General features: G+C 64.7%; 55 protein-coding genes, 1 tRNA gene and 2 pseudogenes (1 of these 58 only partly in view). 34 read left to right on the top strand and 24 right to left on the bottom strand.

The genetic code is table 11. The features are described from left to right. The 4 genes from efeB to HMPREF2559_RS02395 all read right to left on the bottom strand — a co-directional run. Nucleotides 1-1094 carry the 5' portion of an iron uptake transporter deferrochelatase/peroxidase subunit gene (efeB, locus tag HMPREF2559_RS02410; protein WP_066509571.1) on the bottom strand. Its footprint begins 145 nt before the window's first position, so the window shows 1094 of its 1239 coding nt (coding positions 1-1094); the start codon lies at nucleotides 1092-1094; its stop codon lies beyond the left edge, outside the window. A 2-nt stretch (nucleotides 1095-1096) separates the two neighbouring features. Further along, on the bottom strand, nucleotides 1097-2227 hold the full coding sequence (gene efeO / locus HMPREF2559_RS02405) for an iron uptake system protein EfeO (protein WP_066491389.1): 1131 nt from the start codon (nucleotides 2225-2227) through the stop codon (nucleotides 1097-1099). A gap of 6 nt (nucleotides 2228-2233) precedes the next feature. After that, complete coding sequence (gene efeU, locus HMPREF2559_RS02400) at nucleotides 2234-3037, bottom strand: iron uptake transporter permease EfeU (RefSeq protein WP_070539420.1); 804 nt, start codon at nucleotides 3035-3037, stop codon at nucleotides 2234-2236. Between the two features lie 187 nt (nucleotides 3038-3224). After that, complete coding sequence (locus HMPREF2559_RS02395; RefSeq protein WP_083297753.1) at nucleotides 3225-4742, bottom strand: amino acid permease; 1518 nt, start codon at nucleotides 4740-4742, stop codon at nucleotides 3225-3227. A gap of 59 nt (nucleotides 4743-4801) precedes the next feature. Here HMPREF2559_RS02395 and HMPREF2559_RS02390 point away from each other — a divergent pair, with 59 nt between their 5' ends. Beyond that, nucleotides 4802-5413 carry a MazG nucleotide pyrophosphohydrolase domain-containing protein gene (locus HMPREF2559_RS02390; protein WP_066491380.1) on the top strand — a complete coding sequence of 204 codons (612 nt, stop codon included), beginning with the start codon at nucleotides 4802-4804 and terminating at the stop codon, nucleotides 5411-5413. On the opposite strand, the gene HMPREF2559_RS02385 is transcribed toward HMPREF2559_RS02390, so the two are convergent. Continuing rightward, nucleotides 5410-5841: a hypothetical protein gene (locus tag HMPREF2559_RS02385; RefSeq protein ID WP_066491372.1), complete on the bottom strand. Its 432-nt coding sequence runs from the start codon at nucleotides 5839-5841 to the stop codon at nucleotides 5410-5412. The two genes, HMPREF2559_RS02390 and HMPREF2559_RS02385, sit on opposite strands and share 4 nt — an antisense overlap. Before the next feature lie 173 nt (nucleotides 5842-6014). On the opposite strand from HMPREF2559_RS02385, the gene HMPREF2559_RS02380 reads away from it, so the two are divergent. The 9 genes from HMPREF2559_RS02380 (at nucleotide 6015) to HMPREF2559_RS02345 (ending at nucleotide 12973) form a co-directional block, all read left to right on the top strand. After that, nucleotides 6015-6806, top strand: a complete 792-nt coding sequence (locus HMPREF2559_RS02380) for a lytic transglycosylase domain-containing protein (protein ID WP_066509574.1) — start codon at nucleotides 6015-6017, stop codon at nucleotides 6804-6806. Between the two features lie 341 nt (nucleotides 6807-7147). Then, a complete protein-coding gene (eno, locus tag HMPREF2559_RS02375; RefSeq protein ID WP_066491368.1) occupies nucleotides 7148-8425 on the top strand; it encodes a phosphopyruvate hydratase in 1278 nt (425 codons plus the stop codon). Between the two features lie 151 nt (nucleotides 8426-8576). After that, complete coding sequence (locus tag HMPREF2559_RS02370) at nucleotides 8577-9233, top strand: FtsB family cell division protein (RefSeq protein WP_070539418.1); 657 nt, start codon at nucleotides 8577-8579, stop codon at nucleotides 9231-9233. A 75-nt stretch (nucleotides 9234-9308) separates the two neighbouring features. Further along, nucleotides 9309-9875 carry a DUF501 domain-containing protein gene (locus HMPREF2559_RS02365; protein WP_066491366.1) on the top strand — a complete coding sequence of 189 codons (567 nt, stop codon included), beginning with the start codon at nucleotides 9309-9311 and terminating at the stop codon, nucleotides 9873-9875. A gap of 43 nt (nucleotides 9876-9918) precedes the next feature. Further along, on the top strand, nucleotides 9919-10893 hold the full coding sequence (locus HMPREF2559_RS02360; RefSeq protein ID WP_066491363.1) for a Ppx/GppA phosphatase family protein: 975 nt from the start codon (nucleotides 9919-9921) through the stop codon (nucleotides 10891-10893). An 86-nt stretch (nucleotides 10894-10979) separates the two neighbouring features. Then, nucleotides 10980-11056, top strand: a tRNA-Leu gene (locus tag HMPREF2559_RS02355). An 83-nt stretch (nucleotides 11057-11139) separates the two neighbouring features. Then, nucleotides 11140-11619 carry a hypothetical protein gene (locus HMPREF2559_RS13470; protein ID WP_309473695.1) on the top strand — a complete coding sequence of 160 codons (480 nt, stop codon included), beginning with the start codon at nucleotides 11140-11142 and terminating at the stop codon, nucleotides 11617-11619. Continuing rightward, nucleotides 11601-12068, top strand: coding sequence for a peptidase associated/transthyretin-like domain-containing protein (locus HMPREF2559_RS13465; protein WP_329601859.1), 468 nt, complete (start codon nucleotides 11601-11603; stop codon nucleotides 12066-12068). Before HMPREF2559_RS13470 ends, HMPREF2559_RS13465 begins: the two co-directional genes overlap by 19 nt. A 92-nt stretch (nucleotides 12069-12160) precedes the next feature. After that, a complete protein-coding gene (locus HMPREF2559_RS02345; protein WP_066491425.1) occupies nucleotides 12161-12973 on the top strand; it encodes a Bax inhibitor-1/YccA family protein in 813 nt (270 codons plus the stop codon). A gap of 507 nt (nucleotides 12974-13480) precedes the next feature. Here the strand turns inward: HMPREF2559_RS02345 and HMPREF2559_RS02340 are convergent. The 3 genes from HMPREF2559_RS02340 to HMPREF2559_RS02330 form a co-directional block, all read right to left on the bottom strand. Next, the gene (locus HMPREF2559_RS02340; RefSeq protein WP_070539414.1) at nucleotides 13481-13768 is read right to left on the bottom strand and encodes a hypothetical protein; all 288 of its coding nucleotides are present in this window, start codon (nucleotides 13766-13768) and stop codon (nucleotides 13481-13483) included. Between the two features lie 29 nt (nucleotides 13769-13797). Further along, nucleotides 13798-14319: a transcription elongation factor GreA gene (greA, locus tag HMPREF2559_RS02335; RefSeq protein ID WP_066491344.1), complete on the bottom strand. Its 522-nt coding sequence runs from the start codon at nucleotides 14317-14319 to the stop codon at nucleotides 13798-13800. A 174-nt stretch (nucleotides 14320-14493) separates the two neighbouring features. Beyond that, a complete protein-coding gene (locus HMPREF2559_RS02330; RefSeq protein ID WP_066491338.1) occupies nucleotides 14494-14976 on the bottom strand; it encodes a DUF4307 domain-containing protein in 483 nt (160 codons plus the stop codon). A gap of 100 nt (nucleotides 14977-15076) precedes the next feature. Between HMPREF2559_RS02330 and mca the strand changes: the two genes are divergently transcribed. The 5 genes from mca to HMPREF2559_RS02305 all read left to right on the top strand — a co-directional run bounded on the left by mca (nucleotide 15077) and on the right by HMPREF2559_RS02305 (nucleotide 18977). Continuing rightward, complete coding sequence (mca, locus tag HMPREF2559_RS02325) at nucleotides 15077-15964, top strand: mycothiol conjugate amidase Mca (protein ID WP_066491334.1); 888 nt, start codon at nucleotides 15077-15079, stop codon at nucleotides 15962-15964. Nucleotides 15965-15967: 3 nt separating this feature from the next. Further along, on the top strand, nucleotides 15968-16285 hold the full coding sequence (locus tag HMPREF2559_RS02320) for a hypothetical protein (RefSeq protein WP_066491326.1): 318 nt from the start codon (nucleotides 15968-15970) through the stop codon (nucleotides 16283-16285). Between the two features lie 316 nt (nucleotides 16286-16601). Continuing rightward, nucleotides 16602-17681, top strand: a complete 1080-nt coding sequence (locus HMPREF2559_RS02315; RefSeq protein WP_066491323.1) for a 3-deoxy-7-phosphoheptulonate synthase — start codon at nucleotides 16602-16604, stop codon at nucleotides 17679-17681. 10 nt (nucleotides 17682-17691) lie between these two features. Then, nucleotides 17692-18480: an isoprenyl transferase gene (locus HMPREF2559_RS02310; RefSeq protein WP_181734624.1), complete on the top strand. Its 789-nt coding sequence runs from the start codon at nucleotides 17692-17694 to the stop codon at nucleotides 18478-18480. Beyond that, nucleotides 18477-18977 (top strand): flavodoxin domain-containing protein, encoded by a 501-nt coding sequence (locus tag HMPREF2559_RS02305; RefSeq protein ID WP_083297752.1) that lies wholly within the window; start codon nucleotides 18477-18479, stop codon nucleotides 18975-18977. Before HMPREF2559_RS02310 ends, HMPREF2559_RS02305 begins: the two co-directional genes overlap by 4 nt. On the opposite strand, the gene coaA is transcribed toward HMPREF2559_RS02305, so the two are convergent. After that, the gene (coaA, locus tag HMPREF2559_RS02300) at nucleotides 18974-19900 is read right to left on the bottom strand and encodes a type I pantothenate kinase (protein ID WP_066491416.1); all 927 of its coding nucleotides are present in this window, start codon (nucleotides 19898-19900) and stop codon (nucleotides 18974-18976) included. The two genes, HMPREF2559_RS02305 and coaA, sit on opposite strands and share 4 nt — an antisense overlap. Before the next feature lie 183 nt (nucleotides 19901-20083). Here coaA and glyA point away from each other — a divergent pair, with 183 nt between their 5' ends. The 3 genes from glyA to HMPREF2559_RS02285 are packed head-to-tail and all read left to right on the top strand — an operon-like array spanning nucleotide 20084 to nucleotide 23957. Beyond that, on the top strand, nucleotides 20084-21379 hold the full coding sequence (glyA, locus tag HMPREF2559_RS02295) for a serine hydroxymethyltransferase (RefSeq protein ID WP_066491318.1): 1296 nt from the start codon (nucleotides 20084-20086) through the stop codon (nucleotides 21377-21379). Nucleotides 21380-21399: 20 nt separating this feature from the next. Next, entirely contained in the window at nucleotides 21400-23328 is a 1929-nt protein-coding gene (locus tag HMPREF2559_RS02290) for a chorismate-binding protein (RefSeq protein WP_070539412.1), read from the top strand. After that, nucleotides 23328-23957: an aminotransferase class IV gene (locus HMPREF2559_RS02285; protein ID WP_066491312.1), complete on the top strand. Its 630-nt coding sequence runs from the start codon at nucleotides 23328-23330 to the stop codon at nucleotides 23955-23957. The genes HMPREF2559_RS02290 and HMPREF2559_RS02285 overlap by 1 nt, the downstream gene beginning before the upstream one ends. 241 nt (nucleotides 23958-24198) lie before the next feature. On the opposite strand, the pseudogene HMPREF2559_RS02280 reads toward HMPREF2559_RS02285, so the two are convergent. Then, a pseudogene (locus tag HMPREF2559_RS02280) lies at nucleotides 24199-24552 on the bottom strand (DUF5997 family protein); the annotation flags it as partial. Nucleotides 24553-24586: 34 nt separating this feature from the next. On the opposite strand from HMPREF2559_RS02280, the gene HMPREF2559_RS02275 reads away from it, so the two are divergent. The 5 genes from HMPREF2559_RS02275 (at nucleotide 24587) to HMPREF2559_RS02255 (ending at nucleotide 28805) form a co-directional block, all read left to right on the top strand. Next, on the top strand, nucleotides 24587-25303 hold the full coding sequence (locus HMPREF2559_RS02275; protein ID WP_070539410.1) for a LysR family transcriptional regulator substrate-binding protein: 717 nt from the start codon (nucleotides 24587-24589) through the stop codon (nucleotides 25301-25303). Between the two features lie 137 nt (nucleotides 25304-25440). Continuing rightward, nucleotides 25441-26106 (top strand): hypothetical protein, encoded by a 666-nt coding sequence (locus HMPREF2559_RS02270; RefSeq protein WP_066509615.1) that lies wholly within the window; start codon nucleotides 25441-25443, stop codon nucleotides 26104-26106. 342 nt (nucleotides 26107-26448) lie between these two features. Further along, nucleotides 26449-27816, top strand: a complete 1368-nt coding sequence (locus tag HMPREF2559_RS02265) for a PhoH family protein (protein ID WP_066509618.1) — start codon at nucleotides 26449-26451, stop codon at nucleotides 27814-27816. Between the two features lie 107 nt (nucleotides 27817-27923). Continuing rightward, a complete protein-coding gene (locus HMPREF2559_RS02260) occupies nucleotides 27924-28190 on the top strand; it encodes a hypothetical protein (RefSeq protein ID WP_066491300.1) in 267 nt (88 codons plus the stop codon). Nucleotides 28191-28247: 57 nt separating this feature from the next. Further along, nucleotides 28248-28805 carry a GNAT family N-acetyltransferase gene (locus HMPREF2559_RS02255; protein ID WP_066491297.1) on the top strand — a complete coding sequence of 186 codons (558 nt, stop codon included), beginning with the start codon at nucleotides 28248-28250 and terminating at the stop codon, nucleotides 28803-28805. Between the two features lie 79 nt (nucleotides 28806-28884). On the opposite strand, the gene HMPREF2559_RS02250 is transcribed toward HMPREF2559_RS02255, so the two are convergent. From HMPREF2559_RS02250 to glpX, 4 genes are all read right to left on the bottom strand, one after another. Beyond that, the gene (locus tag HMPREF2559_RS02250; RefSeq protein WP_066491294.1) at nucleotides 28885-30456 is read right to left on the bottom strand and encodes an MDR family MFS transporter; all 1572 of its coding nucleotides are present in this window, start codon (nucleotides 30454-30456) and stop codon (nucleotides 28885-28887) included. Next, nucleotides 30450-31073 (bottom strand): TetR family transcriptional regulator, encoded by a 624-nt coding sequence (locus HMPREF2559_RS02245; protein ID WP_066509591.1) that lies wholly within the window; start codon nucleotides 31071-31073, stop codon nucleotides 30450-30452. Before HMPREF2559_RS02245 ends, HMPREF2559_RS02250 begins: the two co-directional genes overlap by 7 nt. A 264-nt stretch (nucleotides 31074-31337) precedes the next feature. Further along, nucleotides 31338-32738, bottom strand: coding sequence for a class II fumarate hydratase (locus tag HMPREF2559_RS02240; protein ID WP_070539408.1), 1401 nt, complete (start codon nucleotides 32736-32738; stop codon nucleotides 31338-31340). A 197-nt stretch (nucleotides 32739-32935) separates the two neighbouring features. Then, nucleotides 32936-33949: a class II fructose-bisphosphatase gene (glpX, locus tag HMPREF2559_RS02235; RefSeq protein WP_066491288.1), complete on the bottom strand. Its 1014-nt coding sequence runs from the start codon at nucleotides 33947-33949 to the stop codon at nucleotides 32936-32938. Between the two features lie 230 nt (nucleotides 33950-34179). Here glpX and HMPREF2559_RS02230 point away from each other — a divergent pair, with 230 nt between their 5' ends. Both HMPREF2559_RS02230 and HMPREF2559_RS02225 read left to right on the top strand, forming a co-directional pair. Next, on the top strand, nucleotides 34180-34371 hold the full coding sequence (locus HMPREF2559_RS02230; protein ID WP_066491285.1) for a hypothetical protein: 192 nt from the start codon (nucleotides 34180-34182) through the stop codon (nucleotides 34369-34371). 6 nt (nucleotides 34372-34377) lie between these two features. After that, entirely contained in the window at nucleotides 34378-34947 is a 570-nt protein-coding gene (locus tag HMPREF2559_RS02225) for a DUF4245 domain-containing protein (RefSeq protein ID WP_066491283.1), read from the top strand. Between the two features lie 56 nt (nucleotides 34948-35003). On the opposite strand, the gene HMPREF2559_RS02220 is transcribed toward HMPREF2559_RS02225, so the two are convergent. From HMPREF2559_RS02220 to xseA, 3 genes are read right to left on the bottom strand one after another with little or no spacing between them, the layout of a single operon-like run. Then, nucleotides 35004-35342 (bottom strand): hypothetical protein, encoded by a 339-nt coding sequence (locus tag HMPREF2559_RS02220; protein WP_066491281.1) that lies wholly within the window; start codon nucleotides 35340-35342, stop codon nucleotides 35004-35006. Beyond that, a complete protein-coding gene (locus HMPREF2559_RS02215; RefSeq protein ID WP_066491279.1) occupies nucleotides 35342-35617 on the bottom strand; it encodes an exodeoxyribonuclease VII small subunit in 276 nt (91 codons plus the stop codon). The genes HMPREF2559_RS02220 and HMPREF2559_RS02215 overlap by 1 nt, the downstream gene beginning before the upstream one ends. A 32-nt stretch (nucleotides 35618-35649) precedes the next feature. Further along, nucleotides 35650-36891 carry an exodeoxyribonuclease VII large subunit gene (xseA, locus tag HMPREF2559_RS02210; RefSeq protein ID WP_070539406.1) on the bottom strand — a complete coding sequence of 414 codons (1242 nt, stop codon included), beginning with the start codon at nucleotides 36889-36891 and terminating at the stop codon, nucleotides 35650-35652. A gap of 87 nt (nucleotides 36892-36978) precedes the next feature. On the opposite strand from xseA, the gene HMPREF2559_RS02205 reads away from it, so the two are divergent. Both HMPREF2559_RS02205 and HMPREF2559_RS02200 read left to right on the top strand, forming a co-directional pair. Then, entirely contained in the window at nucleotides 36979-37935 is a 957-nt protein-coding gene (locus HMPREF2559_RS02205; RefSeq protein ID WP_066491269.1) for a 4-hydroxy-3-methylbut-2-enyl diphosphate reductase, read from the top strand. Between the two features lie 141 nt (nucleotides 37936-38076). Beyond that, nucleotides 38077-38609: pseudogene (locus tag HMPREF2559_RS02200) on the top strand (type 1 glutamine amidotransferase domain-containing protein). An 84-nt stretch (nucleotides 38610-38693) separates the two neighbouring features. On the opposite strand, the gene HMPREF2559_RS02195 reads toward HMPREF2559_RS02200, so the two are convergent. After that, a complete protein-coding gene (locus HMPREF2559_RS02195; RefSeq protein ID WP_141629167.1) occupies nucleotides 38694-39686 on the bottom strand; it encodes a DUF6542 domain-containing protein in 993 nt (330 codons plus the stop codon). 505 nt (nucleotides 39687-40191) lie between these two features. Here HMPREF2559_RS02195 and HMPREF2559_RS02190 point away from each other — a divergent pair. Further along, complete coding sequence (locus HMPREF2559_RS02190) at nucleotides 40192-41406, top strand: MFS transporter (RefSeq protein WP_168162228.1); 1215 nt, start codon at nucleotides 40192-40194, stop codon at nucleotides 41404-41406. On the opposite strand, the gene HMPREF2559_RS02185 is transcribed toward HMPREF2559_RS02190, so the two are convergent. Further along, nucleotides 41403-42515, bottom strand: coding sequence for a DNA recombination protein RmuC (locus tag HMPREF2559_RS02185; protein ID WP_066488626.1), 1113 nt, complete (start codon nucleotides 42513-42515; stop codon nucleotides 41403-41405). The two genes, HMPREF2559_RS02190 and HMPREF2559_RS02185, sit on opposite strands and share 4 nt — an antisense overlap. A gap of 37 nt (nucleotides 42516-42552) precedes the next feature. Further along, complete coding sequence (locus tag HMPREF2559_RS02180) at nucleotides 42553-44025, bottom strand: AI-2E family transporter (protein ID WP_066488636.1); 1473 nt, start codon at nucleotides 44023-44025, stop codon at nucleotides 42553-42555. Nucleotides 44026-44072: 47 nt separating this feature from the next. On the opposite strand from HMPREF2559_RS02180, the gene ychF reads away from it, so the two are divergent. Next, entirely contained in the window at nucleotides 44073-45158 is a 1086-nt protein-coding gene (ychF, locus tag HMPREF2559_RS02175; protein ID WP_066488637.1) for a redox-regulated ATPase YchF, read from the top strand. A 153-nt stretch (nucleotides 45159-45311) separates the two neighbouring features. On the opposite strand, the gene HMPREF2559_RS02170 is transcribed toward ychF, so the two are convergent. Then, nucleotides 45312-46889 (bottom strand): succinic semialdehyde dehydrogenase, encoded by a 1578-nt coding sequence (locus tag HMPREF2559_RS02170; RefSeq protein WP_066488638.1) that lies wholly within the window; start codon nucleotides 46887-46889, stop codon nucleotides 45312-45314. Between the two features lie 131 nt (nucleotides 46890-47020). On the opposite strand from HMPREF2559_RS02170, the gene HMPREF2559_RS02165 reads away from it, so the two are divergent. After that, the gene (locus HMPREF2559_RS02165; protein ID WP_066488645.1) at nucleotides 47021-47902 is read left to right on the top strand and encodes a D-arabinono-1,4-lactone oxidase; all 882 of its coding nucleotides are present in this window, start codon (nucleotides 47021-47023) and stop codon (nucleotides 47900-47902) included. 225 nt (nucleotides 47903-48127) lie between these two features. Beyond that, complete coding sequence (locus HMPREF2559_RS02160; RefSeq protein WP_066509603.1) at nucleotides 48128-49042, top strand: cation diffusion facilitator family transporter; 915 nt, start codon at nucleotides 48128-48130, stop codon at nucleotides 49040-49042. On the opposite strand, the gene HMPREF2559_RS02155 is transcribed toward HMPREF2559_RS02160, so the two are convergent. Further along, nucleotides 49039-49812 (bottom strand): GNAT family N-acetyltransferase, encoded by a 774-nt coding sequence (locus HMPREF2559_RS02155; RefSeq protein WP_066509604.1) that lies wholly within the window; start codon nucleotides 49810-49812, stop codon nucleotides 49039-49041. The genes HMPREF2559_RS02160 and HMPREF2559_RS02155 overlap by 4 nt on opposite strands. Nucleotides 49813-50232: 420 nt before the next feature. Here HMPREF2559_RS02155 and HMPREF2559_RS02150 point away from each other — a divergent pair, with 420 nt between their 5' ends. Further along, nucleotides 50233-51570: a hypothetical protein gene (locus tag HMPREF2559_RS02150; RefSeq protein WP_066488658.1), complete on the top strand. Its 1338-nt coding sequence runs from the start codon at nucleotides 50233-50235 to the stop codon at nucleotides 51568-51570. A 9-nt stretch (nucleotides 51571-51579) separates the two neighbouring features. After that, the gene (gene pcp / locus HMPREF2559_RS02145; RefSeq protein WP_066488662.1) at nucleotides 51580-52185 is read left to right on the top strand and encodes a pyroglutamyl-peptidase I; all 606 of its coding nucleotides are present in this window, start codon (nucleotides 51580-51582) and stop codon (nucleotides 52183-52185) included. Nucleotides 52186-52380: 195 nt separating this feature from the next. Here the strand turns inward: pcp and HMPREF2559_RS02140 are convergent, their stop codons facing one another. Both HMPREF2559_RS02140 and HMPREF2559_RS02135 read right to left on the bottom strand, forming a co-directional pair. Next, nucleotides 52381-53454 (bottom strand): lipoate--protein ligase family protein, encoded by a 1074-nt coding sequence (locus HMPREF2559_RS02140; RefSeq protein WP_066488667.1) that lies wholly within the window; start codon nucleotides 53452-53454, stop codon nucleotides 52381-52383. Between the two features lie 20 nt (nucleotides 53455-53474). Then, nucleotides 53475-54524, bottom strand: coding sequence for a hypothetical protein (locus HMPREF2559_RS02135; protein WP_066509607.1), 1050 nt, complete (start codon nucleotides 54522-54524; stop codon nucleotides 53475-53477). A 50-nt stretch (nucleotides 54525-54574) separates the two neighbouring features. On the opposite strand from HMPREF2559_RS02135, the gene zupT reads away from it, so the two are divergent. After that, a partial coding sequence (gene zupT, locus HMPREF2559_RS02130) for a zinc transporter ZupT (protein WP_070539426.1) occupies nucleotides 54575-55353 on the top strand: 779 nt, incomplete at its 3' end.

The raw sequence follows: 55353 nt of genomic DNA, 5'->3' as shown, positions 1-55353 counted from the left end.
AACCGCTCGGCAGGGGAGTTGACGATCGCGATGAAGAACAACCCCGCGTCCATATGCCCGAAGTCGTCGATGCCATCCGTGAAGTTATACGCACGCCGTAGCATGCGCGCCCCGCCATTTTCCTGGTGGCTCGCTAGCCGCGCATGCGCCGTAAGCGGAATGACCGGGCCCGACGTACCGACATACTCGTCGAGCGGCAGCTCGTCGAACTCGTTCTCACGGCCGAGCGGCGCGCCTGAGCTCTTGACGCGACCAAACGTCTCCTCCTGGTCGGAGAGCACCTGCCGGTCCCAATTCTCCAGCAGCATACGAATGCGTCGCGTGATGAGGAACGTGCCGCCGTCGAGCCACGAGTTCGTGCCGGAGACCCAGATATGTTCGTCCGCCAGGTCGGTGTCCTCGGCCTTGATATTGTTCGTGCCGTCTTTAAACCCGAAGAGGTTGCGCGGCGTTTGTTGCTCGCGAGTCGTCGTCGACGCATGCCCGAAGCCAAGCTGCGACCACTTGTACTCCACGACGCCGCGGCCAGCGCGCGCGAGGTTCCGGATGGCATGCACGGCGACCTGCGGGTTGTCCGAGCATGCCTGGATGGCAATATCGCCGCCGCAGAGCTTGCCGATGAGCTGGTCTCCCGCAAACTTTGGCAAATCCTCCAGCTCGGCCGGACGTGCGGAGGCAAAGCCAAAGCGCTCGTCAAAGAGCGAGGGGCCAAAGCCGATGGTGAGCGTGAGGTTCGCCGGCTCCAGGTCGTAGGCCTCGCCGGTATCCTGCGGGACAGAGTGCTGGCCGACCTCGGAGATATCCTCATCGACAGCGGTCTGGCCCCGCGTCATGCGCCGCGCCATGGCGGTCCACGTGCGCAGGAGCTCCTCGAGTTCCGCGCGGTCTTTTGATACGACGTTGAACGCCGCGAAGTGGAGACGGTCCTGCTGCGCCGTGACGATGCCGGCCTGGTGCGGGCCGTTGAACTTTACGATAGCTGCGGCGGCCGTGACTCCATCCCGGCCGGAACTATCGGAGCATGCTGTGACCGTCCCCGCGGCGAGTAGACCGGCCCCGCCGAAGAGCGCGCGACGGCTAAAAGAACGACTCATGGCTAGCTCGCTACGACTTCCTGGACGGTGGAGACTTTTTCGGTGAGGACATCGAGGGCATCGGAAAGCTTGCGGCGTTCGTCTTGAGAGACCTTGTCGTAGGAGACGAAGCCATCGCCCTCGCGGTACGTGTCGAGCAGCGTCTGGACGGCGTCGAAACGCTCGTTGATGTCGGTGAGCAGCTGTGGGTCGCGCTCGTTGAGCGCCTTCTCCAGCGACGCGATGGCCGCGCGGGAGCCGTCGAGGTTTGCCTGGAAGTCGTAAAGGTCGGTATGGGAGAAGATGTCTTCTTCGCCGGTGATCTTGGACGTGGCGATCTCGTCGAGCAGGCCCTGAGCGCCGGACGCGATCTGGACGGGCGCGAGCGTGTAGTCGTCCGCGGCCACGCCGTCGACGAGCTCCGCGATGTCCTGTTTGAGCTGGGCGGCGTCCGCCTTGGTCTCGTCCGTGATCTTCTTGTTTACCCAAAGATCCTTTTCGATCTTGTGGAAGCCGGACCAGGTGTCGCCCTCCTGGATGTCGGCCTCGCGCAGGTCGATGCGCGGGTCGAGGTCGTTCGGGAAGGACTCCGCCACGGGTTCGATGCGCTCGTATGGGGTGCGTGCGAGCGGGAAAAGTTCCTTCGCGGTGTCGATATCGTCGGACTCGATGGCGGCGACGAACTCGTCGACCTGCCCCTGCAGCGCGGTGGTCTGCGAGCGGACGTAGGAGATGTACCCGTCGACGGCCTGGGTGAGGACCTCGTCGGTGGAGGCTTCCACGGCCTCGCCGGTCACCTTCAGCGTTTGGGAGAAGCCGTCGCCGACCATTCCCGGCTTACACGTGAGTGTGTAGTCACCCGGGTCCGTTATTTGGACGACGAGCTTGCGGGTGGCGCCTGGGCCGATGTTTTCGACCTCGCCGACGACGCGGCCGCCGGAGGTGTAGACGTAGAACTCCGTGGTCTTCTCACCGTTATTGGTGACTTCGAAGGTCGAGGTGCCGGTGGTGGCCTCGGCGCCGGAGACGGTGCAGGCGTCGTCCGTGGCGGCGACCGTGAAGTTGGTGGATTGCGATTCGTCGACTTTGTCCGCGCAGGCGGTGAGCGATCCCAACGCGAGGCCGGCGACAAGTACAGAGACAGTGCGGTTCATGAGTAGTTAGGCTTTCTTAGTCGGTCGGAGAAACAGGTACAGAGCGATAACGAGGTAGACGGCCCAGCCCACCATGGACAGCGTGGTGGGAGCGGGGACGAGGTTGAAGATGCCCTCGATAAACGTCGCGAGCGCGGTGCCCGGGGCGATGATGTGCGAGACGTCGAAGGCGAGTGTGTGCAGGCCCGGCAGCAGGCCGGCCTCCTGGAGGTCCGTAAGGCCGTAGCGCAGGATGCCTGCGGCGACGATGACGAGCAGGATGCCTGTGACGCGGAAGAACGTGCGCAAGTTGATGCGGATCGCGCCGAAGTACATGGCCACGGCCACCGCGACGGCGATGGCGATGCCTAGCGAGAGGCCAAGCGCTGGCGTGGCCGAGGAACCGTAGGCAAAGGTGTCGAAGACGAGCAGCGCGGTTTCGATGCCCTCGCGGACGACGGCCATAAACGCCAGAACAAAGACAGAGCCGGGGCCGACGGTGATGGCGTGTTCGAGCTTGCCTTCGAGCTCAGCCTTCATATTCTTCGAGGCGCCGTGCATCCACAGCAGCATGTAGCTCACCAGGGCCACGGCGACGAGGCTGCCGATGCCCCCAATAATCTCCTGGCCCACCGTGGTCAGCGTCTTGGTGCCGTAGTAAATGATGGCGAAGACGGCGAGCGTCACGGCGATGGCAGCGGCGACGCCGGCCCAGACCCAGCGCATCTGCTTCGAGTGTCCGGACTTGGTGAGGTAGGCGGCGAGGATGGTGACGACCATGGCGGCCTCGAGGCCCTCGCGCAGGCCGATGAGGAGGTTGGCGAATAACATGGCGTCCTTCCTGAGCAGGTGGGGTGACGGCGGGTCGCGCCGCTTTTATTATCCGACTCAGGTTAGGCTTGACATAATAAAACGGGCGTGATGTGTGACGGCATGCAAAAGGGGCAGCTCACGTAAGGTGAGGCTACCCCAATTTGTGTTAAGCCGCGGTTGCGGCGTGAAGTGCGGAATGTGCTGGTTAGAGCGTGAGACTGCCGTTGACGAGGCCCCACACGGCGGCGATGGCGCCGACGAAGACGAGGGCGACGACGAACCACTCGAAGCCGTTGAAGACGCGCTCCTTCTTGGCTAGGCGCGTGCCGACGTAGGGGATGAGACCCGGGATGACGGCGAGCGCGCCGAGGAGGACGTAGACGAGGTCGGCGGCGTAGATGAGCCACAACGAGTAGATGAAGGCGACGAGGCCAATGGCGAGGTGGTGGCGGTTCTCGCGCGGGGAAACCTCGGGGCCTGAAAGGTCGAATTTGTCGCTGGGGCGCGTGAAACCGCGGCCGCGGGAGGCTAGCAGCACGAGGTAGAGCGCGGAGAAGATGTACGGCAGGAGGTACATGATGGTGGCGAGCTGGACCATCGCGTTATACGAGGTCTCGTTCAAGTAGAACACGACGACGAAGATTTGGATGGCGATGGTCGAGATGAGCTGCGCGACCCACGGGGCACCCGCGATGTTCACGGTGCCGATGCGGCGGGGGAGCAGGCCGTCGACGGCCATGAGCACGATGGGCTCGGCGCAGAGCATCTGCCAGGAGACGTAGGCGCCGAGGACGGACAAGCACAGGCCGAGCGAGATGAGCGCGCCGCCCCAGTGGCCGACGACGGCGGTGAGCACGGAGGCCATTGAATTATCCGGGAGCGCGGCGAGCTCGGCCTGGCTTAGCACGCCGAAGGAGAGCGTGGAGACGGAGACAAGGAGCGCGAGTACGGAGATAAAACCGATGACGGTGGCGCGGCCGACGTCGCGGCGGGTGCGTGCCTGCTTGGAGTAGACCGAAGCACCCTCGACGCCGATGAAGACCCAGACGGTGAACAACATGATGCCCTGGATCTGCTCGAAGAGCGGCGTGCCGGAGTCCTCGCCCCAGAAGTCGAAGGTGAACTTGTCCCAGCTAAAGCCGAGGAACGCGACGAGCACGACGAACGCCAGGATGGGTACGAGCTTGGCCACGGACGTCACCATATTCATAAATGCGGCCTGCTTGATGCCGCGGGCGAGCACCGCGAAGATCGTCCACGACAGCGCGGAGACCGCGATGGCCGAGGCTAAGCGGTGGTCCGCGTCGAAGAACGGCACGTAGTGCCCGATCGTGTTAAAGAACAATGTGGCGTAGCCGACCTGCGCCATGACCGAGCCTAGCCAGTAGCCCCAGCCCGAGGTAAAACCGATAAAGTCGCCCAAGCCCGCGCGCACGTAGGAATAGACGCCCGAGTCGAGCGCTGGCTTGCGCTGCGCCAGGATCTGGAAGACGAAAGCGACGGAGAGCATGCCCACGCCTGCGATGAGCCAGCCGATGAGCATGGCGCCCGGGCCTGCGACCGACGCGATGTTCTGTGGGAGAGAGAAGATGCCCGCGCCGACGGTGGAACCGATGATGAGCGCGACGAGAGTCCAGATGGTGACGGAGTGGGTGCGCGCGCCCGAGCCGTCTGCCGCGGCGGCGCCCGTAAGGGCTGCTGCACCTGTGGAAGGGTTGTTCATCTGTATAAAATTACAGACTTGACGCGGCGGGTGAAAACCGTTGTGAGAAACTAGGAGCTATGACTGTTCTGTTGCTCGATGAACGCTGGCCCGACCTTATCCCCATGGAGGCGCTCGCGCGGGTGACCCAGCCGGTGACGTATACCGGCGAGTTGCCCGTCAAGGTGCGCTGGAACTTCGGGGATCTCGTCACGAAAATCGACCCTACGGGCGTCGGCACCATCGTGACCACGAACGCCGCGGACCCCGCCGTCGCCGTCCGTATCAGCGCCGGCGAGGAGATTATCGAGGCCGCCTCGCGCCACGAGCCGGTCTACGAGGCTCAACGCATCATGTCCGCCGCGCGCTCGCGCGGCGAGTGGGAGATGGGCCAAACCCATCGCTCGCTCCTGCCGTACCTCGCCGAGGAGACGCGGGAGTTTGCTGCGGCGGTGGAGGAGGGGGCATCGGAAAGCGAGCTGTGCACAGAGCTCGGAGACGTGCTGCTGCAGGTGCTTTTCCATGCGGAAATCGCCGCGCGCCGCGGCGCCTTTGATTTTGGCGACGTTGCCACGAGCTTCGTGCGAAAAATGCGCAGCCGCGCGCCCTACTTGTTCGACGGCTCGACCGGCGTCGTGTCGGTCGAGCGCCAAGACGAGCTGTGGGCGCGCGGCAAGGCGAGCGAAGGTTAAGCCTTCGAGGACAGGCTCTCGACGAACGGGAGGACCGTCTCGAGCTGCGAGGACAGGCCGAAGCTGCCCGGTGCGTCAGCCTTGACGATGCCGCAGGCCTGCGCGCGCTGCGCGGTCTGGGTGGAGTACTTCACGGCCGCAAGCGCCAGCGCCGGGTTGGTCGTGCCCTCGACCTTGCCCAGGCCCTGCAGGCCCTTGGCGAGCTGGCTCTGCGTGGTGGTCTCCGTGAGGAGCTCGCCCTCGGTGGCGGAGTCGATGCCCTGGAGTACGGTCTTCAGCGTGCCGCAGTCGACGGTGTTGATGACGCCGGACGCGATGGCGTCGGCGCCGAGCAGAGTGCCGAGGTCGAGCTGTGCGGCGGACGCGGACGGGGCGATGGTGAGGGACAGGGCGGCCGCAGCGGCGGCGACGGTGGCGCGAAGCTTCATGAAAATTCCTTAGAACGGTGAGGGAAGAACAACAACACGGTAGAGAACAAAGTTCCGCGCCCACCTTAGTCGTGAATGTGACAAAAGTAAACAGTTGAGACTTAATTGTCATAATCTAGGCGTCGGGCGGGGCAACGCGGCGCAGGTGCGGGGGAGCGCTAGGATTGTCCGTCATGACTGATTGGGTAAAGCGCGCGGGCGGCTGTGGATGTGCTGCGGTCCTCGCCGTCTTCCTTGTCGTCTCTCTCGTCGCGTGGCTCATGTCGTATTTCCATGTGCCGTCTCCCACGCGCACGCTTCAGCCTGTCGATGCCGTCGTCCCGCCGGCTGCGCCCGAGCCCGTCGCGCTCATCGACGTCCACGCGCCCGGCCGCACCGCGGACGAGCTGCGCGAGTGGTCCGCCCCGCTCGCCGCGTCCACGGACGTCTCGGGGCAGGCCCTGCGCGCCTACGGCAACGCGGAACTCATCGCCCGCGACGCCTGGCCCGAATGTCACCTGCAGTGGAACACCCTCGCAGGCCTTGGCTGGGTCGAAACCCGCCACGGCACCTACGGTGGCAGCTGGCTTAAGCCGTCGAACCTCGACGCCACCGGCCGCCCCGACCCGAAGATTGTGGGCATTCCGCTCGACGGCACGAATAACACGGTGCGCATCGAGGACACTGACGGCGGCCTCCTCGACGGCGACACGGAATTTGACCGCGCCGTGGGCCCTCTCCAGTTCATTCCCAGCACGTGGGAACACTTCGGCCTCGACGCGGACGGCGACGGCGTCGCCGACCCACAGCAGATTGATGACGCCGCGCTGAGCGCCGCCAATCTGCTCTGCGATAACGACCGCGATCTCGCCGTGGAAGAGGATTGGCTCGAGGCCATCTACGCCTATAACAACTCACGCGACTACGTCACCCGCGTTGCCAAGGCTGCGAACTCCTACGCCGTGCCGCAGCCGGCCAACTCCTAAAACAAACCTTGCCAACGCCCGCCCGGATGCCCGCGCGGTCTCTCGTCGGGCAAAGGTGGGAAATGCCACACTTTCGGGCGTAATCGGGCACTCTGGCATGGTTTGCCCAGCTGAATCGGGCTGTGGCGGCGCTGTGTGAGCCGCCCATGTCTACTGTTCGGACTGTGACCTTGCTGATTTTTCTGGCCAGCCCCGCCACAGATCGCAAAAATCTGGAACAATTATGGGCGGAATAAAAAACTTCCTCGTTTCAGGCTGGAGCGCATAGAACGTAACGCGCACTGCCGGGCTGATTCGAACCCTTTCAGACCACACACAATGTTTACAGGAGTGAGCACATAATGGCTGGCATCATGCACGTATTTGGCCGTGAAATTCTGGATTCCCGCGGCAACCCGACCGTTGAGGCTGAGGTTTTCCTTGAGGACGGTGCACACGGCGTCGCCGGCGTGCCGTCCGGTGCGTCCACCGGTGTCCACGAGGCCCACGAGCTGCGTGATGGTGGCGACCGCTACCTGGGCAAGGGCGTTCTCAACGCTGTCCACAACATCAACGAGGAAATCGTCGATGAAATCGCCGGTATGGAAGCTGATGATCAGCGCCTCGTCGACGCCAAGCTCATCGAGCTCGACGGCACGGAGAACAAGTCCCGCCTCGGCGCCAACGCCATCCTCGGCGTGTCCATCGCCGTTGCGAAGGCTGCCGCTGAGTCCGCTGGCCTGCCGCTCTACCGCTACATCGGTGGACCGAACGCCCACCTCCTGCCGGTTCCGATGATGAATATCGTTAACGGTGGCGCCCACGCCGACTCGGGCGTTGACGTCCAGGAGTTCATGATTGCCCCGATCGGTGCCGAGTCCTTCTCTGAGGCTCTGCGCATGGGCGCTGAGGTGTACCACTCTCTGAAGTCCGTTATTAAGTCCAAGGGCCTGTCCACCGGCCTCGGTGACGAGGGCGGCTTCGCCCCGGAGGCAGAGTCCACCAAGGCGGCTCTCGACCTTATCGTCGAGGCCATCAAGAAGGCTGGCCTGGAGCCGGGCAAGGACATCGCCCTGGCTCTTGACGTTGCCTCCTCCGAGTTCTACAAGGACGGCAAGTACCACTTCGAGGGCGGCGAGCACACCGCTGAGGAGATGGCCAAGGTCTACGAGGACCTCATCGCGAACTACCCGATCGTCTCCATTGAGGACCCGCTGCAGGAGGATGACTGGGAGGGCTACACCAAGCTCACCGCCGCCATCGGCGACAAGGTTCAGATCGTCGGCGACGACTTCTTCGTCACCAACCCGGCCCGCCTGGCCGAGGGCATCGAGAAGAAGGCCGCCAACGCCCTCCTCGTCAAGGTTAACCAGATCGGTACCCTCACCGAGACCTTCGACGCTGTCGAAATGGCTCACCGCGCCGGCTACCGCACCATGATGTCCCACCGTTCCGGTGAGACCGAGGACACCACCATCGCTGACCTCGCTGTCGCCCTCAACTGCGGCCAGATCAAGACCGGTGCCCCGGCTCGTTCCGAGCGCGTGGCCAAGTACAACCAGCTGCTGCGCATCGAGCAGGAGCTTGGCGATGCCGCCGTCTACGCCGGCCGCTCCGCCTTCCCGCGCTTCCAGGCTTAAAGCCTCGCGTCGCGCCCACCGCGTGGCATGCGCACAGCGCCTAGCGCGCTGACAACTATCCCGCCGTCTATTACGGACGGCGGGATTTTTGCGTGCGGACTCGCGCCGCGCCCGGAGATCTGCACGGCGGCGGGCTAGGATGGGAAGTCCTATGGCACCCAGCTCGAAGAAGAAGTCGCGGACGACCGTCCCCGTTGCCTCTCGCGACGCGGACCGTCGTGCAGCTGCGCGCGCCGCCGTGAAAGACCGGGCGGAGGCGCGCACGCGCCTCGACATCCTGGGCTGGGGCATTCTGGTTCTCGCACTCATCATCGTGCTCGTCGCGGTGGCCATGCCGCTCAACAACTATTACCAGGGCCGCGCGGAGATTGCGCGCCTCAACGAGGCCATCGCTGCGAAGAGCGCGGAGAAGGAACGTCTCCTCACCGAGATCGACAAGTACCGCTCGGAGTCGTATATCGAGCAGGAAGCCCGCCGCCGCCTGGGCGTGGTGAAGCCAGGGGAGACCGCGTACCGCATCCTCGATCCTAAGATGACGCACGACTCCGCCGTGACGACGGATAAAACGCAGGTTGAGGACTCCCGCGACTGGTACACGGTCCTGTGGGACTCCTTCGCCGAGCCGCCCGTGGACAACGGCGCCGTCTCCGACAGCCCGAACGCCGCAGAAACCGGCGAGTCCGGCGAAATCTCCGAGGCCGTGTCCGAGGCCGTCTCGGAGCAGCAAGGTCCCGCCGACGCAGAAGGCGCGCACGCTCCCGCGGGCCCTGAAGGCGCGCAGGCCCCCGCCGAACCCGCCGCCCAGTAGTCGGAGCGACGTGGCCGCGGGGCGGTAGACGGCCGCGTTCTTCGCCTCCGCGCGCGGTGTGCGACAATATGGGGCATGACCGCGCAAGAAAACGACGCCGCCCAACTGGCGGCCGATCTCGAGATCGTCAAGGAGCAGCTTGGCCGCCCGGCCCGCGGCGTGCTCGCCATCGCGTACCGTACTCCGGACGGCCAGCCCGCCGTTGTGAAGACCGCGCCGCGCCTGCCCGATGGCACGCCGTTTCCCACGCTGTATTACCTCACGGACCCGCGGCTCACGGCTGAGGCCTCGCGCCTCGAGGTCGCCCACGTCATGAAATGGATGGAATCCCGCCTCGCCGAGGACGAGGAGCTCGCTGCGGACTATCAGCGCGCCCACGAGCACTTCCTGGCTGAGCGCAACGCCATCGAGGACCTCGGCACGCAGTTCTCCGGCGGCGGCATGCCGGACCGCGTCAAGTGCCTCCACGTGCTCATTGCCTATGCGCTTGCCGAGGGCCCGCAGCACTTCCGCCTGGGCACCGAGGCCGTCGCCATGGCCGCCGAGTACAAGGATCTGCGCGGCACCGCCATTCCGCAGGACTGGCCGACGGTCGAGGAACTGGGCATCGACATGGCCCAATTCGACGTGCCCAACGCCTAGAACACGGCACGATTACACACACCGTATCTGCAAGGAGATTCCCATGACCCGTGTGGCAGCCGTCGACTGCGGCACAAATTCCATCCGTCTACTTATCTCGGACGTGCAGCCGGATGGCACCATTCGTGATATCACGCGTCTCATGGAGATCGTGCGCCTAGGCGAGGGCGTCGACGCCACAGGTGAGTTCGCCCCGGCCGCGCTAGAGCGCACCCGCGCGGCGCTCGAGAAGTACGTCAAGCAGATGAAGTTTGAGAAGGTCGAGCGCGTGCGCATGGTCGCCACCTCCGCCTCGCGCGATGCAAGCAACCGCGAGGAGTTCTTCTCCATGACTGCGGAGCTGCTTGGCGAGATTCAGCCCGGTGCACGCGCCGAGGTCATCTCCGGCGACGAGGAGGCGAAGCTCTCCTTTACCGGCGCGGTCGCGGACTTGGGCCGCGATGAGGCACCCTACTGCGTTATCGACGTGGGCGGCGGATCCACCGAGTTTGTGGTCGGCACCGCGGACGGCGAGCTGCTTGGCTCGCATTCGGCGCAAATGGGCTCGGTGCGTCTCACGGAGCGCATCATGCGTTCAGACCCGGCCACGGAGACGGAGCTGGAGATCGCCCGCGACTACGTCGCCGAGCGCATGGAGGATGTCCTCAAGATTGTGCCGCTCGACCAGGCGCGCACCTTCGTCGGCTGCGCTGGCACGTTCACCACGATGTCGGCGCTGGCTCAGGGCCTAGAACGCTACGACTCCGATGCCATTCATGGCTCCGTCCTGCGCTTCGATGCCCTGCGCGTGCTCATTGACCAGATTCTGATCGAGACCAGTGCCTCGCTCGTGCTCAACCCGGTCATTCACCCGGGCCGCGCGGACGTCATCGGCGGCGGCAGCATGGTCGTCCAGGGCATCATCGACGCCGTGGAGAAGGTCACCGAGGCCCGCTCCTTCGTCATCAGCGAGAAGGACATCCTGGACGGCATCATTGCAGGTCTCGCTGCCGAGCTTGCCGATGCCCCCACCTCCTAAAGGCCCGCACCTCCCACCGGGTGGCGCCTAAGGCCGCCCCAATTTTTAGTGCCCGTGGCGAGTGCAATAAGCTAAAGGCACCGAAGGCCCCCATAGCCCAATCGGCAGAGGCAGTTGACTTAAAATCAATTCAGTCAGGGTTCGAGTCCCTGTGGGGGCACCACACAGCACACAGCCAGGATTTTCCTGCGGCCCTGTGCGCATAATTCGGGGGAAATTCCATCAAGAGGCGATAGCTTTACTCGCATGAGTACTTCACCCATGTATGAGGGCGGGCCGCTGGCTCGCCCCAACGACGACGTCGAGGATCAGGGCCTGACCTTCGACATTCAGACCATCCTTACCCGGCGCCGTCTCCTGGGCGTGCTGGGTGTCGGCGCGGGCTCGGCCGCGTTGGCTGCCTGCGCGCCCGGCGGCCAGTCGGCTCCCAGCTCGACTGCGGCCGCGACGACGAGTGCGACGGCGAGCGAGGGGGCATCGGAAAGCGTGGAGCTTAATACGGAGACGGCTGGGCCGTACCCAGGCGACGGCTCGAACGGTCCGGACGTGCTGGAGGAATCCGGCATTGAACGCCGCGACCTCACGTCTTCGATCGAGGGCGGCGGGAGTATCACGGGCACGCCCATGACGCTCACGATGAACCTCATCGACATCTCCAATAACAATGCGCCGCTCACTGGCACTGCAGTCCGCAGGGCGAGTACTCAATGTATTCGGACGGCGTGACAGGCGAGCCGTGGCTGCGTGGCGTGCAGGTCACCTTCGACTCGCTCGTGCCGGGCTGTTACACGGGGCGCTGGCCGCACATTCACTTTGAGGTCTTTACCTCCATCGGTGGCATTAAGGATGCGACGAATAACGTGTTCACCTCGCAAATCGTGGTGCCGGAAGACGTGGCGCGTGCTGTCTATGAACAGAGTGAGTACAACGGCTCGACGCGCAACCTCGACAGAATCACGCTGGAGACAGACAACGTGTTCTCCGATGGCTGGGACGCGCAGACGCCGACGGTGACGGGGTCTGTGGCCGACGGGTACGCGGTGAGCATCGACGTTCCCGTCGACCCCACCACGAAGGCCCAGGTCGCGGCGGTGCCCATGCCGGGCCAGGGCGGACCTGGGGGCGAGCCGCCGGAGGGCAGCCCGGGCGCGGCGCAGGCGAATGAGTCCGCGTAAGAAACCCCAACGCGCGGGCGGGAACTTCCGCGCGACTTCATGCGTTAAATAGAGGAGAAGAACAAAAACTCTGTGAAAGGACAGTGACTTCCGTGCGCTCTAGCAACCCGGTCATGAACTCTCTGACCAGCTCCAGCCAGGACAGCTACTCTGCAAACCCGTACGCTGGCAGCTCTTTTGACGGCAACCACTACGCACAGCAGGGCTCTGCTGAGCGTCCCATGACCGTTGATGACGTGGTGACGAAGACCGGCATTACCCTCGCCGTCATCATCGTCGGCGCCATTGTCAACTTCGGCATCGCGATCTTTGTGAGCCCAGGTCTGGCCTCGCTGCTCACGCTCGTGGGTGCGCTGGGTGGCTTTGTGACGGTCCTCGTGGCCACGTTCGGTAAGAAGTGGGGCTCTGCGGCCACCACGCTTATCTACGCCGTCTTTGAGGGCCTGTTCGTGGGCGGGTTCTCCTTCATGTTCACCAACGTGACGGTCGGCGGCGCGTCCGCTGCCTCGCTCATCGGCCAGGCGGTGCTCGGTACCGTGGGCGTGTTCATTGGCATGCTCTTCGTCTACAAGACGGGAGCGGTGCGCGTGACGCCGAAGTTCAACAAGATCATGCTGGGCGCGCTCGTGGGTGTGGCTGTGCTGGCGCTGGGCAACCTGTTGCTCGCGCTGTTTACCGGCTTCAGCCCGCTGCGTGACGGCGGCCCGTTGGCGATTATCTTCTCGCTCGTGTGCATCGTCCTCGGCGCGCTGTCCTTCCTCACGGACTTCGACCAAGCAGACCGTCTCATCCGCGCGCAGGCTCCGGCTCGCAACGCCTGGGGCGTGGCGCTGGGGCTCGCCGTGACGCTGGTCTGGCTCTACACGGAGATTCTCCGTCTGCTGAGCTACTTCCAGAATCGCTAAAAGCTTCTAAAACACAGTGCCCGCGGTGACTAGGTCACCGCGGGCACTGTCGTATTTCGTGGGTTTTGAACAGGCCCTACAGCAGCTTCATGGGTAGTACCTGTATGTTGGCTTAATTGCACTTTGGTTATTTGGGGTAGGCGGGGGTAGCCGCTTCAGGCGTTGTGGCGCGCGCGTCTACACGGTTGGCATTGTGGCTTCCAACGCATATCCTGCGGACTTTAATTGCTCTTTACTTTTGCGTTTAAAAGTCTTTATCCGGTTCGGTATTTCTTAATTCTGAGAATTAAGCCGTGAGGGGGAATTCGCCAAATATATTGGGCACAATTGTCCGTGGGGGACACGCTCAGGGCGGTGGTACCTGCGGGGGAGGTGCCACCGCCCGGCGCGGCGGGGGCACTGCTACTCGGGGGTGGTGCCACTGCCGCGTGGCCGTCCTGAGGGGAGGGCGGGCACGCGAAAGCCCGGCCGCACTACGGTGCGGCCGGGCTTTGAGCGTTAGCGTGCTTACTGAGCCGGCTGCTGAATGGTAGCGGCAGTGGCAGCGGCGCCCTCGACGCCTTCCTCAGCGGTGGCAGCAGAGCCCTCGACCGGGGTGGCCTCGCCCGCAATGGTGGCGGCCGGGGTTGTGACCGTGGTTGCGGTGTTGTCTGTAGACTTCTCTGCGGTGACGTTCGGTGCCTGGGTCACGGCGTTGGTGACCTTGACCTCAGAGTCCTTCTCGTGAGCCGGGTGGCATGCAGCAAGAGAGACAGCGGCGGCCACGAGAGCCACAGAAGCAGTGAATTTCTTCATGATGAACAATCCTTGGGTGATGAGAGAAATTAAGCCCCGCGCGGGGTAGCGGCCTTGGCAGAGTCGTACGGAGCGGCGGACTCGATGGTCACCGAGATGGTCTTGCCATTGGGGGCGGTGTATTCACGGGTCTCGCCCTCGTGCGCGCCGAGGATGGCGGCGCCCAACGGGGACTGCTCGGAGTAGGTCTCCAGGTCCTGGTTGTCCGAGGCGGCAGCGCGGGTACCGATGAGGAAGGTTTCCTTATCTTCTTCGTCACCGTTGTAGTAGACGTGGACAACGGTGCCGACGTTGGCGACGCCTTCCTCGATACCGGAACGCTCGGTGGTGGAGTTCGCGAGGACCTCGGAGATCTGCTTGATGCGGGCCTCTTCCTGGTCCTGCATCTCACGCGCGGCGTCGTAGCCGGCGTTCTCTTTGAGGTCGCCTTCCTCGCGGCGCTCGTTGATTTCCGCAGCAACGACCGGACGGTGGTCGATAAGAGCCTGCAGCTCCTCTTCGAGCTTGGCCTTGGTTTCCGGAGTGATGTATTGCTTCTGGTGCTCAGCCATGCGGCGACCTTCCCTTAAAGATGGATTGTGAGGTGTGCTGGTGCAACCAGCATAAGGGCCCAGCCGCAACGAGCGGCCAGACCATGTGTGACTCAAAATTTTAGCACAGCGATATGCCCACGTCGGCCATGGTGTGGTTAGCGGTTTGGAGAAAGTGCGTGCGCGGGGCGCGGTCTAGGACTCGACGTTGTACTGTGGGTTCTCTGTGTCGAGGTACGGCGGGACAAGGCTGGAGCAACCGTAGACGCCGCCAGCGACGGCGCGGGCGTTGGTGGGCACGTCGACGGAGACACGGATCGACTCCTTGCCGTCGGGAGCAAGGGCGATTTCGCGGCGGCCGACCTCGACCTTCTCGTAGTCGTAGGCGACGAGAATGCAGTAGGCGGCTTCCTCAGGACGCGAGCGCGTGATGTCAGCCCACACGCGCGTGGTGTCATCGCTGATGATCTGCTGGGTGACCATGGAGATTTCAGCGTTCGTCTGCTCGCGCGACTGGAAGTAACGGAAGCCGTAGAAGATCGTGGCAATGATGACGGCGACGAAGACCAGCGCGATGGCTTTGCTCGTGATGTTGAAGGAGTCTTCGCGGGATTCATGGTTGGTACGTTCCGCGTAGCGGGCGGAACGGCGCGACTGGCCGCCATCAGATGTGCTCATGGAGACCTAGTTTAGCCGGTGTTCGCGTGTGCTAGAAAGTGGCTTAAACTGTGTAGGGTTACAAGCTTGAAGCGATGAGAAACGATAGTAGGGATTACCGATGAGCGGATTGCGCCTCATGGCCATTCACGCGCACCCGGATGATGAGTCGTCCAAGGGTGCAGCGACGACCGCAAAGTATGCCGCAGAGGGCAACGACGTCCTTGTTCTTACCTGCACCGGCGGCGAGCGCGGCGACATTATCAATCCGGCGATGGACAAGCCGGGCATTGTGGAAAACATGGCTGAAGTGCGCCACGAAGAAATGGCACGCGCCGCCGCGGCCTTGGGCGTGCAGCACCAGTGGCTGGGCTACGTCGACTCCGGCTTGCCGGAGGGCACCCCGGAAGAAATTGAGAACCTGCTGCCCGAGGGCTGCTTTGCCAAGCTCGGCGATGACAACGCGGCGCAGGCGATGGTCAAGGCCATTCGTGACTTTCGCCCGCACGTCATCGTCACCTATGACGAAAACGGCGGCTACCCGCACCCGGACCACCTCATGGTTCACCGCGCGTCCATGATCGCGTGGGAGAAAGCCGGCGACGCGGACTACCACCCGGAGCTGGGCCAGCCGTGGGAGCCGCTCAAGCTCTACTACACGCACGGCTTCGTCTTCCAGCGCATGAAGCTCTTCCACGACGAGCTGCTGGCAGCGGGCAAGCCGAGTCCGTACGCGCCGATGATGGCCCGCTGGGACACGACGTTCGGCGACATCATGTCCCGTGTCACCACGCAGGTCGAGTGTGGTGATTACTTCGAGCAGCGCGAGGCGGCGCTGCGCGCCCACGCGACGCAGATCGATCCGGCCGGCGCGTTCCTTATTACGCCGGCGGCGGACCAGCGCCGCCTGTGGCCCACGGAGGAATTCGAACTCGCGCGCACCCGCGTAGCGACGGATCTTCCGGAGACCGATCTATTTGCGGGCATCCAAGAAAAAGAGGAAGCTTAAGCCATGACCATTGTTAGTACTCTCGCCGCTGCTACGTCCTCCATGCAGCCGACGCTGTACGTGCTCGCGCAGTCGACCGCGTCAGATGGCCCGATGGGCCCTGAGTTTGGCAAGGCCTCGCCCATTGGCCTGCTCGTCCTCGCGCTCATGGGTGTCGCCGTGCTGACCGCTGGCTGGTTCTTCCATCGCCGCTACTCGCGGTTCCGCCGCCGCCAGCTCTTCGCGCAAGATCACGGCATTGATCCTTTCGATCAGGAGGCTCTCGATGCCGCGATGAAGGACGCCGGCATTTACGACAACAGCAAGAAGTTCATCTTCTAGTCTCGTGCCTACACACCCGCGGGATGGCCTCGTGCCGCTCGCGGGTTTCTCATGTCGCGGGTGCGGTGTCCCGTCTCATGGGGGATAGGCTCACCCCCGTATGCTACGGTAAGCGGTATGTTCGTTCACCGATTTTATTTTGGCAAGGCTCCGGGTATGACCCGCGCGCTTGCCACGTTGTCGGCATAGCGCACACCTTTTAAGCCCGGAGCCTTGAAGCAGCCCTCACGATGAGGAGCTGCTTTTTGTTTGCCGCTCCGAGGCTTGGAAGCTTGCGGGGCGGCGGCTCATCCCGAACCACAGAAAGTTTCCCGCGATGTCCGCACCCGTCTCCCTGTCCCACCCGGCCTCGACGTCCAACCGCCGTGTCCGCGCCTTCCATGAGCTGCCCACGCCGGCCGAGCTCCAAGCAGAACATCCGCTCACCCCGGAGCAAATGGCCGCCGTCGAGCGTGACCGCCAGGAGATCGCGGAGGTCTTCGACGGCGAAGATGACCGCCTCGTCGTGGTCGTTGGTCCCTGCTCTATCCATGACCCGGTAGCGGCGATGGACTACGCCAACCGTCTGGCGCCGCTCGCCCGCGCGCTGTCGGACGACCTCAAGGTGGTCATGCGCGTGTACTTCGAAAAACCGCGCACGACGGTGGGCTGGAAGGGCCTGATCAACGACCCGCACCTAGACCAGAGCTTCGACATTCCGGGTGGCCTGCGCCTGGCCCGCAAGATCCTCACTGACGTTGTCAACCTGGGGCTGCCCGCCGCATGCGAGTTCCTGGAGCCGAACTCCCCGCAGTACTACGCGGACGCCGTCGCCTGGGGCGCCATCGGCGCGCGTACGACGGAGTCCCAAGTTCACCGCCAGCTCGCCTCCGGCATGTCCATGCCCATTGGCTTCAAGAACGGCACAGACGGCAACGTCCAGGTCGCCATCGACGCGGTGGGCGCCGCCAGCAAGCCGCACTTCTTCTTCGGCACCTCGGATGACGGCGCCCCGTCCGTCGTGGAGACGGACGGCAACCGCCACTGCCACATCATCCTGCGCGGCGGGACGAGCGGACCGAACTTTGAGGCGGCATCGGTAAGCGCCGCGGTGGAGACGCTGGGGGAGGATGCGCGGCTGATGATTGATGCCTCGCACGCGAACTCCGGCAAGGATCACGTGCGCCAGGCTGAGGTCGCGCGCGACATCGCGGCGCAGGTCGCGGCCGGCAACGAGCACATCGCGGGCATTATGCTCGAGTCCTTCCTCGTGGACGGCGCGCAGAAGCTGGGCGATGACCCGAGCGAGCTCACCTACGGCCAGTCGATCACGGATAAGTGCATGGACTTCGACGTCACTGTGGATTTGCTGGCAGAACTGGCCTCGGCGGTTCGCGCGCGGCGTGCGGGGCGCTAGACTAGACACCGTGAAATTTGAGCCACGACTGCCCGCGCTGCCGAAGGTCCTCTACCCGTTGTACGAGGCCCGGCTTCTGCGTGATCTCAAGGGCGTTCCGCAGCCCAAGCACGTGGCGATTATGGCGGACGGCAACCGTCGCTGGGCGCGCGAGGCTGGCTTCGACGATGTGAGCCACGGCCACCGCGTGGGTGCTGCGAAGATCGGCGAGATGATCGGCTGGTGCGCCGACACCGAGGTCGAGGTCGTCACCATTTATCTGCTCTCCACGGAGAACCTCAAGCGCTCTGCGGAGGAAGTAGACCTGCTCTTCGACATTATTTCCGATGTCATCGAACACCTCTCCAGCATGGAGCTAGACTGCCAGGTCCGCCTCGTCGGCCACCTCGATCTGCTGCCCGAGGTGGTGTCCTCGCGTATGCAGGCGGCGGCGGGGCCGACGAAGGACAACCAGGGCATCATCGTCAACGTCGCCGTGGGCTACGGCGGACGCCAGGAGATCGTGGACGCCGTCCAGAACCTCATCCGCGCCGAGGCTGCCGCTGGCACCTCCGTGACGGAGATGGCCTCGCGCATTACTGCGGAGTCCATCACGTCGCACCTGTACACGAAGGGGCTGCCGGACCCGGACCTCGTGATCCGTACCTCTGGCGAACAACGCCTGTCCGGCTTCCTCCTGTGGCAGTCCGCGTATTCAGAAATCTGGTTCACGGATACGTACTGGCCGGCGTTCCGCAAGATCGACTTCCTGCGCGCGCTGCGCGACTATTCCCATCGTTCCCGGCGGTTTGGCAAGTGACGACGGTCTTTTACACCAGCGTCTACGGCGCGACCCGCGAGTATGCGATGGAGCTGGGGCGGCTTCTCGATGCCTCCGTGGTGGACTTCGCCGACGCCTCGCTTGCCCTGTCCGACGGACCCGTGATCGTGGCTTCTTACGTCCACGGACCTAGCATCCCGGCCGCGTCCTTTATCAAGGACCACGACTTTGGCACGCGTCCCGTCGCCGCGGTGGCCGTGGGCATGACGCTGCTCGAAGCCGCGCGCGAGAAGGACCAGCTCGCCGGCATGGTCCCAGACGTTGCGTGTTTTTACCTGCCTGGGCGCATGAACTACTCGGAGCTGTCCGCCGCGCACCGCACGGTGATGATGGGCGTTATCTCCGCGCTCAAGCTCAAGCCGCGCAAGTCGGACAATGAGCATGCGATGATCGACGCCTACGACCAAGACGTCGATCGCGTGGACTTTGCAGAGCTGGCGCCCATCGTGGAGTGGGCTCGCGCGCACGGCGCTTAAAGTTTGCGCATGCGTACGCGCTCGACGTGGTGATTCTCGCCCTTGCGCAGCACCAGTGAGGCGCGCACGCGCGTGGGCAAAATATTCTCCACCAAGTTGGGCAGGTTGATGGACTGCCAGATTTCACGCGCCTGCGTATACGCGCGTGTGTCATCCAAGTCGGCATAGTGGGAGAAGTGCGCGCCGGGCTGGCGGAAGGCGGTCTGGCGCAGCTTGAGGAAGCGCTCGATGTACCACTTCTCGACAATCGAGGTGCGGGCGTCGACGTAGACGGAGAAATCCACGAGGTCAGAGACCATGAGCGTGGGGCCAGTCTGAAGGACGTTGAGGCCCTCCAGGATGAGGATGTCGGGCTGCGCGATGATCTGCTTCTCACCCGGCACGATGTCGTAATTGATGTGGGAGTAGACGGGGGCTTCGACCTTCGGGCGGCCGGACTTTACCTCGGTGACAAAACGCATGAGCGCGCGGCGGTCATAGGACTCGGGGAAGCCCTTGCGGCTCATGAGCCCGCGTTCCTTCAGCGTGGCAGTGGGGTAGAGGAATCCATCCGTGGTGACGAGGTCGACTTTGGGGTGGGACTCCCAACGCTGCAGCAGTACCTGCAGTAGACGCGCCGTGGTGGACTTGCCCACAGCCACGGAGCCGGCGACGGCGATGACGAACGGGACGTGATTAGGTGGGTTGCCCAGGAAGTGGTCCGTGGCCGTCGTGAGCTTCTGGCGGGCGGAGACCTGCATGTGGATAAGGCGGGAGAGCGGCAGGTAGATGTCTGCGACTTCGTGAAGGTCAATGTTTTCGCCGATGCCGGAGAGCTCCTCGACCTCGGTGGCCGTGAGCACTTGCGGCATGGAGTTGCGCAGTGCCCGCCACGCTTCGCGGTCGAAGTCGAGGTACGGGCTGGGATCGGTAAAGCGCGCCATGGCGTCCATTGTCGCACCTGTCCGGCGTGGAGCGGCGAATGACCCCGGGTTGGGCTCAAACGATTTCCGCGAGGTTCGGGTGTTTCCCGGCTGTGAGCTGCTCTATGATGATAGGCAGCGTGCCCGGGTCAAGCCCCCGCGCCGCCCTGCAGGACTTTCAGACACGATACGTAAGGGACGTTAATGACTGCTAATAATGATGTGCGTTACCAGGAGATGCGCGAGCTCGACCCGGAGGTCTTCCAGGCCATCGGCGGCGAAATCTCCCGTCAGCGCGACACCCTTGAAATGATTGCCTCGGAGAACTTCGTGCCGCGCGCCGTGCTGCAGGCACAAGGCTCCGTGCTCACCAACAAGTACGCGGAGGGCTACCCGGGCCGCCGCTACTACGGTGGCTGCGAGAACGTCGACATCATCGAGGACCTGGCCATTGCCCGCGCCAAGGAGCTCTTCGGCGCCGAGTTCGCCAACGTCCAGCCGCACTCCGGTGCGCAGGCCAACGCAGCAGTGCTCTCCGCCTTGGCCGAGCCGGGTGACAAGATCATGGGCCTGTCCCTGGCCCACGGCGGTCACCTCACCCACGGCATGAAGCTCAACTTCTCCGGCAAGCTTTACGATGTCGCCGCGTACGAGGTCGACGCTGAGACCATGCGCATCGACATGGACAAGGTCCGCGAACAGGCCCTGGCTGAGAAGCCCAAGGTCATCATCGCCGGCTGGTCCGCCTACCCGCGCACCCTCGACTTCGCCGCGTTCCGTGAGATCGCGGACGAGGTCGGCGCCAAGCTGTGGGTCGACATGGCCCACTTTGCCGGCCTCGTTGCCGCTGGCCTGCACCCGTCCCCGGTTCCCTACGCTGACGTCGTGTCCACCACCGTTCACAAGACCCTGGGCGGCCCGCGCTCCGGCATGATTCTTGCCAAGGAAGAGCTTGGCAAGAAGATCAACTCCAACGTTTTCCCGGGCCAGCAGGGCGGCCCGCTCATGCACGTCATCGCTGCCAAGGCCATCGCGCTGAAGATCGCTGCGTCTGAGGACTTTAAGGACCGCCAAGCCCGCACCCTCGAGGGAGCGAAGCTTCTCGCCGAGCGCCTCACCGCCGAGGACACCAAGGCCGCTGGCGTCGACGTCCTCACGGGCGGAACCGACGTCCACCTCGTGCTTGCGGATCTGCGCAACTCGGAGCTCGACGGCCAGCAGGCCGAGGACCTCCTCCACGAGGTCGGCATCACCGTCAACCGCAACGCCGTCCCGAACGACCCGCGTCCGCCGATGGTCACCTCTGGCCTGCGCATCGGCACCCCGGCCCTGGCTACCCGCGGCTTGGATTCCGCCGCCTTCACCGAGGTCGCGGACATCATCGGTACCGCCCTGGCCGCCGGCCAGAAGGCCGACGTCGCTGCTCTGCGCGCCCGCGTGGAGAAGGTCGCCAAGGACTTCCCGCTCTACGAGGGCCTCGAGGACTGGAAGCTGGTCTAAGCGGTCTACAATAGCGGGCCATGCGCCTGCTTATCGTCGACAACCACGACTCCTTCACCTTCAACCTGGTGGAGTACGTGCGACGAGTCACCAACACCGAGCCCACGGTGGTGCCCAATGACACCCCGTGGGCTTCGGTCGATCTTGCGGCTGCCGATGCCGTCCTCATCTCACCCGGTCCCGGTACCCCAGCCAACCCGGCGGACCTGGGCATCACCGCCGATGTCCTGCGCGAGTTCGATGGCCCGATCCTCGGCGTATGCCTGGGCCTGCAAGCCATGGTGCACCTCGCCGGCGGCACGGTCGGACCAGCTCCGCGCCCTGCCCACGGCGAGGAAGCCCTCGTCGCCCACGACGGCACGGGTCTCTTCCGCGGTCTGCCTAATCCGCTGCCCGTCGTGCGCTACCACTCGCTCGCGGCCACTGAGGTTCCGGAGCGCTTTACTGTGACGGCAACGCTCACCGACGCTACGGCTGTCGAAGACGGCATGGTGATGGGCATAGCAGCTACCGAACGCCCCCGCTGGGCCGTCCAATTCCACCCCGAGTCCGTCTGCGCAGAAGCTGGCGAGGCGCTCATCGCGAATTTCCTGGAGCTCGCCCGCGCGCACTACGCGTCCGAGTTTTTCGCCGTGCGCACCCTCGATCACGCCATCGACCCGGCGGCCGTCGCGGCGCAGCTCACCGGCAACCGCTTCTGGCTCACCGAGGGCGAAATCAGCATCCTCGGCGACGACTCCGGCCCGCGCGCCCGGCATCTGTCCTTCGACGTCACCCGCGACGACGTCTTCGCCGAGCTTTCCGCCGAAGTCGCTGCCCACCGCCTGCCTGACCGCGTGGGCCCGCCGATACCCGGCTGCGGTTTCGCGCTCGGCTGGGTGGGCTACTTCGGCTACGAGGTGGGAGAGCAGGTCCTGCCTGCTCTCCGCGGCCGCCTGCCCCACGCGCCCGGCCCGGACGCCGAGTTCGTCTTCACTGACCGCGCCGTCGTCATCGACCATGCCCGCGGCGTGACCCATTGTGTGAGCCTGCGTGGCGACACTGACTGGGACGTGGCGACCGCGGACGCACCCGCCGCCATGCGGCATCCGGTCACCGCGCGGCTCGTCCACGACGAGGCCGACTACCTCGCGCTCATCGACCGCGCCCAGGCGGCCATGGCGCGCGGCGAGTCCTACGAGGTCTGCCTCACCAACCGCCTTGAACTCCCGACGGCCCCCGAGCCGCTCGGTGCGTATCTCAACCTGCGCGCGGATAACCCGACGCCGCGCGGCGGCTTTATCGACTTCGCAGGCAACGCGCTGCTGTCCACGAGCCCCGAGCTTTTCCTCGCCGTCGACGCGAATGGCCGCGTGACCTCGAAGCCCATCAAGGGCACGCGACCCCGCTCCGATGATCCTGCCGAAGACGCCCGACTCAAGTCCGAACTCGCCGGCGCGAAGGAACGCTCCGAGCTGCTCATGGTCGTCGACATGGTCCGCCACGATCTCTCGCGCGTCTGCGAACGCGTTGCCGTGCCCGCGCCGTTTATCGTGGAAAGCTACGCCACGGTCCACCAGCTGCTCTGCGTCATCGAAGGCCACCTGCGCGCCGCGGCCGCCACGCGACCTGCCGCTACCGCAGTCGATGTCCTCCGCGTCGCGTTCCCCGGCGGCTCCATGACGGGCGCGCCCAAGCTGCGCACGATGGAGATCATCGCCGCGCTTGAGGACACGTGGCGCGGCGTGTACTCCGGCGCCTACGGCTACCTCGGCCTGAACGGCGCGGCGGACTTCTCGATGACCATCCGCGGCCTCGTCATCCCCGGCCTCGACGCTCGCGCCGCGGGCGCACCGGCTGCGTATTACGGCATGGGCGGCGCCGTGCTCCACGTGAGCGACCCCCAGGCTGAGTGGGAGGAAACCCTCGTGAAGACGCGGCCGCTGCGCGCCCTGGGAGTGGAGCTCTAATGCGCGTCGATTCTTTCCTCGTCCGCGACGGCCGCGCCATCCGCCCCGACCTGCATCGCGCCCGCTTCGGCGCTGGCTATCCGTCCCTCGACGCGGTGCCGTGCACCGGCGAGTGGTTCCCCCGCATCACCGACGCTGGCGTCGACGTCCGCCCCGCGCCGCCGCTGCGCCGCACGACCACGCTGTGGATCCCGGGGAGCGAGGACCCACGCACCGCGCCGCGCGTCAAGGGGCCTGACTTGCCAATGCTCGGCGAGTTGCGCGCGCAGGCCCGCGAACATGGCGCCGACGACGCCCTGCTCCGCGCAAACGGTCACGCGCTCGAGGCCGCCAACGCCGCGCTCCTCGTCTTTGACGGCCGTGACTGGATCCAGGCTCCCGAATCTCAGACCCTCGCCTCGACCACAGTCACCGCCGTCGTTGAGGCCGGACTCCTGCCCGCGCCTCGCCGACGTGCCATCCCGCTCGCCGAATTAAAGAAATCTCCGGCTCTCGTCGCGAGCGCCCTCCACGGTTTGACGCCCGTCGTCGCGTGGGTCCACGACGGCCAGACGACCCCCGCGCCCGCCGTCGAGCTCGACGCCGCCGCTCTCAACGCAGCCCTGTGGCAGTACGCCGAGCGCCTCTAAGCACGAAAGCCATGTCCCAACAGCAATAAGCGCTGGTCGCGAAAAATCCGCGTCATGGCGCGACCTGCGCTTATTGCCAACGGGACAGTGCCTTCGTGAAGGAGACACGAAAAATCGCCGCGCCCGCAGGCAACGGCGATGGGAAACGGGACTAGTCTTCGTCGGTTTCTGTGGCGCGGTGCGCAACCGACGGACCCACGGCGGTGCCGGGAGCAGGCCGCTCGGCAGCGGGGGCATCGGCAGCACCGGCGCGCTGCTCAGCATGCTGCTTGCGCGCGGCGGTGAGCCACTCAGGTGCCTCATCGAGCAGGGCCTTGATCTCGGCCGTGGTGAGCGGGTGGTCCATGTCGTTCTTCTTCATGGCGTTGACGGAAATGCCCAGCTTCTGCGCCACGACAGGACGCGGGTGCGGGCCCTCCTGGCGTAGCGTGACAAGCCACTGGGGCGGGTTGTCCTGGAGCTCGCGCAGTTGCGCATGCGTGACGGCGCCGTTCTGGAATTCTTCCGGGGTGGCCGGAAGGTAAATACCGAGCTTCTTCGCCGCGGTCTGCGGGCGCATGGCAGTTCCCGACGGCTGGCTGGTTGGTTGAGTCATGGCTCCCACCGTAGCACCCCGTAAGCTGGGGAACATGCTGCGTCTTAGTTTTGCCACCGGCACGGAGCCAGGGAAATGGTTCACCCGCTACCGTGAGTACACCTCGCATGAGCTCGCCACGGCGGATGCCGATGACGCCCTCGCGGACGTCCTCGCCGGCTCCGCGGACCTCGCACTCGCGCGCGTGCCGGAAGCTGGGGATCCCCGCATCGATGACACGTTCCACATGGTGCGCCTCTATGACGAGGTCCCAGGCATCGCGGTGCCGAAGGACCATATCCTCGCGGAGATGGGGGAGACGGTCAACCCCGCGGATGTCGCGGATGAGATTGTCAACTACCGGATTCCGGACACTGGCGTCGTGGACGTGCAGGCTGTGCGCGACGCGCTTCAGATCGTCGCGGCCAACGTCGGCATTGTCGTCGCCCCGCGCCCGCTGCTCAAGGTGCTCTCCAAGCGTCAGGTCGTGCCCCTCGCGCTTGCCGATGCCCCCTCCGCCCCCTCGCCCCGCACCTTCATCGCCCTTGTGTGGCGCAAGGAGGACGACGGCGAAGTCATTCAGGACTTCGTTGGAATCGCCCGTGGGCGTACGCCGAACTCGTCGCGCACGGACACGAAGAAAAAGTCTGCACGCGCAAAATCTTTGGCGAAGCAAGCGCGCCGGACAGGTGCCGTTAAAGGCAAGAAATCGGTATCCAAGCAAACGTTATCAAAACGAAAGAAAGGCTCTCAGCGGGGCAAACGGCGGTAAAACTCCGTCAGCGGGGGCACATTTGGTTGAGAGTATCTTGAGGATTTGCTGAACGTGCGATTAGGGTCGATGGCAGACGCCGTTGCTTATAGAAACGGGTCCAAACATAAAGATTCCTAATGAAAGGTCATTTCTTCATGAACACTATCGCTCGTCGCGTTGCTGCTGGTATCGCTACTGCTTCCCTCGCTATCGGCCTGGTCGCCTGTGGCTCGGACGCTGAGGATGCCGCGAATACCGCAAAGGATACCGCAGGCTCTGCCGCTAACGAGGCTACTGCCGCGGCTGGCTCCGCGGTTGATAACGCCAAGGATTCTATGAAGGATTCCGAGTCCGCTGGCGCCTCCGAGGGCGCCGAGCCGAGCGGTGCTGAGGGCTCCGAGTCTGAGGGCGCTGGCTCTGAGGGCGCTGCCGATGGGGAGAAGACCACCATCAACACCGCCGCCGGCGAGTTCGAGATCCCGGCCGCCTTCGCCTCCGCGCTGGAGAGCAAGGCTTCCGAGTGGGGCATGTCCATGGACGACATCCAGAACATCACCAACTCTGATGCTGGCTCTGTCGCCACCTTCGCCAAGGATAAGCTGTTGGCCTTTAACAACGAGTCTGGCGAGTCCGTCCCGGTTATCGGCAAGATTGCCGAGACCTTCGAGTCCGAGGGCGGCCTGGAGTCCCTGGGTCTGCCGGAGTCTCCGGAGCAGGCCGTCTCTGACGGCGAAGGCTGGGTCCAGGAGTTCACCAACGCCACCGTGAAGTGGGTTAAGGGCGAAAGTGGCGAGTTCGCGGCCGATATTCAGAAGAAGTAGCCGTGCACGGTCGCGACGACCGCTGATATGCACACCGGCGCCGACTCGAATGAGTCGGCGCTTGTGGCGTCTTGGGGGTGTGCTTCGGTGGCGGTTAGGGCGCGTGAGATAGATGTGCGCGGATGCGCACGGGCGGGTGAAAGGTCACGCGCTGTTCACTTACAACGCTGTAATTTGTAACCTTGCTTGCTTACGGTGGGGGACAACCGGTTCGGTGACGCGGTTATCGGGCCGGCGAGCACCACGCGAAGCGACGCCGTGGGTCACCTGCGGCGAGCGTGACCACAACCTAGGAAAGCCCATAAAGTCATGTTCCATAGCGATATCGCTACAACAGCCACCTTGAGCACCGAAGATAGTGACGCCAGCGGCGTCGAGTCTGCCTTTGCCACCACGCAGCGCACCAAGACCTATGTCGTCGACACCTCCGTTTTGTTGTCCGATCCCTGGGCACTGCGGAAGTTCGCCGAGCACGACGTCGTGCTGCCAGTCGTCGTCATTTCCGAGCTGGAAGGCAAGCGCCACCACCCCGAGCTGGGATGGTTCGCACGCCAGGCCCTGCGCATGCTCGAAGACCTGCGCCAGACCTACGAACGCCTCGACGAGCCGGTGCCTGTCAATACTGACGGCGGCACCGTGCGCGTCGAACTTAATCATCAGGATCAGTCCCTGCTGCCGGCAGCGTTCCGTGGCACGGAGGGCGACCATCGGATCCTTGCGTGCGCGCTCAACCTCGCGCACGAAGGCAAGGACACGACACTGGTGACTAAGGACGTGCCGCTGCGTGTCAAAGCGGGCGCCGTGGGACTCGACGCCGATGAGTACCACGCCCAGGACGTCGTGCTCACCGGCTACACCGGTATGGCGACGGCGCAGGTGGCGCCGGAGGATATCGATGCTCTCTTTGCCGAAGGCTCGATTCTTCTCGATGACGTGGACACGGACGACGGCACGCCGGTGGCGGACCTGCCCGTGCATTGCGGCGTGCGGCTCAACGCGGCGGGGCAATCCGCGCTCGGCCGCGTGACTGCGGACGGTGCGGTGCAGCTCGTGCGCGGCGACGTCGGTGCCTTCGGCCTGCAGGGACGCAGCGCGGAACAGCGCGTGGCGCTCGACATTCTTGCGGATCCCAACGTCGGTATCGTCTCGCTAGGCGGTCGTGCAGGCACCGGCAAGTCCGCGCTTGCGCTGTGCGCCGGCCTCGAAGCGGTCCTGGAACGCAATGAGCATCGTCGCATCGTCGTCTTCCGCCCAATGTATGCGGTCGGCGGCCAGTCGCTCGGCTACCTGCCGGGCACCGAAAGCGAGAAGATGAACCCGTGGAGCCAGGCCGTTTACGACACTCTCGAGGGTTTGGTCTCCGACAACGTCATCGAGGAAGTCCAGGACCGTGAGCTCCTCGAGGTCCTGCCGCTCACGCACATTCGTGGTCGCAGCCTCCACGACAGCTTCGTCATCGTCGACGAGGCCCAATCGCTGGAGCGTAACGTGCTGCTCACCGTGCTCTCCCGCCTTGGCCGCGGTTCCCGCGTCGTGCTCACGCACGACGTCGCGCAGCGCGATAACCTGCGCGTGGGCCGCCACGACGGCGTCCAGGCAGTCATCGAAAAGCTCAAGGGCCATGAGCTTTTTGCCCACGTCACCCTGCAGCGCTCGGAGCGCTCGGCCATCGCCGAGCTCGTGACCGACTTGCTCGAGGACGGCCGCTAAGCAACGGTTTCGACTTCTCGCGTGGGCGGTGGAGCGGCTAGGGTGGAAATCCTAGCCGCGCACTGCTGCCAGGCCGTGCGCTCGTTGACCCAAGGGAGTTCTTGCACATGCGCTTGAAGAAGCTCATCGCCGTACCTGTCGCCGCCGCACTGCTCGCCACCCCCGTTGCGAACGCCGCACAGCCGAATACCTCGAGCAACGCCGGGATCGAAGTACCGCAGTCCTCCAAGGGCAAGGACGCGTCCTCGCAGAACGTGCCCTTCGACGTCGCGATTGGATTCGCGGTGGCGCTTGGCTTCGTGGCCATCGCCGATATCTTCTTCAACGCCATCAATACGCCCCAGTACCACACGCTGTTTAGGGCATCCTCCTAAAACCGAGGGTGAACGTAACTGTGCATGGCGCGGAAGTCTGCGGAATAATGGATTGCCATGACAGAAAACGACACCACACGTAGCAAGGATTTCGTGCTGCGCCCGTTCCGTATCGAGGACTATCCGCAGATGCGGGCCATCTACGAGCATGGACTCGAGACGGGTCACGCGACGTACGAGACCAAGGCTCTCACGCTGGAACAGTTCCAGCGTTCCAAGATCGCGGCGAGCGTGTTCGTTGCGGTGGAAGCGGATGATGACTCGAAGATCCTCGGTTGGGTCTCTGCCGCTCCTATCTCCTCGCGCAGCGTCTTCCACGGCGTGGTCGAAGACTCCATCTACATTCACCCGGACGCCCGCGGCCGCGGCATCGCTGGCGCGCTGCTTGACAAGCTCATCGAGGTCTGTCAGCAGCTCCACAAGTGGGCCATCCACGCGTGGATCTTCCCGGAGAACGAAGGCTCCGCAGGCCTGCACATTTCGCGCGGTTTCCAAAAGGTGGGCACGTACTCCCACTTGGCGAAGATGACCTACGGCGAGCTCGCGGGCCAGTGGCGTGACACAGCAGTCTATGAGCTGCTCCTGCCCAAGCCGGGGGAGAAGCCGGCCTCTTAAGGGGGCATCGGAAAGCAAGCAAAAGGCCGCCTGCAGCAGTGCTGCAGGCGGCCTTCGTGCGAAAGGATAGCGCAGAGATTTAAGAGATGGTTTCCTTGAGGTGCTCCTCGCGCAGGGGGAGGACGAGGACGAGCGCCAGGATGGCCATCGGAACCATAAGCAGGATAACCGGGGTGAGGCCATCGTTGTAGGCGGAGAGGATGACGTGCTGGATGGTCTCCGGCATCTGCGCCACGAGACCCGGGGTGAGGTGCGAGGAGCCAGAGCCCTGCTCAGCGAATTGCTTGGCGTACTCGGCGCCGGCGGGGCCCATCTCCTTGATGGCGGCCGGCATGTTGGCGGCAAGCTCGTTCTTCATGTTGTGAATGAACAGCGAACCTACGAGGGACGCACCCACGGCGGAGCCGATCTGGCGGAAGAAGTTGTTTGCCGCGGTAGCGGTGCCGACCAGTGCGATGGGGAAAGAGTTCTGCACGATGAGGACGAGGACCTGCTGGACGAAGCCGAGGCCGATGCCGAAGACGAGGAACTCGAAGCCGAGCGTGACAAGGGTCGTCTCGACGGAGAGGCGGGACATCCAGTACAGGGCACCCGCGGTAATCACGAGGCCGATGATGGGATAGACCTTGTAGTGGCCGGTGCGGGCGATGATGAAGCCGACGACGGTGGAGGTCACGATGAGGCCGACCATCATCGGGATCATCATGAGACCAGCCTTGGTCGGGGTGAGCGTGTGGACCATCTGGAGGTAGGTCGGCATGTAGCCGAGGACGCCGAACATTGCCAGACCCAGCACGGTGCCGGCAAGGGTGGTGAGCACCATGTTGCGGTTCTTGAACAGGTGCACCGGGATAAGCGGTTCCTTGGCCTTCGTCTCGACGAGAACGGTGATGATGGCACCCACGATAACCACGGCGGCCAGGCCGAGGATGATCGGATCCGACCACTCGTATTCGGTGCCGCCCCACGTGGTCATGAGGATGAGCGAGGCGGTCGTAAGCGCGATGAAGGTGGCGCCGAGCCAGTCGAAGCGTTTCATGGAGGTATCGCCCACGCGCAGGTGGAGGACGAGAGTACAGACGATCATGGCGAGGATACCCAGCGGGATGTTCATCCACAGGCCCCAGCGCCAGCCCGGGCCGTCCGTGAACCAACCACCGAGGACCGGGCCGAGGACGGAGGACAGGCCGAAGACGCCGCCCATGATGCCCATGAACTTGCCGCGCTCACGGGAGGAGGTGACCTCGGCGATAATCGACTGGGAGGAGATCATCATGAAGCCGGCGCCGAAGCCCTGCACGGCGCGGCCGGCGATGAGCAGGCCCATGGCATGGGCGAAGCCGCCCATCGCGGAGCCGATGACGAACACGGCGATGCCGCCGATGTAGAGCCACTTGCGGCCCATCATGTCGCCCAGCTTGCCGGAGATCGGCATGGCGATGGTCATGGTGACGAGGAAGGCCGAGATGACCCAGCTCATGTGGTCGACGCCGCCGAGCTCGCCCACGATGGTGGGCAGCGCGGTGGAGAAGATCATCTGGCCCAGGGAGCTCATCAACATGGTGAGGACCAGGGCAGAGAAAATCAGGCCGAGGTTATTAGCCCGGGCCTCGCCTTCAGCCGGGGCAACCGGTTCGGTAGTAGCTACCATTGGATTCCTTTCGCGTATTCAGTAAAGAGATGCAGCGCGCCGTGGAGGCGGTCTGCGAGGGGCTCAGTGCAATCGATATCCGGTCCGGCAAGAGCGAGCCACAGGGCCTCGCGAAGGAAAGACGCGATGATCATGGCTTCCGTCGCCGGGGAGGAGTCCGGCAGGCGCTGGAGCTCCGGCTCGGCGGTGAGACGTTGCTCGATGAGCTGCTTAATTTCGTGGGCCTTCTCACGCTTGCGCATCATGGACGCCATGGCGGCCTCGGGTTGCGTTGCGATGCGCTGACGGCGCTCCGCGACGACGGTTCCGTGATGATGGCCGACCATGTGTGCGTCGACGACGTGGAGCGCGAGGGTGAGGACGTTGTCCGTGGGCTCGGTGAGGAAACGCTGTCGAACGTCTTCCGTGAATTCCTTGCTGGGCCCGCCGAGCACGGCGGAGTCCTTGGAATCGAAATAATTGAAAAATGTGCGCCGAGAAATCCCCGCTGCTTCGCAAATCTCTTCCACCGTGACGTCGTTGAAGCCGCGCTCGTCCACCAGCTTGGTGGCGGCGTCCTCAATGGCATCGCGGGTGGCGAGCCGTTTTTGTTCGCGTAACGTTAGTTCTTCTTGCACAGAGTGCAACTTTACACGCGGTGCAAACTTGCACCAAGTGCACAGTGGGTGATTTTCGCGAACTGACGGGTTTGAGAGAGACCTGGCTCATAGGGCAGACGGTGCTGGGATGATTTTTGGGCCGACGAAGCGCTGAGAATCCGCGCGGGGAAGGCGCTTTGGCGGCGAAAAAGTACTCCGCCGCCGCCGTCGGGGGCCGGCGAAGCTGGCATGGCAAAAGCCCCGGCAGGAAAGAAACCTGCTGGGGCGTGGGGCGAAGGCGGCTTAGAAGTTGTCGCGGTCGCGGTTGGTCATGGTGAGAACGTTCAGCTTCGCGTCGAGCTGCTCCTCAGTGAGGTTCTCGCCGTCGACGAAGCCGAGGTCGATGACGGCCTCGCGCACGGTGATGTGCTCGTGGAGGGCATGCTTGGCAGCCTTGGCAGCGTTCTCATAGCCGATGTTGCCGTTGAGCGGCGTGACAATCGACGTGGAGGACTCGGCAAACTTCTTCATGCGCGGTTCGTTGGCGGTGATGCCGTCGACGCACTTCTCAGCGAAGACGCGGGAGATGTTGGCGAGCAGGCGGGCAGACTCGAGGACGTTGCGCGCCATCATCGGGATGTAGACGTTGAGCTCGAACTGGCCGGAGGCGCCACCGAAGGCGACGGCAGCGTCGTTGCCGATGACCTGAGCGGCGACCTGGGTAGCGGACTCGACCAGGACCGGGTTGACCTTGCCCGGCATGATGGAGGAACCTGGCTGCAGATCCTTGAGGTGGATCTCGGCGAGGCCGGTGAGCGGGCCGGAACCCATGAGGCGGATGTCGTTGGCGATCTTGTTGAGGGAGACGGCCACGGTGCGCATGGCGCCGGAGAACTCGACGAGTCCGTCGCGGGCAGCTTGAGCTTCGAAGTGGTTCTCGGCCTCCTTGAGCTGCTCGATGCCGGTGAGTTTCTTCAGCTCCTCGGTGACCTTGGCACCGAAGTCAGCGGCGGTGTTGAGGCCAGTACCGGTGGCGGTGCCGCCGATGGCGAGCTCGCCCAGGCGGGGGAGGACGGCCTCGACGCGCTCGATGCCGAGCTCGATCTGGCGAGCGTAGCCGCCGAATTCCTGGCCGAGGGTGACCGGGGTGGCGTCCATCATGTGCGTGCGGCCGGACTTCACGACGTCAGCGAATTCCTTGGCCTTGGCGAGCAGCGACTCGTGGAGGACCTTGAGGCCCGGGATGAGGTCGTTGACGGCGGCCTCAGTCGCTGCGACGTGGGTGGCGGTCGGGAACGTGTCGTTGGAGGACTGGCCCATGTTGACGTGGTCGTTCGGGTGAATCTCGACGCCGTTGTTGTGAGCGATAGACGCGATGACCTCGTTGGTGTTCATGTTGGACGAGGTGCCGGAACCGGTCTGGAAGACGTCGATGGGGAAAGCATCGTCGTGCTTGTTCTCACCAATTTCCTTGGCGGCGGCGATAATCGCGTCGGCCTTCTCGGCGTCGAGCTTGCCGGTGTCCTTGTTGACCTGTGCGCACGCAGCCTTGAGCAGGCCGAGGGCGCGGATCTGGGCAGCCTCGAGGCCGCGGCCGGAGATGGGGAAGTTATCCACTGCGCGCTGGGTCTGGGCGCGCCACAGCGCGTCAACCGGGACCTTTACTTCGCCCATGGTGTCGTGTTCGATGCGGTACTCAGTCATGAATGTTCCACCTTTTTGTCTTCAACGTGATTCGGAGTGCAGGCTCTTCAGCGCCCGCGGACAAGTCACACTTGCTAGCAACCAGTATGCACAAACACATCACGGTGCGGGGCACAGCGGTGTGTGACGAGCCTTACTAATGAGGAAAAGCCGCGCCGCCGGTGCCCACGTGGGGCCGCAAGCGCGGCGAGGGAAAACTACTTGGTCTTCGGGTCGGAGTAATCGACCACCGAGTATTCCTGCAGCTTGGCCAGCTTGTGCTGGGAGTCGATGTAACGGATGGTGCCGGACTTCGAGCGCATGACCAGGGAGCGCGTGGTGGCGCCGTTGGCACGGTAGGACACACCGCGGAGCATGTCGCCGTTGGTGACGCCGGTGGCTGCGAAGTAGCAGTTATCGGAGGAGACCAGGTCGTTGGTGCCGAGGACGCGGTCGAGATCGTGGCCGGCCTTGCGTGCCTTCTCCGCCTCAGCCTCGTCCTTCGGGGCGAGCTTGCCCTGGATTTCGCCGCCCATGCACTTCATGGCGCAGGCGGTGATGATGCCCTCCGGGGTGCCGCCGGTGCCCATCATCATGTCGATGGAGTTGGTGTCCTGGCAGGTCGCGATGGCACCGGCGACGTCGCCGTCCATGATGAGGCGCACCTTGGCGCCGGCGTCGCGGATTTCCTGGATGAGTTCCTTGTGGCGCGGGCGGTCGAGGACCACGACGGTGACCTCGGACGGGCGGATGCCCTTGGCCTTGGCGACGGCCTCCACGTTCTCCTTGACGGAGGCGTTGATGTCGATAACGCCCACGGCGTCCGGGCCCACGGCGATCTTCTTCATGTAGAACACGGCGGACGGGTCGAACATCGTGCCGCGCTCGGCGGCAGCGATGACGGAAATCGCGTTAGGGCGGCCCTCGGCCATGAGGCGGGTGCCGTCGACCGGGTCGACCGCGATGTCCATGGCGATGCCCTCGCCGGTGCCGACTTCCTCGCCGTTGAAGAGCATGGGAGCCTCGTCCTTTTCGCCTTCACCGATGACGACGATGCCGTTCATGGCGACGGTGTTGATGAGCTTGCGCATGGCGTCCACGGCGGCGCCGTCGCCCTCGTTCTTCATGCCGCGGCCGACCCAGCGGCCCGACGCCAGCGCGGCGGCCTCGGTGACGCGCACCAGCTCCATAGCGAGGTTGCGGTCGGGCATGTACGAAGTGTTATCCGACATGAAAAGGATGCTCCTTGGAAATAAAAATGCGGAAGTAAACGGACCTCCTTATATTGTTGCACTTTTCTTCCAGATCTACGTCCGAATCGGGCCCCCGAATGTGGGAACGTGTACACCCGTTCCGCGATAGTGCCTGTTCAACAGGCCCACAGGAAGCGCACAGGGGATTGGTCGCTGGCGCGGGGCCTCCCGCGAGCCTGCTGCTAGCTCGGCGCGGCACAGTAGGGACCATGATGATTGCGAAAGTCCTAGCCCCTGTCCTCGCTGTGAGCGTCGCTCTGGGCGCCGTCGTTGTTGAGCACGAGAAGCCGCGGGGCGAGACGGTGGGCGAAGCCGTTGCCGCGCGCGTCGCCGCGGCTCATGAGGACTGCTCGCCCGCGCGAGAACGCTTTAGGCAATGCCCCGACGGCATGCCATACTAGGTAGCCGTGGCAGCTGAAGATAAACCCAAAATCTTTGAAGGCGGCAAGGACATGGTCCTGTCGCTCGGCGTCGTCGTCATCATGATGTTGGTCGTCGTGGGCGCGACGGGCCTGTGCACCGTCAATCCGGAAGAGACAAATTACGCGCGCGAAAACCCCGTGGACGCGCAGTCTTTCCTTGACTTAGAGTCGCGCACGACGGAAACGGCCCTGCGTCTGCCGCAGGTGCCCGAAGGCTGGACCCCCAACTCCGCGCGCCGCTCGAGCGTCGCGGGCGAGACCGCCGCCATCGTTGGCTGGGTCACCGCCGAGGAGGGTTTCATCCAGGCTGCGCAGACAGCCGTGCCGCTTGACGATGCCCTTAAAAATTACGATGGCGCATACCGCGCCGACCGCAGCTCCCGCACCGTCGATGGCACCGACGTGCAGGTCTTCGCGTCTGAGGACGCGGACGTCCGCCCGCTGTGGGGCTTTGACTTGGGCGACGAGCGTGTCATTCTCACCGGATCGGCGAGCGATGACGACTATGAGGCGCTGGTGCGCGCGTTCGTCGCGGCGCAACCCCTCCCCAATTAATCCGCGTTCCGCGCTAGCGGAACGCGCCAGCGGACCGCTCTAGCGGGCGAAGCCTGCTAGCGGAACGTGACCGCGGTGAGCTCGGGGGAGAAGACCGCGGAGACACCGGGGGCATCGGCAAGCTCGGTGAGACCGTTGAGCTTGTCGCGGCCGAGGTAGACGTCGACCTTTTCGCGCGTGGTACCCGGGGTGACAGTAATCGACTCGACCTTGCCGTCGGCGAAAGCCACGGCGATGGAGCCCTTGAAGTACGTGACCTCGTCGCCGGAGTCCGTGTGCGGGGTACCGAAGAATTCCTCGACGAGGGAGCGCGGGTCACCAAAGAGGATCGAGCCGGCCGAGCCGGATTTAGACACAAAATCGACGCGGTCGCCGGGGTAGCCGTAAATCTGCATTACTCTGCCGCCTCTGCGGTCTGATCGCCCTGGTCGGCGCGGTGGAGCGCGGCCTCCACGCGCTGGGAGGCGCCGTCGAGGTGGGCCTCGCAGGCCTTGGCGAGCGCCTCGCCGCGCTCCCAGAACTTGAGCGATTCGTCGAGGCCCATCTGGCCGAGCTCGAGGATTTTGACGGTCTCGATGAGCTCGTTGCGGGCCTCTTCGTAGCTGAGCTGCTCGACGGGCGGGAAGGCGTCCTGGCCCGGCTGGCCGGTGCCAAAGGTGTTCTCGGACATGGTGCTCCTTAAATATGCGTTCGTGGGGGAGTTTAGTCTGCCGGCTGAGCGGCCATCGCGGCGGCGGTAATCGAGCCGTCGCCGACGCGGATGCGCAGCTGACTGCCGGGCGGGGACTGCTGGTAGGACGTGACCACCTCGGGACCCGAGCCGTCGCGCGGAACGACCTGGACTACGGCGTAGCCGCGGGCGAGCGTGGCGGAGGGACCGAGCGCGGAGACCTGCGCGCGCAGGGCCGCGACCTGCTTCTGCTCAGTGCTGAGCACGTACTGGATGTCGCGGCGAATGAGGGCGAGGTTGCGGTCGAGTTCGTCGCGGCGGTCGTTGATGGGCTTCATGGGATCGGCGAGCACGGGCCGCGAGCGGATGGCGGCGAGGTTGCGGCGCTCGCGCTCAACCCAGCCGCGCAGGGCGCCGGACATGCGGGCGCGGGCTTCGGCGATGAGCGCGTGCTCCTCGGCGGCGTCAGGGACGACGCGTTTGGCGGCATCGGTAGGCGTCGCTGCGCGCACGTCCGCAACGTTGTCGAGGATGGGGGAGTCCGGCTCGTGGCCGATGGCGGAGACTACGGGCGTCTGCGCCGCGACGACGGCGCGCTGGAGGGCCTCTTCAGAGAAGGGGAGCAGGTCTTCGACGGCGCCGCCGCCGCGGGCGATGATGATCACGTCGACTTGCGGGTCCGCGTCGAGGATCTGCAGCGCGCGGATGACGGAGCTGACCGCCTCGGTGCCCTGGACCGCGGCGTTTTCCACGCGGAACTGGACGTGCGGCCAGCGGCCCTGGGCCACGGCGAGGACGTCGCGCTCCGCATGGGAGCCGCGCGAGGTAATCAGACCGACCTTGTGCGGCAGATAGGGCAGTGGTTTTTTGCGGCCGGGATCGAAGAGTCCCTCACTGGCGAGCTGCTGGCGGAGCATCTCGATGCGCGCCAGGAGGTCGCCCAAGCCGACCTGCCGTATGTCGTCGACCATGATGGAAAACTCGCCGCGGCCCTCGTAGAAGTTGGGCTTGCCGTGGATGATGACGCGGTCGCCCTCTTTGGGGCGCGGCTGCATGGCGCCGAACTGGCGGGAGGGCACGCGCAAGGCAATGGACTTGTCTTGGTTGACGTCGCGGAGCACGAGGAACGCGAAGGCCCACTGAGGCTTGTAATTGACCTGGGCAAGCTGGCCCTCGATCCACAGGTAGCCGAGCTTATCAATCCACCCCTTGACGGAGTGGTTGACCATGGCGACGGACCATGGAGACTCGGGCGAAGACGCGGCATGCGCCATAGAGTGACCTACCTTAATGTACGAAGAAATTACAGGCGTGTTCACCCAGTCTATTGTTTTTGTCCGATCGTCGGTACTCTGGGCTTTATGAGTGAAGCTGGCAAGAATGTTCTCCTGGCGGCGCCGCGCGGCTACTGCGCTGGCGTGGATCGCGCAGTCGAGACGGTAGAAAAGGCGCTGGAGAAGTACGGCGCCCCCATTTACGTGCGCAAGCAGATTGTTCACAACCGTTACGTCGTCGAGTCTTTGGCCGAGCGCGGCGTCATCTTCGTCGACGAGGCTTCCGAGGCCCCCGAGGGCGCCCACCTTGTTTTCTCCGCCCATGGCATTGCGCCCACCGTGCGCGCCGAGGCGAAGAACCGCAACCAGATCACGCTCGATGCCACATGCCCGCTTGTGACGAAGGTGCACAAGGAAGCCCAGCGCTTCCACCGCGACGGTTACCACATCCTCCTCGTCGGCCACGAGGGGCACGAAGAGGTCGAGGGCACCGCAGGTGAGGCGCCGGAGGTTACTCACCTCGTCGACGGCCTCGACGGTGTCGCGGCTCTGCCGGACTGGCTACAGGACGAAAAGCTTATTTGGCTGTCCCAGACCACGCTGTCTGTCGACGAGACCATGGTCATCGTCAACGCCCTGCGCGAGCGCTTCCCACACCTGGAGAACCCGCCGTCAGACGATATTTGCTACGCCACGCAGAACCGCCAAGGTTCCGTCAAGGCCATCGCGCCGAAGTGCGACCTTATGATCGTGGTGGGCTCCAAGAACTCTTCGAACTCCGTGCGCCTCGTTGAGGTCGCGCTCGAAGCTGGCTCCAAGGATGCCCACCTCGTGGACTTCGCCAAGGAGATCCAGGAGGAGTGGCTCGACGGCGTGACCACCGTGGGCGTTACCTGTGGCGCCTCCGTGCCGGAGCTGCTCGTGCGCGAGGTCCTCGAATTCCTCGACGAGCGCGGCTACAGCGACGTCGAGCAGGTGACCACGAGCACCGAGACCATTACTTTTGCCTTGCCGCGTGACTTGCGGCCAGCACGCGTGAAGTAAGTCTTTCGCGTTGCGTCCCCGGTCCGTGCGGACCGGGGATTTTTGTGTATGCGGCGCTGTACGCAGGAGCTCTGCAGAGCTCGCAGAGGGCGGTTACGGTGGATCCTCGTAAGCATTCGATAGTCATGAAGGAGTTAGACAATGACGGATCTGTCCACAAAGACAATTGCCTTTATCGCGACGAACGATTTTGAGGATTCCGAGCTCACCTCGCCGGCGGACGCCGTGCGCGAGGCGGGAGCGACCGTGAAGATTCTTGCCCCGGAGAAGGGCCAGATTAGCGGCAAAAAGGGTACCTCCATCGACGTAGACGCCACGACGGCTGAGGCCCGTGGCGAGCGTTTGATGGCATCGTGCTGCCCGGCGGCACCGGCAATGCGGATGCGCTGCGTCTCGATGAGGCAGCCGTGGAGATCGTGAAGAAGCACGTCGAGGCAGGCCGCCCGCTGGGCGTTATCTGCCACGGCGGCTGGATTCTTACCGACGCGGACGTGCTCAAGGGCCGTACGCTGACGTCGTTCCCGTCGCTCAAGACGGACCTGCGCAACGCGGGTGCGACCTGGGTCGACGAGGAAGTCCACGTTGATGAGGGCCTTGTGTCCTCTCGTACGCCGGACGACCTGCCCGCCTTCAACGCGAAGATCGTCGAAGAGTTTGCTGAGGGCAAGCACTAAGACGTTCTTACAGAAGTCCCCCGGTACGACGCTTGCATGAATTGGGCGTCGCGCCCGGGGATTGTTCTGTCTGCGCGGTGGCGTTTAGTCCTCGCCGTAGAGGTCCTCGTCGAGGCGGCTGGCGCGGCGCGCGGGACGCTTGGAGGCTGCGGGTGAATCTGAGGGGGCATCGGTAGCCGGGGCCGATTGCGCAGGGAACGTGGCGGTGCCGTCGCCTGCACGGCGATTCGGATCGGGGCGCACCGGAGCGTCCTCTTTCGACGTAGACGTCTTCGCAGCCTGAGCCTCGGCTGCGGCCTGAGCCTCAGCGAGCTCGCGTTCGCGGGCCTCGCGGCGGGCACGCGCACGGGCGACGCGCTCAGCCTGCTCGCGCTCGAGAGCATCGCGCGCCGGGAGTCCCTGCTCGATGCGTTCTCGGGCGGCGCGCTCCGCGGCCTGTTCGCGGCGGCGCGCGTCGCGGTCCCGCTCGCCGGTGCGAACGCGACGGGTGGAGGCGGTCTCCGATTGATTGCGGGCTTTGAGCTCCGCCACCGTGAGCGTGCCGGAGCGCTGGCGGGCGCGGGTGCTTGCGACACGATTGCGGCGCTCGGCCTCCGCGGTGGCGCGGCGGGTAGCAGCCTCAGACTCGCGGGTTGACGAGGCGTTGCGACCAGCGAGCCACAGGCGCACGACGGCGATAAGAGCCCCGGCTAGGACAAGGATGAGCAGCGCGGGAAAACGTTCAACGAAAGGATAGGCGCCAGTAAACAGCGTGGTACGCGAGAACAACGAGGCAGTATCGCTGCTTCTATACGCAGTCAGCCAGCCGGTGAGCAACACCATGACCGCGAAGATCACGGGGATAGACAAGACCGTAATGAGCAAGCCGCGTGGGTTGACCACGAGGACGGCCGCGAGGACGCCGAGTGCGAAGCATGCTGTAAAGGCCCAGCTAAAGCCGCTCATGGCGACCGTAATAATGAGGCCAAGAAGGAGCCCGCCAGCGATAATCGCCGGCCCGGACCACACTGGCATGCCGGACCGCGGCGCGTATCCGGAGGGACGGCGGGTGGCGGTGGAGGCATTAGCATGTGACACGAACGGCAATTTTACCTTTTCTTTACCCAGAAAGAGGGATTGAGCGAGGTGAGTTTCCGCATATCGAGCCCGCGTTGTCACCCCGAAACGAGACGCGCGGGCCGTCGTCGGTTAGTGCCGTGGCGGCGGGCCCACGACGGTGAGGTCGAGTTCGGCTTGCGCCGTGCCACAATCCTTCCGCTGGGAACCACGGCTCGGTGCCTTCTTCTTGTACGGCGAAAACCCGAGGGCGCGTTCATATACTCGAAGAGTTTCTCACAGAGAGGTGTCGTGAGAATGCCGAGCATGTGCGTGTTGTGTGCGTGGAAGGAGAACGAGTGGATCGTGCCGGCGCGGGCGTTGAGATAGTCGCTGCGGTGTAGCCACACGTCCGGGCCGTTGGCGTGGATGCGGATTTCGCCGTCTGTCGACGGAAAGATGTAGAACATCGGTGGGGAACGGGGGTAAAAATCGTTCGCTTTACGAACTTCGGTGCAGGTTATGAACGATGCGTTACAGTGCGTGCATGACCAATTCGACATCGCACCGAGGGGAGGGCGCTTCCGGTTCGGCCCACCGTGCTGCGGGCGACGAGGTTGCTGATCCCAGCGGAACACGGTGGCAGCGCGCGGCTATTCACCTAGGCGGATTTGTGGGTCCCTTTGTCGGCCAGTCTATTTCCGTCGTCTTGCCGGAGTTTTCGCGTTCGTTTGGGATTTCAGTCTCCCTCGCCGCGCTGACCATTACGGCGTACACCTTTCCGTTTGCGGTTGCGATGTTGTTTTCTGGCCGACTGGTGCGCGGGTCTTCACCGTCCAAGGTCGTGCTTGTCGCATTCGCTGTTATTTGTGCGGGCGCCGTAGGTCTGATGCTGGCGCCTACATGGTGGATATTCCTCACGATCTTCGTCATCATGGCGATTGCCAATGCCTTCACGACTCCAGTTCTGCAAGGCATTGTGAAACGGATTACTCCTGACCATGAGCTGGGCACCGCGTTGGGGACGTTTACTGCGATGCAATCGTTGGGCGTGTTCTCGGCTCCGCTGCTGGCCGGTGCCGCCGCGCTCATTTCTTGGCGGCTGACCTATCTGGTCGTTATCGCCTCCGTGGTCTTCATCTTCTTGGTACGGGTGCCCATGCTCACGCCCGCGCCGCGCCGGGTGGCTGGTGACAACGAGCGGGTGCGATGGGGATATATGTCCGTCCACATGCTCACCTTCCTGATTCTGGGCGCCGGTGTGGTGGGCATGCCGTTTGCCGTGTCCTTGCTCGCTGCGGAGCGCTTTGATCTCGGCTCGGCCGGCCGCGGCGCCGTCGTGATGTGCGGCGGTTTGGCAGCATTTATTTTCTCCCGCTTCATTGGTCGCGCGGTCGACGCCCTGGGCGTGTCCCGGTCGCTCGCGCTGGGACTGGGGAGCGTCATCGCGGGACTGTTGTGCGTGCCACTGTCCTCGCACCCGATCGTCATTGCGGTTGCCTGGGCGCTGGCGCTCGTGGGCATGCAAGCGGTACAGATCATCATCAACATGCTCGTGCTGCGCTCGCCCGGTGGCACGGAACTCCTGTCGACCGTGTTGGCCTTCCGTTTCTTCGGCGCGGCGCTGGCTCCTGTCGTCATGATGCCCGTGTTTACCGCCAGCCATTATGCTGCCTTCTGGATTCCTGCCGCAGGCGCGGTCATTGCCTTAGGCCTGCAGCTCGCAGTCGCGCGTCGTGCTGCTGCGCGGCGTGCATCCTAAAAGCCGCCTTCCTCCGGTAGAGGCTCCTGCGCGTAACGCGGCCACGTATCGACGCGCTCGAGTTCGGTGGGGAGCCGGTCCGTGCGCGCCGGGATGTCCATCTCGCCGAGCTTGCGGGCGGTGACCATGACGCGGGAGTCGACGGAGCCGAGCGTCGCGTTGAAGGCGTCGATGGCGCGCTCGAGGCCGCGACCCACCTTATTGAAGTGTTCGCCCATGGTGTTAAGGCGCGAGTAGAGCTCGCGGCCTAGGCGCTGCACCTCGCGCGCCTTGTCCGAGATGTCTTCCTGCCGCCAGCCCAGCGCGACGGTGCGCAGCAGGGCGAAGAGCGTGGTGGGGGTTGCGATGACGATATTGCGCTCGAAGGCGAACTCGAGGAGGTCCGGGTCGACGCTCAGCGCGGCGTCGAGGAAAGGATCGGCGGGGACGAAGAGTACCACGAACTCGGGCGTGGGCTGGAAGGCCTCGATGTACTCGCGGCCGGACAGCGCCGCGACGTGGCTGCGCATGAGATGGGCGTGGCGGCGCAGGAAAGCGGCGTGCTCCTCGGGGTCTGTGGCCTCGAGCGCGTCAAGATACGAGCTGAAAGGAACCTTGGCATCAAGGACGATCTGACGCCCACCGGCCAAGCGGATGACGAGATCGGGGCGCACGCGCTGGCCGTCGAGGGTGGCGGTGACCTGCGAGTCGAAGTCGACGTGCTTGACCATGCCGCCGAGCTCTACGACGCGCTCGAGTTGGATCTCGCCCCACCGGCCGCGAACGTTGGGGGAGCGCAGCGCTGTGACGAGTTTGTCTGTGCGGTCATTGAGCCGCGCCGAGGTACGCGTGATGGCCTGCACCTGGCTGGTGAGCGACGCGAATTCGGCGGCGCGACCAGCCTCGAGCTCCTGGAGTTGGAGGCCTAGGCGATCCATGGCCTTCTCGAGCGGGACGACCTGGCGGTCGAGTGAATCTGCGAGGCCTTCGCGCACTCCGGCGGTGAGTTCGCGGGTGGCATCGGCAGGCAAAGCAGGCGCGGGGGACTGGCCCACGCGGTAGGCGTGTGCGAGCCAGCCCAGCACGGCGCCAAGAACAAGGCCAAGAATCAAATACAGGATGGAGCTCATGGAGCCCCACCCTGCCAGACGGTGTCGACATGGTCGTTTAGGAACGCCGGAACTTTTCGAAAGTTTTATCGAGAATGTCGCGGGCCTTGTCGAGCTGCGGACGAATACGCGGGCGCTCGGCCGGGTGTGGCGCGGCGTCGACGTCCATGGTGGTGGGGTCGGTGCCATCAGCTGCAGCGTCGCGACCTGCGGCCTCGCCAGCGAACTCGTTGTCGCGCAGGGTGACGCGTTTCAAGCGGCCCTCGTCTTCGGTGTAGCGACCGATGAGCTCGCCTGCGACGGTCTCGAAGCGGATGTCCTCGGCGTGGATCTCGCCCGACTGCAGCTTGAGGACCTCAAGGACGTAGCGCCAGCACACCGCGAACACGGCGACGACGGGCACGGCGAGGAAGGCGCCCACGAGACCAAAGAGCGCGGAGCCGACGGTGACGGAGATGAGCACGACGACGGGGTGGAGGTTCATGGCGCGGGCCTGGAGCCAGGGGCTCAACACATTGCCCTCGAGCTGCTGGACGACGAGGACGATGATGAGCACGATGACGGCCTTGGTGAGTCCCAGGGAGACGAGCGTGATGGTCACGGACAGCGCGCCGGCGACGATGGCGCCGACGAAGGGGATGAAGCCGGCGCAGAACGTGATAATCGCCAGCGCCATGGCGAGCGGCACGTTGAGGATGATAAGTCCTAGACCGATGAAGACGGCGTCGATGGCAGAGACGAGCGCTTGTGCGCGGACGAAGCCGCCCAGTGTATTCCAGGCGCGGGTAAGCAGCTCGGTGAGGTGCCAGCCCGCGCGGCGGCCGGTGGCCTCGCGCAGCCAGCCCAAGAATTTGTGGCCGTCCTTGAGGAAGAAGAAAGTAAGGACGAGGACGACGAGGAGGGTGACCACGATGGAGGTCACGGTGCCGATGCCGGAGAAGACGCTGCCCGCGATGGAACCCGCGCGGGATTGAATCCATGTGGCGGCCTCGTCGATATAGCGGCCCAGCTCGTCGTTATCAAGCTCGAGCGGCGGACCCTGGACCCACAGCTGCAGGCGCTGGATGCCCTCGACGGTCTGTAAGTACAGCGTCTGGGATTGCCGCGCGAAGTTCGGCGCGACAAACGCGATGATGCCGCCCACGATTCCAAAGAACAGCAGGATGGAGGCGAACGCGGCGAGCCCGCTGGGCAGCCCGACCTTGCGCATCCCACCCGACAGCGGCGCGAGCACCGTACAAATAATGAGCGCCAGCAGAACCGGCAGGACGCCCTGCCAGAAGTTGCCCAGCATGCGCGCGGCCGCATAGATAAATGCGCCGATGATAAACAGGCGCAGCGCCCACATCGAGACGTTGCGCACCATGTCGGCCACGACAACGGAGCGGTCGACTTGGTCTCCCGGCGGGTGCGGGGAGACGCCGCTCAGGCGGGCGGCATCGGCAGCCTCACTCGGCTTGGCGGAAAGCCCCAGGGCCTCGGGATGGGCGCTGGGGTCTGTCGGGGACGCGTCGGGCTGATCAAAACTCACCCCACCATCTTGCCTTAAATTTTTTCCGGTGCGTTAGGATTGGCCCCGTGAGTCTTACACTTGGAATCGTCGGCCTGCCCAACGTGGGCAAGTCCACGCTATTTAACGCCCTGACCCGTTCCGATATCTTGGCCGCGAATTACCCGTTCGCCACCATCGAGCCCAACGTCGGCCTCGTGGAGCTGCCAGATAAGCGCCTCGACCGCTTGGCTGAGATGTTCAACTCGGAGCGCATTTTGCCCGCGACCGTGTCCTTCGTGGATATCGCCGGCATCGTCGAGGGCGCCTCCAAGGGCGAGGGCATGGGCAACGCCTTCCTCGCCAATATCCGCGAAGCCGACGCCATCTGTCAGGTCGTTCGCGCGTTCTCCGATGACAATGTCATCCACGTCGACGGAAAGGTCGACCCGGCGCACGATATCTCGATCATCAATACCGAGCTCATCCTCGCTGACCTGCAGACCATCGAGAAGGCCCTGCCGCGCCTGGAGAAGGAAGCCCGCAAGGATAAGGAGAAGGCCGTCGAAGTCGAGGAGACCAAGAAGGCTCAGGCCGTCCTCGAGGATGACCGCACCCTCTTCGCCGCCGCGAAGAACGGCGAGCTCGATCTCGCGCCGCTGCGCGACCTCCATCTCATGACTGCTAAGCCCTTCCTGTACGTCTTCAACTCGGACGAGGCCGTGCTTACCGATGCCGCCAAGCGCGCCGAGCTCGCAGAGCTCGTCGCCCCGGCGGAGTGCGTCTTCCTCGACGCCCAGACCGAGACCGAGCTGCTCGAACTGCCCGAGGATGAGGCCATGGAGCTCCTCGAGTCCGTGGGTCAGACCGAGCCAGGCCTGGCCACGCTCGCCAAGGCTGGTTTTGAGACGCTTGGCCTGCAGACCTACCTCACCGCCGGTGAGAAGGAAGCGCGCGCCTGGACGATTAAGAAGGGCTCCGCCGCCCCGCAGGCCGCTGGCGTTATCCACACCGACTTCGAGAAGAAGTTCATCAAGGCGGAAATCGTCTCCTTCGACGACCTCGACGAGGCTGGCTCCATGGCCGAGGCCCGCGCTCACGGCAAGGTCCGCCAGGAAGGCAAGGACTACATCATGCAAGACGGCGACGTCTGCGACTTCAAGATCGGCGGCTAGACTCACCCACCGCCACAGCCCGAGTCTGCTCGCACACTATGCTCACCGGTGGCGACCACGAGTCGGAGCTCGTCAACGCCTCACCGGCTTTTCACGACAACGAAGCCCTCCAGATCGCGCGATCGGGAGGGCTTCGTTGTCGTGAAATCCCGCTTAGAGTCGCAACGTCTTCATCACATGCATGCCCGTCGTAATGAGCGTGCGGAAGCGCTCGGGCGGCAGGAGCGTCGAGGGCGCGAGCGGGTGGAGACGTTGCGCGGCGACCGTCCGCTCGTTGGACCACAGGCGTAGGCCGGTCTCGCCGTGGCGGTGGCCGAGGCCGGATTCCTTGACGCCGCCGCCCGGCGCGGCGATGGAGCCGTAGGCCGCCGCGAAGCCTTCGTTGATATTGACCATGCCGGCTTCCACCCGGCTGGCCACGTTCCAGGCGTGGCGCTCGGATCCGGACCACACGGAGGCCGCCAAGCCATACGACGTGTCGTTGGCGCGTGCGATGGCCTCCTCGTCCGAGTTCACCTTATAGAGGGAAAGCACGGGGCCGAAGGTCTCGGCAGCGTAGCACTCCATGTCTTCCGTGACACCCTCGAGGATGGTCGGCTCGAAGAAGAACGGACCGAGCTCCGGGCGGGCCTTGCCGCCGTACACGACAGTTGCGCCCTTGGATACCGCGTCGTCGACGTGGCGTTGGACAGTCTCGAGCTGCCTTGCCGAGGTGAGCGTGCCGATGGTCGCCGCGTCAGTGAACGACGCACCGAGCACCTCGCGGTCGAGCGCTTGCTGCAGTTCGGCGACGAGCTCGTCGTAGACATCGGCATGGACGTAGGCGCGCTCGGCAGACATACACAGCTGTCCTGAGGAGGAAAAAGCCGTGCGGACGAGGGCAGGGGCGGTGGAGGAAGCGGGGGCATCGGCAAGCACGAGCGCGGGATTCTTACCGCCCAGCTCGAGTATGGCGGGAATGAGGCGCTCTGCAGCCTGGGCGGCGAGCTGCTTGCCCACCTTCGTCGAGCCGGTAAAGGAGAGGCCGTCCACGAGAGGCACGAGCGCGTCGCCGACCTCGGCGCCGCGGCCCGGCACGAGTTGCCACGCACCCGCGGGCAGGCCCGCGGCGATGGCGAGGCGGCGCAGGTAGATGGCCGTGAGCGTGGTCTGAGAGTCCGGCTTGTGAACCACGGCGTTACCCGCGGCGAGCGCGGCGAGGACGTCGCCGACGCCGAGGGAGAGCGGATAATTCCACGGGGAAATGAGCCCAACGACGCCGAGCGGGTAATACTGCGTGCGCGTCGTGGTGAGCACAGGCAAGGCGCCGCGGTGGCGCTCGTCGCGCAAGGCGTGGGCGGCGCGCTGACCATAGAAGCGCGCGCAATTGTAGAGGTCCATGACCTCGTCATAGGCGTGGGCGCGGGCCTTGCCGTTTTCGGCCTGGATGAGGTCAAGGACGGTGTCCTCGTTTTCGCGCAAAGCCTCGTGGAGGCGGAAGAACACGCGGCGGCGCTCGGCGAAGCTCGTGTTGCCCCAGACCTTTTGTGCGGCGCGGGCGTCCGTGACTGCGGCCTCGACGTCGGGTGTGGTCGCGGTGGGGAAAGTAAAGAGTTCCTCGCCGGTCCAGGGGGCTACCGCGATGTGCGCGGGGCCGGTGCCGCGCACGTCGCCAGCCGGTGCGGAGTCGAGGATCGAGCGCAGGCGAGCGGCGAGTTCAGCGGGAAGCGAGGGCGAGCGAAAGGTTTTCATAAATTCCCATACTAGCGATTACTAGTGTGACTATCCTTGCACTATGACAGTCACTGAGATGCGGTTCACACAAGCGCTGCGCGCGGCCGTGGACCAGCGGCGCGGGGACGAGCGTCGCGCCGCTGGGCGCGGTGGACGTCGACGCCTTTGAAAACAACGCACGCGCCATGGTCGCCCGCGCCGGCGGGCTGCCCATTCGCGTGGCCTCCAAGTCGCTGCGCAGTGTCGAGGCCCTGCGTAATGCGCTGTCCTTCGACCTCGTCGCGGAGGAAGTCGGCGGCGACATCGACGAGATCCTTGAGAACTGGGAGACCCACGCCCGCAGTGCGGATCACTTTGAGTGCTTTTGGTTCCCGCATACCGACCGCGCGCAGATCAAGCGCAATACGCGCCTAGCGCCCGATGCCGCGCACGAGGTGGGCCCGCGTCCGAAGCGGAAGGAATTCCTCGACGAGGAACTCGTGGGCAACGGCGCCTTCGCTGCGGCCCTGGCGGTCGGGCGCGCCGTGCCCGCGTCGATCCCTTACGCCAACCGCATCGCGACCGCAGCGCTCTCGCACAACCGCTACCGCGGCACGAACCACGGCGTGTTCGTCTCGCCGCGTCGCGTGCGCTTCCACGAGATGGAGTACGCCGTGCCGCTGGCTGACGGCCCCGCGGTCGTCCGCGAGATCCGATCGCTAATCGACCGCCGCGGCTGGCGCATCGGCTTCCCGCTCGAGCTGCGCACCACGGCCGCGGACGACGTTGCGCTGTCCACGTCTACCGGCCGCGAGTCCATGTACATCGCCACGCACGTGCCGCAGTTCGTGGAACCGCAGCCCATCTTCGCCGAGATCGAACCGCTCCTGCGCGTCGCCGGCGGGCGCCCGCACTGGGGCAAGATGCACACCCTTGGCCGCGCGGACCTAGCAGAGCTTTATCCGCGCTTCGACGAGTTCTGTGCGCTGCGCGAACAGATGGATCCGCAGTGGCGCTTCGGCTCAAATTATTTGAAGAAACTCTTCGGCTAATTGAACTTTCGGTCTCAATTGACACCCCAGCGCACGGCTGGTTTTATGGCTGTGCAGAAGGGGAGTAGTTCCGCGTCGGCACCTGGGGTTTAACAGGGTCGGCGCTGGCTGGTCGACATACTGGCGCCGCGCGCCCGGCCACCCAGCCAGGTTCCACCTGGTGAACGAGACCTTCGGTATTCACCGTCCGTTTCCTACCCGGCTGAACCGAAGGGACTCGTTACTATGTCCGCCGTTGATCGTTCCGAACAAACCGCCCTCGAGCGGTTTATGAAGCTGTCTATCGCCGCCGCCGTCGCGACGATCCTGCTGAAGACCCTTGCCGCGTGGCTCACCGGTTCCGTGGGTTTTCTTTCCGATGCCCTCGAATCCATCGTCAACCTCGTCGCAGCCATCGCAGGCTTCATTGCGCTGCGCGTCGCCGTCAAGCCCGCGGACAAGGACCACCATTTCGGCCACGGCAAGGCCGAGTATGTCTCCGCGCTGCTTGAAGGCGCGCTCATCTTTGTTGCCGCCGGCATGATTCTCTGGTCCGCCGCCAACCGCCTCATTCATCTTCAGCCGCTCGAGCAACCTGGCCTGGGCCTTCTTTTGTCCACCGCCGCTTCCGTGCTCAACCTCGTGGTCGGCCTGGCGCTCCTGCGCGCCGGTAAGACTTATCGCTCCGCGACCCTCGATGCGGACGGCAAACACCTGCTTACCGACGTGTGGACTTCCGTCGGCGTCCTCGTGGGCATCGCTGCCGTGTGGCTCACCGGTTGGCTCTGGCTCGACCCCGTCATCGCGCTCGCCGTGGGTATCAACATCATGTGGACCGGGTACCAGCTCCTGCGCGACTCCCTTTCGGGCCTGCTCTCTGAATCCCTGCCCGTCGAGGAAAACGCCGCCCTCGACGAGCTCCTCGCGCGCGTTGCCCCCGCTCATGGCCTCACGATTACCCAACGCCGCACCGTGGCCTTCGGCCGCCAGCGCTTCATCTATCTCACCGCCGACGTCGACCCCACGTGGACCGTCCTCGCCTCCCACCAAGCTGCCGATGCCCTCGAAGACGACGTGGACGGTCTCTTCCCAGGCGCAGAGGTCTTCATCCACTTGGAGCCTGCCGGCGTCGAGCACCGCCGCATGCTCCACATGCGCTAGCTCGCCGCGCTACAACCCGCGGCGTAAAACTCGCCCTCGTCGCCCACGGACTGGTAGCCAATCCGTTCATACACGCGGTTCGAGACGGGATTTGCTCGGTCCGTATAGAGCGTCGCGACCTCGCCGTCGTCGAGGATGTCCTGCGTGAGCGTTGCCACGACCCACGCCGCGTAGCCTTGTCCGCGCTCGGCCGCGGGCGTAAACACCGGCCCAATGCGCTTGAGACCCAGGCCTGTGTCGTTCACGGCCGTGTAGTGGACTGGCTGCCCGTCGACCTCCCACAGCCAATGACCGCCGCGCGCGAGACGCTCCGCCACGTCCGCCGCGTTGAAGAAAGCGGCATACCGCTTCTCACATGGCTTACGCCCCGCCTGTTCTTCTGAGTCGTGTACGAATTGCCGGCGCCAGTCGACGATGAGGTCCACGTCGTCCGGAGTCGCCGCACGCAGTTCGCCCGCCGGGCACGCGGGCCAGACCACCTCGTCGAAAAAGTGCAGGCGCGAATGCATCTCCAGCCGCGCGCCGGGGCCGGCGAGCGCCTTGGCTGTCTCAAAGTGGCCGATGCACCCCGGCAGCTTCTCACCCCGCTCGGACAGCGCGTCCTGCAACGCGGCAAGCGCCGCGGGGCGAAGCTTCTGGACATAGGCGGGGTGGGGCGGCGTCGGCTTTGTGCGCATCGCCACGCCTACGATGTCGTCGCCGTCAGTAATCGTCGCGAACCAATACGGCTGGTCCTCGAGCTTCGGCTTATTCGCTTGGGTGGCAAGCACGCTTGTCTCGCGCAGATGCTCCTTCAGATACTCGCTAGCGGCCGCACGAAACTCGGCCGGTTCCTCATAAAAGTTACGTTCATAGCCACCCAGGCTACAAGTAAGGTGACTCACATTTTGAGCCCCATGTGTGGCGGTGCGCGCGACTCGCCCCCGCATGGGGGTAAGAGTGTTTCCTAAGAGGAATATTTGTCACTACATCTTTAGTTTACGGGAGAAACTTTTGGGGTAGCCGTGTGGATTCTCGAATGTTTCGCCCGTTATCCCGTGTCTCTGCCCTGTGGGGAGAGAAAAATGATGTGCATGTCATATATATACTTATCCTGTTGCAGGCGGGTGAGGGGAACCTTAACCTAGGTCACGTCGCGCCGCCGCGTTCGAGCGGTGCACCCACATCCGTACACTCTCGAGGAGAACTGCATGAAGCTTCGCCGTCTTGCCACCGCCGCTGCTGCCGCTGTGGCCGGCGCCACGCTCTCCGGAGCGCTCGTCGCCCCGCTCGCTGGTGCTGCAACCCAGACCGAGTCCTACCCGGAGACCCCGGCTGTCAACGCCAAGCTCCCCATCGTCCACACCAGCCATGGCTCGGACCACATCAAGGCGAACGTGCTCAACGCGCGCCCCATCTGCAACCCGTGGGAAGACACCCGCACCGTGGTCTACAAGGTGACTGACACGTTCATGCCGGTGGGCACCATCTCCACCACGAACCAGACGGAGAAGGACATTCCGCTCCAGCAGAACTTGTCCAAGTCGCAGTCCATTCAGGTTTCCGTCAACGGCGACCGCACCCAGACGACCTCCATCAACGGTAGCCACACCCAGGATGGCACGACCGCGGGCGTTTCTTTCTCCATCGCCAAGTCGCTCGGTGCGTCCGCGTCCTACTCCCTGTCCTGGGAGGCTGGCCAGTCCATCGGCCCGTACGACGTTCCGCCGAACCACACCGGTGAGGCCACCTACGGCTTCCGCGTTCTCGACATGACCGGAACGCAGCAGTACTGCAAGCCCAACGGCACCTGGTCCACCCCGACCTTCTGGTCCGCGCTGCAGCCTGTGAAGAACGAGGTCCGCGTCAAGCTCTACGACGACATCGCGGATTCCTACGCCCCGAACAAGGACGCGCAGAACACCACCCCGGTCGTTGAGGAAGAAGCCAAGGACCCGGAGGCCGACGCTGAGGTCGTGAAGAACAACGAGGTCCCGGTTGAGGGCGAGGTCGCCACCGAGGCCGAGGGCAAGGCCGAGGAAGAGGCTGATAAGAAGCAGGCCGAGGAGCAGCACAAGCTCGACCTCCAGCCGTACTTCACGACGTCCGGTGCGAAGTCCGACGGCTTCGCAGGCACCGTCGCGCTGCGCCTGAAGAATGTCGGCACCGACCGTTACTACGGCGAGTTCCCGGCAACCCAGTTCCGCGTGGATGTTAAGACCGCCGAGGGCCCGGAGGGCGTTGACCGCCTTATCACCCCGCGTTCCTCCAACGGCGCGCACATTCGCGACCTGGGCTTCGATGAGAAGACCTCCACTCGTTCCTTCGAGGTCACGCTGGCTAACCCGATTAACGCCGGCGACTCCGTCCGCGTGGCCAACCTCGACTTCGGCGACGGCAACACCTCTGAGGGCCGTCTCCACAACTACATCGAGGTCACCCAGATCTCCCGCATCGACGGCGACGATTCCGAGTACAACGACCAGAACGTCGACTCCCGCGGCGCCACCCTGTCGGATACCGGCAAGGAGCTGAAGGGCACCTTCTAAAATGAGGGCATGCGAATAGTCGTCACCGCCTTCGATCCCTTCGGCGGGCAGCGCGTCAACCCCGCGCAGCTCGCCGTGGCCGAACTTCCGTCCCGCATTGCCGGGGCGGATGTCGTGCGTTTTACCGTCCCTACTCGCTTCGGTGCCCCATTACCAGACCTCAAGCGTGCCGATGCCGTCCTCTGTGTCGGCCAGGCCGGAGGCCGCGCCCAGCTCACGCCGGAGCGCGTGGCTATCAATATCGACGACGCGTCGATTCCAGACAACGCGGGTAACCAGCCCACGGGCACGCCCATCGTCGAGAATGGACCCGCAGCATATTTCGCGACGCTTCCGGTCAAAGCCATGGTCGCCGCCATTCGCGACGCTGGCTTGCCCGCAGCGCTGTCGAATACCGCGGGCACCTTCGTGTGCAACCACCTCATGTACCGCATGCTGCACGCGACCGCCGGCACCGCGACCCGCGCCGGATTCATCCACGTGCCCTACGCGCCGGAACAAGGCGAGCCGTCGCTGCCCGTCGCGGACATCACGCGCGGGCTCGTCGCCGCCATCGAAGCCATCGTCGCCCATCCGGACGGCGATCTCGTGTCGGCGGAGGGAGCGACGCACTAATGGCCCGCATCGTCGCCGCACCCAAGCTCAGCCCGCTACACCTTGCCCCGGCCTTTGCCGCGTTCCTCGGCGCGACAGTCGACTAGCTCTGACTCGCTCCCGCTGATAGCACTTCAGGACATATAAGGGGCATCCGCGGCGCGGATCAGGGGCCTTATATGTCCTGGAGGGATTTTTACGGGGCGCCAGCGCGGGTTAGGGCAGGCGCTTGGTCCACGCCTCGGTCGCATACTTCGTGTCGACGAGATCACGTGCCGCCGCGAGATCGGCCTCTGTGAGTTCCGTAGGACGTGCGCCGTAGCGGGTGGCGAATTCCTGGGCCATCGTCGCGATGATCTCCTCGCGCGGCACGCCGGTCTGGCGGCGCAGCGGGTCAACGCGCTTCTTCGCCGACGCCAGGCCCTTGGACGCGACCTTCACCTTGCCGATGCGCAAGACGTCCATCATCTTGTCCGCGTCAATGTCGTAGCTCATCGTCGTGTGGTGAAGCACCGCGCCGCGGCGACGCTTCTGGGCCGCGCCGCCGATCTTGCCGCCGTCCGAGGTGATGTCATTGATGGGCACGTACCACGCGTTGACGCCATGCTTGGCCAGCGCCGCGAGGACCCACTGATCGAGATAGGCGTAAGAATCCTCATACGAGTAGCCCGCGACGAGAGACTCGGGAGCGTAGATGGAGTACGTGATGCAGTTGCCGCCCTCCATGAACATCGCACCGCCGCCGGACATGCGACGCACCGGCGTAATCCCGTGCTTGTCCACGCCCGCCTGGTCGAGCTCATTGGAGTAGGACTGGTAGCTGCCGAACACGACGGCGCGGTCGTCCCACTCCCAGAAGCGCAGCGTCGGGCCGCGCTGGCCGGTGGCCACCTGGTCGAGCAACAGCTCGTCGAGCGCGACGTTGACCGGCGTGGGCAGCACGCCCGGCTGCAGGATTTCCCACTCGTGGTCCGTGAAATCCGTGCCGTCGGACAGCGCGCGCTGCACCGTCACCGCAAGATCGTGCGTGCTAAACCCGTGCAGGGCCACCGGCTCCTCAATGCGCGCCAAGGCGGCGTCGAGACGGCCCTGAATATCCGCGGTCGCCTCGCCGCGGTGCGTGCCCACGAGCGCCGGCGCGAGCGCCTCGTAGGCGTCCTCGGGCTCAAGGAAGAAATCGCCCGCGACCTGCGTCGCGGTGATGGCGCCGGCCTCGTCGACCGTGATATCGACGACGATGAGTTTGCCGCCCGGGACTTTGAGTTCAAAGTGCTTATTCGCTTCAGTCATAAACAAGAGCGTACTCGTGTTTAATCTTTTCGGCCGCGGCCGGGCTTCCGATGCCGCTTCGCCTTACCCGAGGCTTTCCGCCGCGCCGACACACGCGCGGACTCCGAAGAGTAGCGCCCAGCGGCCTGGGGCAGCGGCAATGGGCGCCACGTGAGGTCGGGTTCGCCGCCCAGCCCCGCGACGACCCCAGCGAGGACGGCGACATCGACACCGCGGGCGCGCGCGTGCTCCGTCATCGCCGCAGTATCGAGCGGTGCTGTCGACGCCGATGTGGGGTGGGTGATCTGAGGGAACGGCCGGGTGCCCTGGGGGACGGGGGAGGCGGCATCGGCAGGCTGGATGAGCGCTTGCCAGGTGCCGTCTGCTGCGGGTGGCTCCGGGATGATGCGCGCGCGGGGCGCGAGTGCCGGAACGGGCGGCTCGAAGAACTCCGCCGAGCCGGGCTCGGGCACGTCGACCGCGATGAGTCCGTCTGCGGCATAGGCACGCGCGAAGAGCGTCTGGCCGCCCTCGACCGCGTGACGCAGGAGGTTGGCGACATGCGCCGGCGCCGGTGCCGTGCCCAGCACGCAGTCTTCGGCGGAGGCGACGAACGTCTCGCCCATGAGCGTGAGGGAAACAAAGAAGGAACACGTGTCCATCTGCGTGAGCTGCTCCGCGGAAACGTCATGTGTGGTTTCCGTGGCAAGCAGCACGCCCATCCCCGGGGCGAGGACGGGGCCGCCCGCGTTATTGCGTGGCACCTGCCAGGGGCCGAGGCCGAGGTTGACCGCGATGTCGAGCATGCCGTCGACGATTTCGACCGTCGCTGTGGTGGTGACGTGCATGGTGCGCAGCTGTTCGAGGTCCGGGAAATCCTGGGATTCCTCGGCGTCGAGGGCACCCAGGTAGCCCAGTGGGCAGCGGATATTCCAGCCGCGGGTGAGATTATTGGTCTCGAGGGTGACGTCGATGAGCGTCGGGCCGTCGGCCAGGTGCGGAATTTTTAGCGCGGTGGAGGCGACGATGTGCTCGAGGACCGCTGCGTGTTCCACGCCGCAGTAGTTGCGGGCCAAGGGATAGTGCTGCATGGCGCTCCTCGCGTTGGTAAGTGGACTCCTCCATCGTAGACTCTAAAGCCATGTTGTTTGCCCTTGCTCTGACGTTGCTTGCGGGCTTATCCACGTCTATCGGCGCCGCCATCGCCGTGGGCCACCGCAACCCGGGGCCGAAATTCATGGCGGGGGCCCTTGGCCTGTCCGCCGGCGTCATGCTCTACGTCTCCTTTGTGGAGATTTTGCCGCAGGGCGTGGACAAGCTCATTACGGCTTTCGACTCGGAGCGCACTGGCACGTGGCTGGGCGTGGGTGCGTTCTTCCTGGGCATTGCCATCATTGCGGTCATCGACCGCCTTGTGCCGGAAGAGATCAATCCGCACGAGCCGGGCACCATGCTTGACGATGCCCGCCGCGCCCGGCTCATGAAGACCGGCGTGTTCGCCGCCGCGGCGCTTGCCTTCCACAATTTCCCGGAAGGCTTCGCGGCATTCCTCGCCGGCTTGGAGGACGCGAGCATCGCGCTGCCGGTCGCGTTTGCTATCGCCATTCACAATATTCCGGAGGGTATCGCTGTGGCCGTGCCCCTGCGCCAGGCCATGGGCTCGCGGCGCAAGGCGTTTGCGTGGGCGACGCTGTCCGGCCTCGCGGAGCCAGTGGGCGCCGTCGTGGGCTATGTGCTGCTCTTGCCAGTGCTCGGCGATACGACGATGGGCGTGGCTTTCGGCGTCATTGCCGGCATCATGGTGTTCATTTCCTTGGATGAGCTGCTGCCTACCGCAGAGGAAACCGGCGAGCACCACTACGCCATCTACGGCCTCATCGCGGGCATGGGGCGGAATCAAGCGGTGGATGCGCCACGCTT

Source organism: Corynebacterium sp. HMSC072G08, from assembly GCF_001809185.1.
GTDB lineage: Bacteria > Actinomycetota > Actinomycetes > Mycobacteriales > Mycobacteriaceae > Corynebacterium > Corynebacterium phoceense.
The sequence above is the reverse complement of the archived record's forward strand: the minus strand, read 5'-3'. Positions and strand labels throughout refer to the sequence as shown.

Bases quoted from the DNA above. Each gene is read 5' to 3' on its own strand.
- efeO (WP_066491389.1), bottom strand. From the start codon at position 2,227: ATGAACCGCACTGTCTCTGTACTTGTCGCCGGCCTCGCGTTGGGATCG.
- pcp (WP_066488662.1), top strand. From the start codon at position 51,580: ATGCGAATAGTCGTCACCGCCTTCGATCCCTTCGGCGGGCAGCGCGTC.
- HMPREF2559_RS13470 (WP_309473695.1), top strand. From the start codon at position 11,140: ATGAGTACTTCACCCATGTATGAGGGCGGGCCGCTGGCTCGCCCCAAC.
- HMPREF2559_RS02205 (WP_066491269.1), top strand. From the start codon at position 36,979: ATGAGTGAAGCTGGCAAGAATGTTCTCCTGGCGGCGCCGCGCGGCTAC.
- HMPREF2559_RS02135 (WP_066509607.1), bottom strand. From the start codon at position 54,524: ATGCAGCACTATCCCTTGGCCCGCAACTACTGCGGCGTGGAACACGCA.
- greA (WP_066491344.1), bottom strand. From the start codon at position 14,319: ATGGCTGAGCACCAGAAGCAATACATCACTCCGGAAACCAAGGCCAAG.
- HMPREF2559_RS02275 (WP_070539410.1), top strand. From the start codon at position 24,587: ATGCTGCGTCTTAGTTTTGCCACCGGCACGGAGCCAGGGAAATGGTTC.
- HMPREF2559_RS02340 (WP_070539414.1), bottom strand. From the start codon at position 13,768: ATGAAGAAATTCACTGCTTCTGTGGCTCTCGTGGCCGCCGCTGTCTCT.
- HMPREF2559_RS02185 (WP_066488626.1), bottom strand. From the start codon at position 42,515: ATGAGCTCCATCCTGTATTTGATTCTTGGCCTTGTTCTTGGCGCCGTG.
- eno (WP_066491368.1), top strand. From the start codon at position 7,148: ATGGCTGGCATCATGCACGTATTTGGCCGTGAAATTCTGGATTCCCGC.
- HMPREF2559_RS02315 (WP_066491323.1), top strand. From the start codon at position 16,602: ATGTCCGCACCCGTCTCCCTGTCCCACCCGGCCTCGACGTCCAACCGC.
- HMPREF2559_RS02270 (WP_066509615.1), top strand. From the start codon at position 25,441: ATGAACACTATCGCTCGTCGCGTTGCTGCTGGTATCGCTACTGCTTCC.
- HMPREF2559_RS02170 (WP_066488638.1), bottom strand. From the start codon at position 46,889: ATGAAAACCTTTCGCTCGCCCTCGCTTCCCGCTGAACTCGCCGCTCGC.
- HMPREF2559_RS02230 (WP_066491285.1), top strand. From the start codon at position 34,180: ATGATGATTGCGAAAGTCCTAGCCCCTGTCCTCGCTGTGAGCGTCGCT.
- HMPREF2559_RS02240 (WP_070539408.1), bottom strand. From the start codon at position 32,738: ATGACTGAGTACCGCATCGAACACGACACCATGGGCGAAGTAAAGGTC.
- HMPREF2559_RS02395 (WP_083297753.1), bottom strand. From the start codon at position 4,742: ATGAACAACCCTTCCACAGGTGCAGCAGCCCTTACGGGCGCCGCCGCG.
- xseA (WP_070539406.1), bottom strand. From the start codon at position 36,891: ATGGCGCATGCCGCGTCTTCGCCCGAGTCTCCATGGTCCGTCGCCATG.
- coaA (WP_066491416.1), bottom strand. From the start codon at position 19,900: ATGGCGCGCTTTACCGATCCCAGCCCGTACCTCGACTTCGACCGCGAA.
- mca (WP_066491334.1), top strand. From the start codon at position 15,077: ATGAGCGGATTGCGCCTCATGGCCATTCACGCGCACCCGGATGATGAG.
- HMPREF2559_RS02320 (WP_066491326.1), top strand. From the start codon at position 15,968: ATGACCATTGTTAGTACTCTCGCCGCTGCTACGTCCTCCATGCAGCCG.
- HMPREF2559_RS02255 (WP_066491297.1), top strand. From the start codon at position 28,248: ATGACAGAAAACGACACCACACGTAGCAAGGATTTCGTGCTGCGCCCG.
- HMPREF2559_RS02290 (WP_070539412.1), top strand. From the start codon at position 21,400: ATGCGCCTGCTTATCGTCGACAACCACGACTCCTTCACCTTCAACCTG.
- HMPREF2559_RS02370 (WP_070539418.1), top strand. From the start codon at position 8,577: ATGGCACCCAGCTCGAAGAAGAAGTCGCGGACGACCGTCCCCGTTGCC.
- HMPREF2559_RS13465 (WP_329601859.1), top strand. From the start codon at position 11,601: ATGTATTCGGACGGCGTGACAGGCGAGCCGTGGCTGCGTGGCGTGCAG.
- HMPREF2559_RS02190 (WP_168162228.1), top strand. From the start codon at position 40,192: ATGACCAATTCGACATCGCACCGAGGGGAGGGCGCTTCCGGTTCGGCC.
- HMPREF2559_RS02140 (WP_066488667.1), bottom strand. From the start codon at position 53,454: ATGACTGAAGCGAATAAGCACTTTGAACTCAAAGTCCCGGGCGGCAAA.
- HMPREF2559_RS02385 (WP_066491372.1), bottom strand. From the start codon at position 5,841: ATGAAGCTTCGCGCCACCGTCGCCGCCGCTGCGGCCGCCCTGTCCCTC.
- HMPREF2559_RS02150 (WP_066488658.1), top strand. From the start codon at position 50,233: ATGAAGCTTCGCCGTCTTGCCACCGCCGCTGCTGCCGCTGTGGCCGGC.
- efeU (WP_070539420.1), bottom strand. From the start codon at position 3,037: ATGTTATTCGCCAACCTCCTCATCGGCCTGCGCGAGGGCCTCGAGGCC.
- HMPREF2559_RS02390 (WP_066491380.1), top strand. From the start codon at position 4,802: ATGACTGTTCTGTTGCTCGATGAACGCTGGCCCGACCTTATCCCCATG.
- HMPREF2559_RS02260 (WP_066491300.1), top strand. From the start codon at position 27,924: ATGCGCTTGAAGAAGCTCATCGCCGTACCTGTCGCCGCCGCACTGCTC.
- HMPREF2559_RS02360 (WP_066491363.1), top strand. From the start codon at position 9,919: ATGACCCGTGTGGCAGCCGTCGACTGCGGCACAAATTCCATCCGTCTA.
- HMPREF2559_RS02215 (WP_066491279.1), bottom strand. From the start codon at position 35,617: ATGTCCGAGAACACCTTTGGCACCGGCCAGCCGGGCCAGGACGCCTTC.
- glyA (WP_066491318.1), top strand. From the start codon at position 20,084: ATGACTGCTAATAATGATGTGCGTTACCAGGAGATGCGCGAGCTCGAC.
- HMPREF2559_RS02285 (WP_066491312.1), top strand. From the start codon at position 23,328: ATGCGCGTCGATTCTTTCCTCGTCCGCGACGGCCGCGCCATCCGCCCC.
- HMPREF2559_RS02220 (WP_066491281.1), bottom strand. From the start codon at position 35,342: ATGCAGATTTACGGCTACCCCGGCGACCGCGTCGATTTTGTGTCTAAA.
- HMPREF2559_RS02380 (WP_066509574.1), top strand. From the start codon at position 6,015: ATGACTGATTGGGTAAAGCGCGCGGGCGGCTGTGGATGTGCTGCGGTC.
- HMPREF2559_RS02160 (WP_066509603.1), top strand. From the start codon at position 48,128: ATGTCCGCCGTTGATCGTTCCGAACAAACCGCCCTCGAGCGGTTTATG.
- HMPREF2559_RS02250 (WP_066491294.1), bottom strand. From the start codon at position 30,456: ATGGTAGCTACTACCGAACCGGTTGCCCCGGCTGAAGGCGAGGCCCGG.
- glpX (WP_066491288.1), bottom strand. From the start codon at position 33,949: ATGTCGGATAACACTTCGTACATGCCCGACCGCAACCTCGCTATGGAG.
- HMPREF2559_RS02330 (WP_066491338.1), bottom strand. From the start codon at position 14,976: ATGAGCACATCTGATGGCGGCCAGTCGCGCCGTTCCGCCCGCTACGCG.
- HMPREF2559_RS02365 (WP_066491366.1), top strand. From the start codon at position 9,309: ATGACCGCGCAAGAAAACGACGCCGCCCAACTGGCGGCCGATCTCGAG.